Annotated in this window: 47 protein-coding genes (1 of these 47 running past the window's edge); 11 read left to right on the top strand and 36 right to left on the bottom strand. The window is 33.6% G+C overall.

The features are described from left to right. The 4 genes from J2W48_RS05610 to murI all read left to right on the top strand — a co-directional run. Positions 1–1,972, top strand: partial view of a BamA/OMP85 family outer membrane protein gene (locus J2W48_RS05610; protein WP_310279248.1) — the 3' portion only. Its footprint begins 758 nt before the window's first position; 1,972 of the gene's 2,730 nt are visible here — the last part of the coding sequence; the start codon falls outside the window, past its left edge; the stop codon is at positions 1,970–1,972. A gap of 42 nt (positions 1,973–2,014) precedes the next feature. Continuing rightward, positions 2,015–3,016 (top strand): OmpH/Skp family outer membrane protein, encoded by a 1,002-nt coding sequence (locus J2W48_RS05605; RefSeq protein WP_310279246.1) that lies wholly within the window; start codon positions 2,015–2,017, stop codon positions 3,014–3,016. Positions 3,017–3,030: 14 nt separating this feature from the next. After that, positions 3,031–3,534: an OmpH/Skp family outer membrane protein gene (locus J2W48_RS05600; protein WP_310279244.1), complete on the top strand. Its 504-nt coding sequence runs from the start codon at positions 3,031–3,033 to the stop codon at positions 3,532–3,534. 97 nt (positions 3,535–3,631) lie between these two features. Further along, positions 3,632–4,408: a glutamate racemase gene (murI, locus tag J2W48_RS05595; protein ID WP_310279242.1), complete on the top strand. Its 777-nt coding sequence runs from the start codon at positions 3,632–3,634 to the stop codon at positions 4,406–4,408. 1 nt (position 4,409) lies between these two features. Here murI and bamG read toward each other — a convergent pair whose 3' ends face one another. Then, positions 4,410–5,645 (bottom strand): BamG family beta-barrel-assembly machinery protein, encoded by a 1,236-nt coding sequence (gene bamG, locus J2W48_RS05590; protein ID WP_310279240.1) that lies wholly within the window; start codon positions 5,643–5,645, stop codon positions 4,410–4,412. Further along, positions 5,646–6,968, bottom strand: a complete 1,323-nt coding sequence (locus J2W48_RS05585) for a DUF4270 family protein (RefSeq protein WP_310279238.1) — start codon at positions 6,966–6,968, stop codon at positions 5,646–5,648. A 266-nt stretch (positions 6,969–7,234) separates the two neighbouring features. On the opposite strand from J2W48_RS05585, the gene J2W48_RS05580 reads away from it, so the two are divergent. The 4 genes from J2W48_RS05580 to J2W48_RS05565 all read left to right on the top strand — a co-directional run bounded on the left by J2W48_RS05580 (position 7,235) and on the right by J2W48_RS05565 (position 10,498). After that, positions 7,235–8,242, top strand: coding sequence for a Kelch repeat-containing protein (locus J2W48_RS05580; RefSeq protein ID WP_310279236.1), 1,008 nt, complete (start codon positions 7,235–7,237; stop codon positions 8,240–8,242). Next, positions 8,190–8,570, top strand: coding sequence for a DUF4907 domain-containing protein (locus J2W48_RS05575; protein ID WP_310279234.1), 381 nt, complete (start codon positions 8,190–8,192; stop codon positions 8,568–8,570). Before J2W48_RS05580 ends, J2W48_RS05575 begins: the two co-directional genes overlap by 53 nt. A gap of 1 nt (position 8,571) precedes the next feature. Continuing rightward, the gene (locus J2W48_RS05570; RefSeq protein ID WP_310279232.1) at positions 8,572–9,696 is read left to right on the top strand and encodes a sensor histidine kinase; all 1,125 of its coding nucleotides are present in this window, start codon (positions 8,572–8,574) and stop codon (positions 9,694–9,696) included. 85 nt (positions 9,697–9,781) lie between these two features. Then, positions 9,782–10,498, top strand: coding sequence for a LytR/AlgR family response regulator transcription factor (locus tag J2W48_RS05565; protein WP_310279230.1), 717 nt, complete (start codon positions 9,782–9,784; stop codon positions 10,496–10,498). Position 10,499: 1 nt separating this feature from the next. On the opposite strand, the gene J2W48_RS05560 is transcribed toward J2W48_RS05565, so the two are convergent. Then, complete coding sequence (locus J2W48_RS05560) at positions 10,500–11,018, bottom strand: gamma carbonic anhydrase family protein (protein WP_310279228.1); 519 nt, start codon at positions 11,016–11,018, stop codon at positions 10,500–10,502. A gap of 10 nt (positions 11,019–11,028) precedes the next feature. Beyond that, positions 11,029–12,018 (bottom strand): PorP/SprF family type IX secretion system membrane protein, encoded by a 990-nt coding sequence (locus tag J2W48_RS05555; RefSeq protein ID WP_310279227.1) that lies wholly within the window; start codon positions 12,016–12,018, stop codon positions 11,029–11,031. Between the two features lie 146 nt (positions 12,019–12,164). On the opposite strand from J2W48_RS05555, the gene J2W48_RS05550 reads away from it, so the two are divergent. Together J2W48_RS05550 and J2W48_RS05545 are read left to right on the top strand one after the other, a co-directional pair. Next, positions 12,165–13,064, top strand: coding sequence for a NifU family protein (locus J2W48_RS05550; protein ID WP_310279225.1), 900 nt, complete (start codon positions 12,165–12,167; stop codon positions 13,062–13,064). A 356-nt stretch (positions 13,065–13,420) separates the two neighbouring features. Beyond that, on the top strand, positions 13,421–14,233 hold the full coding sequence (locus J2W48_RS05545; RefSeq protein WP_310279223.1) for a mechanosensitive ion channel family protein: 813 nt from the start codon (positions 13,421–13,423) through the stop codon (positions 14,231–14,233). A 6-nt stretch (positions 14,234–14,239) separates the two neighbouring features. Here J2W48_RS05545 and tsaB read toward each other — a convergent pair whose 3' ends face one another. From tsaB to J2W48_RS05510, 7 genes are all read right to left on the bottom strand, one after another. After that, positions 14,240–14,911 (bottom strand): tRNA (adenosine(37)-N6)-threonylcarbamoyltransferase complex dimerization subunit type 1 TsaB, encoded by a 672-nt coding sequence (gene tsaB, locus J2W48_RS05540; protein WP_310279221.1) that lies wholly within the window; start codon positions 14,909–14,911, stop codon positions 14,240–14,242. Positions 14,912–14,948: 37 nt separating this feature from the next. Continuing rightward, the gene (locus tag J2W48_RS05535) at positions 14,949–16,241 is read right to left on the bottom strand and encodes an efflux RND transporter periplasmic adaptor subunit (protein ID WP_310279220.1); all 1,293 of its coding nucleotides are present in this window, start codon (positions 16,239–16,241) and stop codon (positions 14,949–14,951) included. Between the two features lie 6 nt (positions 16,242–16,247). Next, positions 16,248–17,639, bottom strand: a complete 1,392-nt coding sequence (locus tag J2W48_RS05530) for a TolC family protein (RefSeq protein ID WP_310279218.1) — start codon at positions 17,637–17,639, stop codon at positions 16,248–16,250. Between the two features lie 82 nt (positions 17,640–17,721). Beyond that, positions 17,722–18,837 (bottom strand): efflux RND transporter periplasmic adaptor subunit, encoded by a 1,116-nt coding sequence (locus J2W48_RS05525; protein WP_310279216.1) that lies wholly within the window; start codon positions 18,835–18,837, stop codon positions 17,722–17,724. A 36-nt stretch (positions 18,838–18,873) separates the two neighbouring features. Further along, positions 18,874–20,139, bottom strand: a complete 1,266-nt coding sequence (locus J2W48_RS05520; RefSeq protein ID WP_310279214.1) for an ABC transporter permease — start codon at positions 20,137–20,139, stop codon at positions 18,874–18,876. Between the two features lie 2 nt (positions 20,140–20,141). After that, on the bottom strand, positions 20,142–21,386 hold the full coding sequence (locus J2W48_RS05515) for an ABC transporter permease (protein WP_310279212.1): 1,245 nt from the start codon (positions 21,384–21,386) through the stop codon (positions 20,142–20,144). Further along, a complete protein-coding gene (locus J2W48_RS05510; protein WP_310279210.1) occupies positions 21,379–22,080 on the bottom strand; it encodes an ABC transporter ATP-binding protein in 702 nt (233 codons plus the stop codon). Before J2W48_RS05510 ends, J2W48_RS05515 begins: the two co-directional genes overlap by 8 nt. 174 nt (positions 22,081–22,254) lie before the next feature. Between J2W48_RS05510 and J2W48_RS05505 the strand changes: the two genes are divergently transcribed. Continuing rightward, positions 22,255–23,661, top strand: a complete 1,407-nt coding sequence (locus J2W48_RS05505; protein WP_310279207.1) for a DUF4403 family protein — start codon at positions 22,255–22,257, stop codon at positions 23,659–23,661. Between the two features lie 17 nt (positions 23,662–23,678). Here the strand turns inward: J2W48_RS05505 and J2W48_RS05500 are convergent, their stop codons facing one another. The 25 genes from J2W48_RS05500 to J2W48_RS05385 all read right to left on the bottom strand — a co-directional run. After that, entirely contained in the window at positions 23,679–23,975 is a 297-nt protein-coding gene (locus J2W48_RS05500; RefSeq protein WP_310279205.1) for a hypothetical protein, read from the bottom strand. After that, positions 23,968–24,507 carry a DUF420 domain-containing protein gene (locus J2W48_RS05495; protein WP_310279203.1) on the bottom strand — a complete coding sequence of 180 codons (540 nt, stop codon included), beginning with the start codon at positions 24,505–24,507 and terminating at the stop codon, positions 23,968–23,970. The genes J2W48_RS05500 and J2W48_RS05495 overlap by 8 nt, the downstream gene beginning before the upstream one ends. A 1-nt stretch (position 24,508) precedes the next feature. Beyond that, entirely contained in the window at positions 24,509–25,195 is a 687-nt protein-coding gene (locus J2W48_RS05490; protein ID WP_310279201.1) for an SCO family protein, read from the bottom strand. A 12-nt stretch (positions 25,196–25,207) separates the two neighbouring features. Next, positions 25,208–25,864, bottom strand: coding sequence for a hypothetical protein (locus tag J2W48_RS05485; RefSeq protein ID WP_310279199.1), 657 nt, complete (start codon positions 25,862–25,864; stop codon positions 25,208–25,210). 78 nt (positions 25,865–25,942) lie between these two features. After that, positions 25,943–26,293, bottom strand: coding sequence for a cytochrome C oxidase subunit IV family protein (locus tag J2W48_RS05480; protein WP_310279197.1), 351 nt, complete (start codon positions 26,291–26,293; stop codon positions 25,943–25,945). Between the two features lie 18 nt (positions 26,294–26,311). Beyond that, complete coding sequence (locus J2W48_RS05475; RefSeq protein ID WP_310279195.1) at positions 26,312–27,292, bottom strand: cytochrome c oxidase subunit 3; 981 nt, start codon at positions 27,290–27,292, stop codon at positions 26,312–26,314. Between the two features lie 42 nt (positions 27,293–27,334). Beyond that, positions 27,335–27,922, bottom strand: coding sequence for a cytochrome c oxidase subunit 3 (locus J2W48_RS05470; protein ID WP_310279193.1), 588 nt, complete (start codon positions 27,920–27,922; stop codon positions 27,335–27,337). A gap of 6 nt (positions 27,923–27,928) precedes the next feature. After that, entirely contained in the window at positions 27,929–28,831 is a 903-nt protein-coding gene (cyoE, locus tag J2W48_RS05465; protein ID WP_310279192.1) for a heme o synthase, read from the bottom strand. A 158-nt stretch (positions 28,832–28,989) separates the two neighbouring features. Then, positions 28,990–31,131: a gliding motility protein RemB gene (locus tag J2W48_RS05460; protein WP_310279191.1), complete on the bottom strand. Its 2,142-nt coding sequence runs from the start codon at positions 31,129–31,131 to the stop codon at positions 28,990–28,992. Then, positions 31,132–31,875 (bottom strand): deoxyribose-phosphate aldolase, encoded by a 744-nt coding sequence (gene deoC, locus J2W48_RS05455; protein WP_310279189.1) that lies wholly within the window; start codon positions 31,873–31,875, stop codon positions 31,132–31,134. A gap of 117 nt (positions 31,876–31,992) precedes the next feature. Then, the gene (locus tag J2W48_RS05450) at positions 31,993–32,376 is read right to left on the bottom strand and encodes a VanZ family protein (RefSeq protein WP_310279187.1); all 384 of its coding nucleotides are present in this window, start codon (positions 32,374–32,376) and stop codon (positions 31,993–31,995) included. After that, entirely contained in the window at positions 32,369–32,749 is a 381-nt protein-coding gene (gene gcvH / locus J2W48_RS05445) for a glycine cleavage system protein GcvH (protein WP_310279185.1), read from the bottom strand. Before gcvH ends, J2W48_RS05450 begins: the two co-directional genes overlap by 8 nt. Before the next feature lie 85 nt (positions 32,750–32,834). Next, entirely contained in the window at positions 32,835–40,064 is a 7,230-nt protein-coding gene (gene sov / locus J2W48_RS05440) for a T9SS outer membrane translocon Sov/SprA (RefSeq protein ID WP_310279183.1), read from the bottom strand. 24 nt (positions 40,065–40,088) lie between these two features. Then, entirely contained in the window at positions 40,089–40,670 is a 582-nt protein-coding gene (gene ruvA, locus J2W48_RS05435; protein WP_310279181.1) for a Holliday junction branch migration protein RuvA, read from the bottom strand. A gap of 65 nt (positions 40,671–40,735) precedes the next feature. After that, positions 40,736–43,027, bottom strand: coding sequence for an NADP-dependent malic enzyme (locus tag J2W48_RS05430; protein WP_310279178.1), 2,292 nt, complete (start codon positions 43,025–43,027; stop codon positions 40,736–40,738). A 160-nt stretch (positions 43,028–43,187) separates the two neighbouring features. Further along, positions 43,188–43,613, bottom strand: coding sequence for a CBS domain-containing protein (locus tag J2W48_RS05425; protein ID WP_310279176.1), 426 nt, complete (start codon positions 43,611–43,613; stop codon positions 43,188–43,190). 231 nt (positions 43,614–43,844) lie between these two features. After that, positions 43,845–45,785 carry an OmpA family protein gene (locus J2W48_RS05420; protein WP_310279175.1) on the bottom strand — a complete coding sequence of 647 codons (1,941 nt, stop codon included), beginning with the start codon at positions 45,783–45,785 and terminating at the stop codon, positions 43,845–43,847. Positions 45,786–45,797: 12 nt separating this feature from the next. Then, positions 45,798–46,703, bottom strand: coding sequence for a PorP/SprF family type IX secretion system membrane protein (locus tag J2W48_RS05415; protein WP_310279174.1), 906 nt, complete (start codon positions 46,701–46,703; stop codon positions 45,798–45,800). A gap of 56 nt (positions 46,704–46,759) precedes the next feature. After that, the gene (locus J2W48_RS05410; RefSeq protein WP_310279172.1) at positions 46,760–49,495 is read right to left on the bottom strand and encodes a T9SS type B sorting domain-containing protein; all 2,736 of its coding nucleotides are present in this window, start codon (positions 49,493–49,495) and stop codon (positions 46,760–46,762) included. Between the two features lie 743 nt (positions 49,496–50,238). Further along, positions 50,239–50,721, bottom strand: coding sequence for an RNA polymerase sigma factor (locus J2W48_RS05405; protein WP_310279170.1), 483 nt, complete (start codon positions 50,719–50,721; stop codon positions 50,239–50,241). 229 nt (positions 50,722–50,950) lie between these two features. Beyond that, positions 50,951–51,244, bottom strand: coding sequence for a transposase (locus tag J2W48_RS23065; RefSeq protein ID WP_409025168.1), 294 nt, complete (start codon positions 51,242–51,244; stop codon positions 50,951–50,953). 256 nt (positions 51,245–51,500) lie between these two features. Then, positions 51,501–52,001 carry a helix-turn-helix domain-containing protein gene (locus tag J2W48_RS05400; protein ID WP_310279169.1) on the bottom strand — a complete coding sequence of 167 codons (501 nt, stop codon included), beginning with the start codon at positions 51,999–52,001 and terminating at the stop codon, positions 51,501–51,503. A gap of 172 nt (positions 52,002–52,173) precedes the next feature. Further along, entirely contained in the window at positions 52,174–54,114 is a 1,941-nt protein-coding gene (locus J2W48_RS05395; RefSeq protein WP_310279167.1) for an OmpA family protein, read from the bottom strand. A gap of 11 nt (positions 54,115–54,125) precedes the next feature. Next, positions 54,126–55,034 (bottom strand): PorP/SprF family type IX secretion system membrane protein, encoded by a 909-nt coding sequence (locus tag J2W48_RS05390; RefSeq protein WP_310279165.1) that lies wholly within the window; start codon positions 55,032–55,034, stop codon positions 54,126–54,128. A 54-nt stretch (positions 55,035–55,088) separates the two neighbouring features. Then, positions 55,089–57,671 (bottom strand): gliding motility-associated C-terminal domain-containing protein (locus J2W48_RS05385; protein WP_310279163.1); only part of this gene is annotated, 2,583 nt, incomplete at its 5' end.

Genomic DNA, 57,671 nt, shown 5'->3' with positions numbered 1-57,671 from the left:
AGCTTCAAAATTTATTCCTGAAAAATATAAAGCAGACTTAGAAAAAGTTATTGCTTCTTATAAAGAAAAAGGATATCGCGATGCCCGAATTATTTATGATTCTGTTGTTTACAGCAAGGAAAAAAACATGCTTGACATTAAAATTAATTTGGAAGAAGGAAATAAATACTACTTTGGAAATATTAAGTTTTTAGGTAATACTGTTTACTCTGACCAATTACTACACCGTTATTTAGGAATCAAAAAAGGAGAAACTTATAATGGTGTCTTACTTGAAAAAAGAATTGCTGACAAAACCAAACCAGATGCAGAAGACATTACAAACCTGTATCAAAACAACGGTTATTTGTTTTCAAATATCAATGCTGTAGAGGTAAGAACTGTTAATGACACCATTGATTTCGAAATTAGAATTACTGAAGGCCCAATTGCTTATTTTAATAAGATAACAGTAGTTGGAAACGATAAAACAAACGATCATGTTATTTACCGTGAGTTAAGAACCAAACCAGGCGAAAAATACAGTAAAGAACAATTAGTTAGAACAATCCGTGAGATTGGACAACTAGGATTTTTTGATCCTGAGGCAATTGATCCTAAATTTAAAAATGTAGATGCAGCAGCCGGGACTGTTGATATTGAATATAATCTTGTCGAAAAAGGATCCAGCCAGGTCGAACTGCAAGGTGGTTATGGCGGTGGAGGTTTCATAGGAACTTTAGGACTGTCATTTAATAATTTCTCAGCCCGAAAATTATTCAACAAAGAAGCTTATAAGCCATTACCAATGGGAGATGGACAAAAAGTATCGCTTCGTTTGCAAGGAAGTACGTATTTCCAGACTTACAGTGTCTCATTTTCTGAACCATGGTTTGGAGGAAAAAAACCAGTTCAGTTTAGTTCATCTATCTCATACAGTAAGCAATTTTTAAACAATTTTATTACAAGGGATGTAGATAAAAGCAGAAATTTTAATATTTTCACTATACAAGTCGGGCTTGCCAAAAGACTGACTGTTCCGGATGATTTCTTTGTATTATCACAATCTGTAAGTTATCAGCATTATGATCTGAACAATTACAACACTGGTTTGTTTACTTTTGGAAATGGTGCATCAAGAAACTTAGCTTATACTATTGGACTTTCGAGAAGTAATAAAGGAGTTAACCCTATATTCCCAACCTATGGTTCTGAATTTAGTATTTCTGCAAAAGTTACTCCACCATATTCATTGTTTAATGGTGTAGATTATGCAAATCTTGGAAACCAGGAAGAATATAAATTAAAATATGGTGGTACGACTCAATATGAAGATGCAAATGGAGTAATCGTAAATCCAGATGATTATCTGGACTCTAATGGAAATAAAGTAGGAACTCCTGATGAAGCAGCTGCAGATCCTTCTAAGGTTGACCAAAAAAAATATAATTGGCTAGAATATTATAAAGTTAAATTTAAAGCAGATTGGTATACTAAATTGTATGGCAAATTAGTTTTAAGAACATTAACTGAATTTGGTTTCATGGGAGCATATAATCAGGATAGAGGTCTTGTACCTTTTGAACGTTTTTATTTAGGAGGAGACGGAATGGCAAATTTTTCTATGGACGGAAGGGAAACAATACAGTTAAGAGGTTATGAAAACAACTCCTTGACCCCTGTAAATACTAATGGAGAGCAAATTGGGGCAACCATTTACAATAAATTTTCTATGGAATTACGTTATCCAATTACATTAAAAGCATCTGCCTCTATTTATGCGTTAGCCTTTTTAGAAGCTGGTAATTCATTCCCAACTTTTAATAATTACAACCCATTTGATTTAAATCGTTCTGCCGGTGTTGGTTTACGTGTATTCATGCCTGCATTTGGATTGTTAGGTATTGACTGGGGTTACGGTTTTGATCCTCAGCCTGGAGAAACAAAAGCACATGGTAAAGAAATTCATTTTATTATTGGGCAACAATTTTAAGAAAAAAATAATTGGTTAAAAATTGAGAAATAAAGTAATGTTATGAGAAAACAATTTTTATTTATATTTTTAGCCTTGATTGTAGCTAATACAAATCAGGCTCAGACAAGATCGACCCGAATTGGCTACATCGATATGGAATACATATTAGAGAATGTTTCTGATTACAAGGAAGCGAAAGCACAATTGGAGCTAAAAGCTCAGAAATGGAAGCAGGAAGTAGAGACAAAAAAACTTGAAATCAATAAGCTAAAAGAAAACCTTAAAGCAGAAAAAGCTTTACTTACAAAGGAGCTTATTGAAGAAAGAGAAACAGAAATTAAATTTTTAGAGACCGAAATGCTGGATTATCAGCAAAAACAATTTGGTTCTAACGGAAATTTAATGTTTCAAAAAGCGGCATTAGCTAAACCAATACAGGATCAGGTATTTACAGCCGTACAAGATATTGCAGAAGCTAAAAATTATGATTTTATATTTGATAAATCTTCTGACCTGACCATGCTTTTTTCGGCAAAGCGATTTGATATCAGCGATCAGGTCATACGTGTTCTTAACAGGACAGATAAAAGAGAGCAACTGTCCAAAAAGCAACTAAAAGAACAAGAAGCCAAAGAAAAGATTGAAAATGAGATAGATGAAAATCCGGCAATGGCAGACAGGCAAAAAGCCTTAGACGAGAGAAAAGCAGCAAGAGAGAAATTACTGAATGACAGAAAACTGGAACAAGAAGCCAAGAAAAAGGAATATGAAGATAGACGAGATGCTATAGCGGCTGAAAGAGAAGCTAAAAAAAATGGCACGGTTTCTGAAACAGCTAAAACAGAAACAACAGCAACTAAACCTCCTGTAACTGGAACAATAACAGAAGAGAAAACAACAAATAATGAATCTGTCACAGCTAAGGCAGAAGAAAGACAAAAACTTTACGAACAACGTAAAAAAGAATTAGAAGAAAGAAAAAAGAAAATTTTAGAAGAAAGAGAAGCGGCTAAAAAAGCAAAAGAAGCCGAAACAGAAAAAACGAATACGACCAATAATTAATTAATATTTTAAAAATGATGAAACAAATCAAAACTTTACTAATTGCTGCGATACTAATTTTAGGAGCAAGTAACACAATGAATGCGCAAGCTAAGGTAGCCCATGTTGATGTTAGCGAGATTATGTCGAAGATGCCGGCTATGCTTGATGCTCAAAATCAATTACAAAAATTAAGTGGTACATATGATGCTGAATACAAAAAAATGATTGAAGAATACCAAACTAAAATCAAAAAGTACGAAGCTGAAGCTGCAACTACTACTGAAGCAATCAATGGCGAACGTTCTAAAGAAGTTCAGGACATGCAAAAGAGAATTGGTGATTACAGAGACAATGCTCAAAATGAACTACAGAAAAAAGAAACGGATATTGTAAAACCTTTAATGGAAAAAGTTAAAGCATCTATCCAAAAAGTCGGAAAAGCTAAAGGTTTCCAATACGTATTAGATGGTTCTACTCTTTTATTGTCTGATGGTCCAAACTTAACTGCTGATGTAAAAAAAGATTTAGGATTCTAAAAAAAAAGATTTTTTTATAAAAACTGCTCACTGCTTTTTAAAGTTTGAGCAGTTTTTTTTTATTATTTTGAAAAATTAAAATATGTAACTTTGTTTTATGACAAACAATAATCCTATTGGCGTTTTTGACTCTGGAATTGGAGGAACATCTATTTGGAGAGCTATACACGAACTACTTCCTAACGAAAAAATAATTTACCTGGCTGATAGCAAAAATGCTCCCTATGGTCAAAAAACCAAAGAAGAAATTGTTGCTTTAAGCAAAAAAAATGTTGATTTTTTACTAGAAAAAAATTGTAAATTAATAGTTGTTGCCTGCAATACTGCTACTACCAATGCTATTGTAGAACTTAGGGCAGAATATGACATTCCGTTCATTGGTATTGAGCCGGCTATCAAACCTGCCGCCAATAACTCACAAACACAAGTCATTGGAATTTTAGCCACAAAGGGAACATTAAACAGTGAGTTATTTAACAAAACCGCTGAAATGTTTCATGAAACCAAAATTATTGAACAAGTCGGTTATGGTCTGGTTCAGCTAATTGAAGATGGCGATCTTAATTCACCAAAAATGACCCAACTATTAGAGTCTTATTTAAGACCTATGATTGATGCCAATATAGATTATCTTGTGTTAGGCTGTAGTCATTATCCCTATCTGATTCCACAAATTAAAGAAATTCTCCCGGCACATATTCAAATCATAGACTCTGGAGAAGCAGTAGCGAGACAAACTCAAAATGTCTTGCGGGAAAAAATTGGATTTTCGGATGGCGAAAATAGTGAGCCAATATTTTATACCAATACAAATCCGACAGTTTTAAATTCGATTTTGGATCAGAAATATAATGTTATTCAGAAAGATTTTTAAGCTATTCTATTTTTCGTTTAACAAACCAAATTCCGTCTAAAGACAAATTCAGCGATAATTTATGATAATTTTCTTTTATTAACCCATCTCCTATTTTACCTTTTTGCCCGTAGGAATAAGAAATATTAATAACTGAAAATGTATTTTCTACCGGTAATGAAACACCAAAAGAAATGGCAGCATTATTTACTCTTTTACCGTCAACTTCCAGATAACCCGTATCAAAATTCAATCCTGTACCATATTGAATCCTATCCCAGTATTTTCTAATATTTTTTTTACTTCTAAAACTAAAACCAACCGCAAATCTATCCTGATTTATAAAGTCACCGTATAATTCTGATTGATTAGTAGTACTCCAAAAACTTTTTTCATAGTCAATTGTCAAATTTAAATTATTTTTAAATCGCTTACTGATTCCAAAGCCAATTTCCAATGGCATATAGTAATCATCTGTATCCGAAGTTACATCAGATTCTATTGTAGTTATTACTTCGTCTGCAACCGTCTGAACTGTTTGTACTTTTGAAGCATTAATCCGGGCAGGCAATTTAAAAGTTGAGGCAATTGTAAAAGTTGAATCCACTTTATATTGTGATCCAACAATCGCCCGGAAGCCATTATAATCTGTAATTTTACCGATGGCTGTGATGGAATTAGCAATGGTATAACTTCTATCATCAGTTGTGTTTCCGAAAAGTAAAGCTGCCGAAACTCCAAGGGCTAATCTTTTATTTATTTGATATCCATATGAAAAATCAAAATTATTTAGTCCGCCTGTTCCTATTGCATCTAAAGTATAATATTCTGAACTATTATCGACAGGCAGTTTTAAATTTGAAATTTTGAAAGAAGCACTGGAATAAGGTTGTAATGACACACTAAATCCTGAATTTTTTGTTACCGGAAAGGCAAAAGCAATATGCGAAAACTGAAAATTATTTCTTTTTTCTGATTTGGAACTACTTTGAAAAGTAGTTGCAATAGCTTTGCCACCAACATCAAACATAAAATGATTTTGAGGCAGGTAGCTCAATGAAGCTGGATTTAAATTATTAATAAATCCATCAGACGGCAGTGCGATTCCTGATGAGCCAATTGATGGGATTGAACCAAAATCTGAATCATATAAACTTCCCAAACCATACAGAGAATAAGGCGAAGTCGAAATACTTTGCGAAAATGAGTTGAAGTACATTACAATCAGGCAACTTAAAAAAGCGGATTTATTTTTCATTTAATAAGAGATGTAATAAATTTTCAATTGAATTTTATTATTCAAATGTTTTTGGTCCCCCAGAATAATTCTGTCAACAGCTTTAGAAATTCCTGGCAATGTTAATATCAATGCTGATTTAGAATCCGATTGCCGTAACATTTCTTTTTGCAAAAAGTTCCCTATTGAAACTGAATAACCTATATTTTCATTAAACTCATCACTTTTTTTATTCAAAATTCCATATACAGAACTTCCAGCAGAATTTAATAATGTACCACTAATCCTGTTCAGCTTATCCGCCACATAAATTCGAAGAGAATCTGCTAAAGGAAATTTTTCGGAATAAGAATTATTAATGGGCTTCAGAATCAATTCAGCATTGACAATAGCACCTTTATCTGATATATATTTGAGTTGTTTTATGTTAGGAAAATCAATCCTGCAGGCAACGCCGGTTCCTGACTGAATAAATCCCTGACTACTGGTTAATGAACTTGCTAACTTACTGCTTGAAACAGGCAAATTTTGAATCAAAGTCCCTGTTTTATCTAATGAAATAGAGTTGAACTGCTTTGTGGCATCCGAAATAGTAAAATCTTTTGTAAAGGAGGTTTCTGTATCTCCCTGATATTTTGAATAATATAATCTTACCTTACTTGTTAGATTAAAACCTATAATGCTTGAAGTATTGGATGTTGACGGAACAATGACAAGACCTTTTAAATATTCAGAAAAAGTTTCAAAATCAGTAATCTCTCTCTTTTTTAATTTTTGAAAAAGTGCTTCACCAAATGCTGCATTCATTTCGATATTAATAGAATCTTTTTCTTTAGGACGTGGTTTATATGAAATACTTCCTAAAATATCACTATTATAACTCAAGGCTGAATTATTATAGAAAGAATCATCATCCGTATTTGGTTTTACTTTTTGGGTTATTTGATGAATATTAAGTGTCTGTACTTTGGTTGTATCGCCATAATAATAGTTATCATATTTTAAAATCATCGAAATAGAGTCAAAAACATAATTAGGTGCATTTGTATCTGAACCTTCATTACGTAATGTATAATCATTTGAAGCGAGTTGAAAATAACTTTCCGATTTTACTTTTCCAAAAACAGCATCCTCATAGTTTCCCACTAAAATTCTGCTTTGACCGGAAGTAACTAATGAATCAAAGTTAATCGTAGACATCTCAACCGTAACTGTATCAATTAAAATCACCTTATTGCTTACAGCTAAATAATCAGATCCTACAACAAATTCGCCGGCATCCGTATCTGTTCCGCATGAAAATATCGTCATGGCAAACAACAACATCAATAAACACTTGTACATATCTACTATTTTTGAACAAATATAAATGTCCGATTCTGAACATCACCATAACATATACAGCCTCCTGTTTTTATACTACAAATAGAAGAAAACCATCTATAATTGGTCTTAACAGACGAATACTTCATTAGACAGATAGAAACGCAGTTTAATCTATGAAAAAGCGTCATACATATATCTTCTTTTTTTTTAAACTGCTTCCCACCTACATTTGACACCATCAAATACGTTTTTTAAGAGTAGAACCAATTCACATAACTTACATTATGAATAATTTAAAAAAAGGAATATTATTCGCGGCAATCATTTCAAATCTGTTTTTCATAAGTTGCAGTAACGATGATGATGATGAAGATTTAATAGGGAACTGGATAAAAAAGTCTGCATTTGACGGACCTGCAAGATCCAGTGCAACCAGCTTTGTTATTGGAGATTATGCATACGTTGCAACAGGATATACAGGAGATGGATATCTAAAAGATTTATGGTCCTACAGTTCGAATGGGGATTATTGGGAACAAAAAGCCGATTTTATTGGAATTGGAAGAAGTTCTGCATCCAGTTTTGAGCTTAACGAAAAAGGATATGTTGGGCTTGGATATGACGGAACTAATAGACTCAGGGATTTTTACCAATATGATCCTGTGAGTAATAGCTGGACACAAAAAGCAGATTTTTCAGGAACAGGACGTTATGCTGCCGTGGGTTTTCAGGCAGGTGGAAAAGCTTTTTTTGGGACAGGCTATGACGGTAATTATCTAAAAGACTTTTACCAATATGATGACACTTCGAATACATGGACAATTGTCAGCGGTTTTAGCGGTAATAAAAGGCGGAATGCTACTGTTTTTGTAATCAATGGAAAAGCTTACTTGGGAACTGGAGTTAATAATGGTACTTATCAGGAAGACTTTTGGGAGTTTGACCCTTCTACTGATATCTGGACAAGAAAACGAGATATTGACAAGGATCAAAATGATGATTACAGCTACAATGATGACTATGCAATAACCCGTTCGAATGCATCTAGTTTTAGCATGAACGGATTAGGATATGTTGTGGGTGGTGAAAGCATAAAAACTGTTTGGGAATACAATCCAACAACTGATCTTTGGAAAGAAAGAACGGCAATGGAAGGGTCTACAAGAACTGACGCAGTAGGTTTTGCAATAAACAATCGCGGTTTCTATATGTTAGGAAGAATAGGATCTACTTATTTTGATGATGCCTGGGAGTTTAAACCACTGGAAGAGCAAAATGACGATGATAATTAATAACTCAAACCCTAAATTCTTCCGGAATAATCTCTGGAGGAATTTACTTTTTTTTATTCTACTTATCCTGCAATTAACAGCTTGTTCAAAAAAAGAAAAATTTCAGGTTGAATCTATAAAAACAACTTCCGGTTGGGGATATACAATTGCAGACGGGCATAAAATTTTAATAAAACAAACCATAATTCCTGCTATTAACGAGACCAAAAGTTTCAATTCTGAGGAGGATGCGCTAAAGATAGCGGGCTTAGTAGTGAAAAAACTCAAACAAAACATATCACCATCTATAACAAAAAAAGATTTAATTTTATTAAAAATAAAAATCTAAAATGAATATAGGTGCTATTAAAAATACTAATTCTAACAAAATTTTATTCCATAGTATAATATGGACTTTTTTTATATTGACTTCATTGATTCAGTTTTACGAAAGTCCATTCAAGATCAATAATGATTTCTACGTACAATGGGCAACTGGAATTGTATTGTTTTATCTGAATTATTTTTATATGGTTCCTGTTTTGCTTTTAGAAAAAAAATATTGGCTGTATTTTTCATTTGTATTTGCTCTAATATTACTTTTTATGGTCATCAGGATTAATTATTTCATGCCTGAATTCAACCATGTACGACCCTCGAATATGCTGCCGCCAAAAATGTTGCCGCCTGATATTTCACAATTTATTAAAGAAGGCAGAAGTTTAAAATTGATAAGTGCACAACAACCTCTATTATTTAAGATAGCTCCATCTTTCTTTTATATTTTAATCATTACCATAAGTGCTATTATAAGAACACTTACAGAGTTTTACAACAATCAGCAAAACAAATTAATTGCCGAAACTCACAGAACCAATACTGAATTGATTTACCTGCGTAAACAAACCAACCCACATTTTTTATTCAACTCTTTAAACAGTATTTATTCCCTGGCACATAAAAAATCTGACTTAGTTCCAGATGCCATCGTTACCTTATCTGAATTAATGCGCTATATGTTATATGAAACTGATAATAAAACGGTGGCTTTAGAAAAAGAAATCAATTACATTCAGAATTACATTAAATTACAAAAACTCCGACTCAACAACATCGAAGATATAGTCATAAATGTTCACGGTGATACCAAAAATAAGTTTATTGAACCCTTGCTACTAATATCATTTGTAGAAAATGCTTTTAAATACGGAACCGATTATAAAGGCGCAGCCCATGTTAAAATCAAGATTTTTATATTGGATAATAATCTGGACTTTCGCATTGAAAATACGATTGAAAATTACGTAAAAGATCCTAATAATTCAGGAATTGGCTTAGTCAACATTAAAAATCGTCTGGATTTACTTTATCCAAACGCACATAAACTTACGACCACACAGGATAATCAATATTATCGTGTGCATTTGAATTTAGAATTAGATAAAATTCAAACAGCAATTAATCAAAACCTATAATTATTATGAAAATTTTAAACCTTAATTAGTTGATTTCAAACTATTTTTGAGCACACCAAAAAAATTAATATCTAATTCAGAACAAATGAAATGTGTAATTATAGATGATGAACCTTTAGCCGTTGAATTATTAGAGGACTTTGTCAACAAAATAGATTCTTTAGAGTTAATAAGCACTTTTAATAATGCAATTGATGCTGTTTCTTTCATTAATCAAACCAATATCGATTTGATTTTTCTGGACATTCAGATGCCACATTTTTCAGGAATTGAATTTTTAAATACCATAGAAAAAAAGCCCTTAATCATTTTTACAACCGCTTATTCTGATTATGCTGTTGAGGGTTTTAATCTTGGTGCTGTTGATTATCTGGTAAAACCAATTCCGTTTCACCGCTTTTTAAAATCGGTTGTACGGGCACAACAAATTTTTAATCCGGCTTCAGCTATTCAGGCGATTTCTGAAAACACAAGTGTGCCGGAACTAGAGCAGGATTTTATGTTTGTGAGAGCTGAATATGAAAACGTAAAAATGAATTTTTCAGATATTCTATTTATAGAAGGTTTAAAAGATTATGTCAAAATTTACACAACAGATAACAAATTTACACTTACCTTAATTAGTTTAATAAAGCTTGAAAATTTACTTTCAAGTAAGGGATTTTCAAGAGTTCACAGATCGTATATCATCAATATCAAACATGTAAAATCAATACAAAAAAACAAGGTTCTGATTAATGATAAACGGATTCCGATTAGTGAAAGCTACAAAAATGCCTTTTTCGAAAAAATTAATCTATAATTTATTCTTCATTTTTAAACCAGCCGGAATACATTACATAATTATTTGAAATACGTTCGATTTCGCCAGCAAAGTCAGACTGATTAATATCTTTTACTTTTCTTGCAGGAACTCCTGCATAAATACTTCCTGAAGTTACAATCGTATTTTGTGTTACAACAGCACCGGCAGCAACAATAGAATTACTTTCTACAATACAATTATCCATTACAATAGCCCCCATACCGATTAAAACATTGTCATGAACTGTACAGCCATGAACAATTGCATTATGTCCAACAGAAACATTATTCCCAATAATAGTAGGATATTTTTGATACGTACAATGGATAATAGCTCCATCCTGAATATTAACCTTGTTTCCAATTTTAATAAAGTTAACATCACCCCGAATAACAGCATTAAACCAAACACTGCAAGAATCTCCAAAAGAAACATCTCCCACAATAGTAGCATTTTCGGCAACATAGCAATCTTCAGGAATTACTGGCGATTTTCCGTTTACAGATTTAATCAGCATAATAAAAAAATTAATTAATAGCGGGACAATCACAGTCGTAACGTTCCTTTTTACAAAACAAATTGATTCCTAAAGTAATTTGGTGATAACCACCTGTATCAAATTTCACATCTCCTGTTACGTTTGAATAGGTATAAGCAAACATGAAATTTTTAAAATTCACTCCTACTAAAGGAGTAATATATTGTAGTTTTTGTGACGCCACTCCACTTCCTGTGCTATATTCTGCTTCATCAAAACTTCTTCGATAGGATAATCCCGCCCATAGGCTTCCAAAATCCATACTCTTGTAAGCTTTTAAGTTAATGTCGATAGATTTTTCTTTTGTCTCATCAAATAACTGAAATAAAACAGATGGCTCCCAGGTAATACTTTCATTTTTACCAAAAACATATCCGGCACTCAATAAAAATTTTCTCAAATTATCAGTTTCATAATCTGTATATAATTCTCTTCTGGTTTCCAAAACCCCCTGGACTGTTGCGTGAGCATAAAAATTCAAATAATTATAGGAAGCACCAAAATCAACATTGAAATAGGAATCATTTTGAATTGAACCAAAAACAATTGGATCGAAAGTCCCTCCAAATTTGGTTTCGTCTAACTGATTCTGAATTAGACCTCCACTAATACCAAAAGAAAGCTGATTTAAATCGAGCTCATCTCTTGAAAACATAATATGATGGGCATAAGTAAGTTTTACTCCCTTTTGCGAATGGTATCCATTTTTATCATTAAAAACAATAATACCTCCTCCTGATCTTTCACCTATTCGTCCATTAAAACTTAATGTTTGCAAAGCAGGAGCATCATCTTGGCCAAACCATTGTTTTCTGGCTGTCAATCTTATTTTGGCACAATTTGCAGCACCGGCCATTGAAGGGTGAATCAAATAATAATTATCTGACAAATAATCCGAATATACCGGAATACCTTCTTGTGAATAAGAATAAAACGAAACGATTATAAAAACAAATAAAATCCTGATTTTCAATTTCATGAAGTTAAATATATTAGACTCTTTTTTTAGATTATTAGGAATTTAACAAAATCAATTACAAAAAGAATCTTAATTATTTCATTAAAAAACCAAATATAGCTATTAGTAGAAAATAACTTTAGTAAATTTGCAAAAAATATACTGTCATGGCAAAAATCACTATAAAAGACACTCAAAACCCGACAATCATAAAATTTGAATTTGAAGATTTCATTACGCAGAATCAAAATTTTGAATTTAAAAACATTGACGAAGCCCAATCATCTCCTTTAGCACAACAATTATTTTATCTTCCGTTTGTAAAAACAGTTTACATTTCTGGAAATTTCATAGCAATTGAGAGATACAGCATTGTAGAATGGGACGATGTAAAAGAGGCTGTAGCGGAACAAATTGAAGCTTTTGTAGACAAAGGTGGTGTAATTATAAATGTTGATGATAGCAAAATAAAAAAACAGCCTATCACAGTTTATGGAGAGACGACTCCTAATCCGTCTGCTTTAAAATTTGTAGTGAGCAGAATGTTGACAAAAAATGCTGTTGAATATAAAAATATTGATCAGACAGCTTCTTCTCCATTAGCAAAGGAATTATTCAAATTTCCATATGTGAAAGAAGTTTTTATTGATGAAAACTACATTTCGGTTACTAAATATGATATTAATGACTGGCAGGAAATCACGCTTGAAGTTAGAACATTCATCAAACAATTTATTGAAAACGGAGGAATTGTCCTGGATGAAAACTTAATTGAAGTAGCCACTAAAAATGACATTACAAAAGATGAAGCTTTTGATAAACTGGATGTTACTTCACAACAAATTATTAATATATTGGAAGAATATGTAAAGCCTGCTGTTGCCGCTGATGGAGGAAATATTGCTTTTGATTCTTATAATGAAGACAATAAAGTTGTAAAAGTAATTTTACAGGGTGCTTGCAGTGGATGTCCCTCATCAACGTTTACTTTAAAAAGTGGTATTGAAAATATGTTAAAAAGTATGCTAAATGATGAGCAAATTACTGTTGAGGCACTTAATGCATAATGACTATAATAATTATATGAAAGCGTCTTAAAGGACGCTTTTTTTAGTTCTATATTTTTTTATAAAAGCATAACATTAATAACTAATGTAAAATAGTTAATATGTATTCTAACCTAATGAATAGTACAACATGGGAGTATTATCATTTTCTGTAAAAGAAATAAGTACAGAAACCAATGACACCAAACCAGCTTATAATACAGTAGTTGATGTTAGTGAAAAAGCAATAACTGATAGTGATGAATAAGAGAAGAAATCTGATCACGATTAAAAATATTTTTTTTTATTAGCAAATCTCTATATTTGCAAAATTAATACACCTTCTCCTTGAGAAGGTTTTTTTATTATTCAAAATCATGACAATTAATCCAGACCAACTAAGTAATTATGCCAATAGATTTATAGACGTATTACTTAATTATTCACCAAAATTAATCTCTGCCTTTTTAATTTTGTTTATTGGTTTATATGCCATCAGATTAATAAACAGAATCATTAGAAAAATAATGGTTAAAAGAAATCTGGACCCTACGTTAACTAAGTTTCTTGCAGATATATTATTATGGGCATTACGCATTTTATTGTTTGTTACCTTTATTTCAAAACTCGGAATCGAAACCTCATCATTTGTAGCAATTTTAGGAGCAATGGGACTAGCTGTTGGTTTATCCCTTCAAGGATCTCTTTCTAACTTTGCCGGCGGAATGTTAATTATTCTTTTCAAGCCATTTAAAGTTGGAGATACTATTGAAGGTCAAGGCATTATTGCTACCGTAGTTGAAATTCAAATTTTTGTGACAAAATTAATTACAGGAAACAATCAGGTTGTTTTTGTTCCAAATGGTGTTTTATCTAATGGCACTATTATTAATTATTCGATGCAGGGCGAACGAAAGGCCGATTTGACTTTTGCAGTTTCATATGATTCAGATATCAAAAAAACGAAGGATGTTCTGTTGGATGTTTTAATCAAAAACCCAAAAGTTCTTAAAAACCCGGCTCCTGAAGTTTTTGTAAAAAATTTAACTGCCAGTTCTGTAGAATTTGCTGTGCGTCCCTGGGCAAAAAACGAAAATTATGGCGCTGTTTTTTCTGAAACCCTTGAAAAGTGCAAAACAGCCTTAGATGAAGCGGGAATTGCAATCCAGCCCTACACACTCCAAAAATAATATTCATTATTTTTTTTTAGAGGTAGTAATCATAAAATCTTTTAAATAATAAGGTTCAAAATAGGCGACATCTACAGTGTCGCTTATTTGATATTTAGCATAACTAATTTTACTCATCTCTTTCGCCGAAGGAAATTTTATACTTTCTAAAAACACAAAATTTGCTTTTGTTAAAATCGGTTTGCATTTTTCGGCACAATCACCTACAAAATAAATAGTTTCTGCATATTCATTAAAAGAATCTTCAGTAATAATTTCAGCCTGTATTTCTCTTTTAGTTTCTAATTTAGGGTTGAAAATTGCACTGTAAACTTCCATACGTCTTGCATCAAGCATAGGAACAATTAAACCGTCTTCTACACTTGCCTGAGAAGCTAATATCTGTAAAGTGTCTATAGCAATTAGCGGAATGTTTAATGCATAACATAATCCTTTTGCTGCCGAAACACCTATTCGTAAACCTGTATAAGAGCCTGGTCCCTGACTTACGGCAACGGCAACTAAATCATGAACATTAATTTCAGCTTCTATAATTGCTTCTTCAATAAAAACGTGTAATTTTTCGGCATGCGAATACCCTTCTTCTGCAATTTCTTTACATAAAATTGTTTCGCCATTTCTGGCTATTGCAACTGAACAATTTTTTGTTGCTGTTTCGATATTGAGAATAAAAGACAATGTATTTATTTTTAAAAGTTATATTTTAGAGAACTGATTATTTCTTCGTTGTATCTGCTTTTTTAAGTTTCACTTTGTCTCCTGAATTCAGTTCCTTTGAGACTGTTGTATATGGCCCTGTAATTACTACGTCACCTGGCTGTAACCCTGACATAACTTCAATATTCGTATCGTCCTGAATTCCTGTTTTAATGATTCTGATTTTTGCCTTATCTCCTACTTTTACAAAAACACATTCAAATTTCTTGTCATTTTTTGGAGTATCTTTTTTATCTGCAGCCGGATCGTCTACTTTAAATTCTTTTACTGCTGTTGTATCTGATTTTACCACAACAGCACTAATTGGCACTGCCAGAACATTTGGTTTTATATTTGTAATAATATCAACAGTAGCAGTCATTCCTGGCCTGAATGGTGAATACGCGGTTGGTTTCCCTTCTAACAAATCCTGGTATGACTCTTTTAGAATTCTAACTTTTACCTTAAAATTAGTTACCTGGTCTGATGTTAAAGTACTGCTGGCTGAATTAGAAATACTGGTTACAATTCCTTTAAACTTTTTCTTCAGATAAGCATCAACTTCAACATTGGCTTCATCTCCAATTTTAATTTTTACGATATCATTTTCGTTTACATCAACTTCAACTTCCATATTATTTAGGTTCGCCACTCTTAAAAGCTCCGTTCCTGCCATTTGTTGTGTTCCTAAAACGCGCTCTCCCAATTCTACATTCAATACTGAGATCGTTCCATCCGCAGGAGCATAGATGGTTGTACGCCCCAGGTTGTCTTTTGCTTCATTTACAGTTGCCACTGCACTTTGAACTGTGTAATATGCATTTTGCTTGGTTGCTTTGGCTACTTCAAAAGAAGCAATCGCTTTGTCCCAATCAGATTTAGAAATCACTCCTTTATCATACAACGTCTTATTTCGGTCGTAATTTGCCTTCGCTTCTTTAAACGAAGCTTCAGACTGACTTAAACCTGCTTTTGTTCCCGATAAATTAGACACAGAACGATTGTAGCTTGAGGTGTATAAATCCGGATTTATCTTAACCAATAAATCTCCTTTTTTCACAACCTGTCCTTCTTTTACATTTAATAAAGTGATTTCTCCTGAAACTTCCGGTGAAATTTTAACTTCAATCTCAGGTTGTATCTTACCCGTTGCAGAAACCGTTTCAATAATTGTTGAAGCTGTAACTTTTGATATTTCAACTTCTTTTCCTTCATCCTTATTTCCTATTACTCCCGATTTCGAAAGACCTATCAAAGCAGTGATAATGACAATTGCCCCACCTACTAAGAAATAAATTGTTTTTTTTGACATAATAATCTAGTTTTTTATAATTGGAACAATTGGAATTCCGAAGTAGAATTCAAGTATTTTAATTTTAAAAATATAATCGTATTTGGCTCTTATAATATCGGATTGTGCATTTGTTAACAATGTCTGAGCCTGTGTAAAATCAAATGAATTCATCAAGCCTACATCATACTTTTCTTTAGCATAATTATACGCCTGCTGTCTTGCTTCTAAAGTAACAACAGAGGATTCATAAGCATTTAAAGCTCCATTTGCATCCGTAAAAGCCGTATAAACATTACGCTGCAAATCTAAACTTTTTTGCTCTAAATCAATTTTAGATCTTTCTAAACTTACTCTATTACGCTCAACATTATTTTTTGTGGAAAATCCATTAAAAATGGGAACCGATAATTGAAAACCGAAATTATGTCCTTTATTATCACTAAACTGAGTTAAAACAGGATCTGGTCCTCTATAAATTAAGTTACCATTAATATCTGTTGTAATCCTATCGCTATAACTAGCACTCGTTCCAAAAGAATAAAAACCTGTAAGTGTTGGCAGATAAGCCCCTCTTGCAATAAGTACATTTTTTTCTGAAATTTCTAAATTTGTTTGTGCTATTTTTAATTCAGTTCTTATTTCTTTAGCCTTATTGTAAATATCAACTGGATTTTGTGCCATAATATTATTTTCGTCCTGAAGATTTGTATCATCAATTACATCAAAATCTGTAAATTCCTTCAGCTGTAAAAGCTGAGCCAGACTTAATTTTGAAATTAACAGACTATTTTCTGCAATAATAATCGCTTGTTTATCAGTAGCAACTGTAGCTTTTAAATCAAATAAATCACCACGCGGAATAGTCCCTGCATTTACCATTTCTTCTGAACGTGCAAATCGTTTTTCATCAATCGCTAATTGTTCTTTTTTTACTTTTAAGTTTTCTTTATTAAATAGAATCTCTAAAAAAGCATTTGCAACATTAAGAGCAATATCCTCCTGCATTTTAACTAATTGATATTGTGATGCAATAATAGAAAGTTTTGTTCTTCTGTAGGTATTCTGATTTTGCAATCCTTTAAAAATATCTACTCCCGCATTAACACCCAATGATGTATATTGTGTAGTTTGTGTAGTTTGTGTAGATGCGATATTAGTAACCGGATTAACGTTCAAACCAATATTCCAGGAATGAGAAGCACTACCGTTTACAGATGGTAAATAATTACCAAATGCATCTTTTTTATCAATTGCTGCATTTTTAACATCTAACTCCGATAGCTTAATCGTGATATTATTATCCAATGCATATCTTACACACTCTTCCAAAGTCCATTGTTTAGATTGTGCTGAGCCTGACAACCCAAATGCCATAACGATCACAAAAACAAGACTATTATATTTATTTATTTTCATATATTTTGAATCAAAGCATAGCAGAAAACACTATACAAATTTAACATTTTTTAAAACCAAAAAAACTCATTTTAATTAGGAATTATTTTTTATGCTCTTCATTAATCAGACCCTGATTCCATATTTTAATCTTATCAGAAGCTTTAATTCCGCTTTTAACATAAACATAAATTCCGTCACTAACACCTAAGGTCAAATCTTTCCTTTGAAATTTCTGAGGAGCTGTTTCAATCTCTACATAAGGCTTTTGTGTTTTCTTATCAAATTGAACCAGAGATTCCTTGATTGCCAAAACTTTATCTGCTTTTTCTAAAATAATAGAAGCATTTGCACTTAACCCGGCTCTGATAAATGTAGCATCCCTGTTTTGCAAGGAAGCTTTAATCTCGAACTGAATTGCACCATTTTCAGTTACCCCTTTTGGGGCTATATATGTTAAGACAGCTTCAAATTTTTTGTTTTCGATAGCACCAACGGTAATTTCAATTGCCATTTTTTCTTTGATTTTCCCTACTTCCGATTCATCGATTTTACCCACAAAAATCATTCTTCCAACATCTGCAACACTAGCAATGGTAGTACCTTCATTAAAATTATTACTTTCAATAACCTGATTTCCTACTTTTACCGGAACATCTAATACCATTCCGTTTACTGTAGAACGTATCAAAGTATTTGCATAACTTCCTAATGACGATGTAGTCCCGGTTTTTACAATATCCAAACTTTGTTTCGCAGACAAATAATTTTGTTTCGCCTGTTTGTAAGCCAGTTGTGCAGCATCAAAATCATTAGCAGAAATTACATCTTTTTCAAATAATGTTTTTTGTCTTTGATATAATTTTTCCTGATTGTCTAAAGCAATTTTAGCGGTTTGCACTTGATTTTGTGTACTGCTTACATTAGAGACATTGGCTACAACTCTAATTTTGGCAATCATATCTCCAGCTTTGATTTTCTCGCCTGCTTTAATGTAAACCTGTTCGATAATACCCGAGATGTTTGGTTTGATAAGTACTTCTTCATCCGGCTGAATGTTACCTGTAGCGATTGTATTTTTTACAATCGTTTTAATTTCTGCTTTCTCTGTTTTAAATACAATTGGCGATTCTTGATTTTTTGCATACAAATAATATAATGCGCCAAAGAAAACTATAGCAATAAAAATTAAAATGGTTACGGTTACTCCTTTTTTCATTTTGTTTTAGTTTAATCGATTATTTTGATTGATAATTTATTCTGTTCGCAAAGCATCTACAGGCTTTACATTGATTGCTGTTTGTGCCGGAATAAATCCTGCGAGTAAACCTGACCCAACTAATATTAATAAGGCAACAAATACAACCCCTAAATCTACACTTGGATTTGCAAACATAGTATCGTTTCCGGACGGCATAGAATCTAATGCTATATTTAGAAGCGCGATGAGTGCGGTAGCAAAAGCAATCCCGGACATACCTGAAATAATAGTTAGGAATATCGATTCTGATAAAATTTGTCCGCGTATGGCTGCCGGCGTTGCACCCAATGCTCTCCGTATCCCTATTTCTTTTGTACGTTCTTTAACTACAATAAGCATAATGTTTGAAATTCCGATCACACCTGAAATAAGAACCAAAGTTCCTACAAAATAAGCAATGATTTTTAAAATACTAAACAAACTTTGCACTTTATTAAACTGTTCATATAAATCAAAATTACCAACGGCCCTGTCATCTGCAGGATTTACAGAATGTAGTGCCTTAATTAATTCTAAAATTTTTGGTTTTAATGCTGTAATAGACATTTCATCTCTAGCAGTCAGCGCCATCCATCCTACTTTGTCGCCATAATTAAAAGCTTGTTGAAAAGTAGTAAACGGAATAAAGATATTTTTTTGTTGCTGCTCTGCATTTCCTCCTTGTTGTTTAGAATTATAAACCCCAACAACCATAAAATTAATACCGTTAATTTTTACATACGAGCCTATTGCTTCTTCTTCTTTCCCATAAAGCTCACTGATAACAGCCTTACCAATCACGGCAACTTTTCTTCTCTCAAGAATATCCTGCTGATTTACAAAACGTCCTTTTATGATATCCATAGGTTGCTGCTTGATCAACTCCGGATAATCACCATAAATGGTAAAAGAAGAAGTCTTTGTACCGCGAACCACATTATTGGTTCCGTTAAAATCACCTAATTGATTTCTTGGCGAAACATATAATAAATCCGGAAACGCTTCTTTTAAAGCCATTACATCACTATTCCTAAAATCATACTTTCGCATTTTTGGCAATCCTTTATAAGCTTTTGATGTTGTCTGGCTCCACATAAACATTGTATTTGTGGCTATCCCATCAAAACCTTTTTTTACTCCGTTTTCCAGACCTTTACTTGCAGCAAGCAAAATTACCAGAATGAATATTCCCCAAAACACCCCAAACGCAGTTAAGATTGTCCTGAAAACATTAGCTGTTAAAGCCTGTAAAATTTCGTCCCAATTATCTTTATTAAACATAATTATTCGTCTCTAAGTGCTACAATAGGTTTTATTTTGGCCGCCCTGTAAGCTGGGAAAAATCCTGCCAATGCTCCTGCAAATACCAGCAAAACCAGTGTAGTCAAAGCCACACTAAAATCTACCTCAGGGTTTCTAAAATATTCGCTCTGAACCATCGGCCCCACAAACTCTAACAATAGCAGGCTTGCCAATAAACCTGAAAAACCAGCGATAGTGGTAATAAAAATTGATTCGTGAAGTATCATGGAAATTATAGAAAACGGCGATGCCCCTAAGGCTTTACGAATACCTATTTCTTTTGTTCTCTCTTTTACAATGATAAGCATGATATTACTTACACCTACCACTCCAGCAATTATGGTAAAAATGCCGACCCACCAAAAAAACAATCGTATGTACAAATTCAGATCATAAAACTGTTTTGCATCTTTTACAGAATTATAGGCATTTATTCCACCGTCATCATCCGGAGCTACTACATTTTTGCTTTTTAGTAAATTTTTTAAATCCTGAGTAAATTTTTCAGATTGTGCCAAAGCTTCATCATAGTCATTTGTCTTTTTTAAAGTAAAAAACAAATTACTAATTTTATCTCCCCCTCCAAAAGTCCTTTGCACAGTAGTTTTAGGTAAATAAGCCCTTGCTTCCTCTCTTTCTCCTCCCGGATCTGTAAAGACCCCTATTACTTTAAAATTAATATTGTTAATTAAAATTTCTTTTCCAAGTGCATCATTATCTTTAAACAAATCGGTCTTTATTTTCATTCCAATTGTAGCAACTTTTTCATTATTGTGTAAGTCTTTACTATTTACAAATCTGCCCCGAACTATAACTACATTTTCTATTGCTCCATAATCAGGGTCAACCCCTCTATACTGATAACTTCCAGATTCTTTCCCGTATGAAAATGAAGCTCCCCAAAAATTAAAGGTTGAAGCTCTTAAATCTAATTTATCATCAAATTTCTGAACAGATTGCGAATAATCGCTATTACGAAACTGAATTTGTCTTCCCGGATTCAATCCTTTGTATTCTTTTGTTGTAGTCCCTGACCAAACCTCAATGATTCCCGCAGCATCACGTTCAAATTGCTTCTCAATTCCGTTTTGAAGTCCTTTACCTGCCCCAAGCAAAATCACTAAAATAAAAATACCGGAAGCCACAGAAATACCAGTAAGAAGTGTTCTTAACCTGTTTTTAGAAATGGCTTCGAATATTTCCTGCCAACGCTCAATGTTAAACATAAGATGAAGCTCTAACTTGTTCTACCCTTTTATCATCTATAATTAATCCGTCTTTCAGGACTACATTCCTTTTGCACATTGCGGCAATATCCGGCTCATGGGTAACGATTAAAATTGTTTTTCCTTCATCATTAATTCCCTGAATAAGTTCCATAACCTCATAGGAAGTTTTAGTATCTAAAGCCCCCGTTGGCTCATCTGCCAAAAGCACTTTTGGGTTTGAAGCCAAAGCCCTTGCAATTGCTACACGCTGTTTTTGACCACCTGAAAGCTCATTGGGTAAATGGTGCGAATGTGAACCCAAACCAACTTTCTCCAAATATTTCATTGCAATTTCGTATCGTTCTTTTCTTTTAACTCCTTGATAGTATAACGGCATTGCTACATTATCAAGGGCAGTTTTATAATTTATTAAATTAAATGACTGAAAAACAAATCCTAAAAATTTATTTCTGTACCGGGATGCGATTGTTTCATTAAGATTCTTTATAGGTGTTTTGTCTAAAATATAACTTCCCGAATCTGCTTCATCCAAAATTCCTAAAATATTAAGCAACGTAGATTTTCCTGAACCGGAAGACCCCATTATAGCAACCAACTCCCCTTCTTTTATATCAAAATTAATTCCTTTTAACACATGTAATTGAGAACTTCCCATTTTATAGGATTTGTGTAAATCTTTGATTTCGATCATAATACTGTTAAATTTTAAAACAATAATAACATTTTTATTACGCCTTTCATGTAAAAAAAAGTTAATAATTTTGATTTCACTCTTTTGAATAAGACTACTTTATTAACTTTTTGTTACAGTTTTTTAAAAGAATATAATTGTTTTCTTAATTTTACACACTTAATATTCTTCCTGATGAAATTTTCTTCTTTCACGTTTCTTTTCATAACATTAACATTCTTGGTAAGTTGTTCAACTTCTCAAAAATTAGCCACTTTAAAACCTGAGCCTGACGATGCAAGTCCTTTAGTTTACGAAAGCAATCCGTCATTTATCAATTTACCTGTCACAGTAAAACTAAAAGACATTGAAAATCAGACTAATCTACTTTTAAATGGCTTGATCTATGAGGACAATATTATTGAAGATGATGATATTGAGATAAAAATATGGAAGCAGGCACCAATAAAAATACAAAATGATGCTTCAAATCCGGACAAGAAAATAAAAACTATTTTGCCTCTAAAAGCTTTTATAAAATATAGAATTGGCACAAAAAAGCTAGGCGTTGAACTTTACGACACTCGTGAATTTAATTTAAACGGAATTATAACCTTATCCAGTGAAGTTGCCTTGACTAATTGGAAACTAAATACTAAAACCGAATTTAAATCTCTGGATTGGAACGAAAGCCCAACAATGATTGTATTCGGAAAAAACATGCCCATTACTTATTTAGTAAATCCTGCCATATCTATTTTTAAATCAAACATTGAAAAGAAAATTGATGAAGCGATTGAAAAATCAATGGACTTTAAGCCTAATGTCTTATCTGCGTTAGAAAAAATTTGCACGCCATTCCAAATGAGTGACACATACGAAAGCTGGTTACGAATTGTTCCGCTAGAAGTGTATACCACTACTGCAAAAGTTAAAAAAGATCAGTTTTTATTAGACATGGGAATGAAATGCAATATGGAAACCATTATCGGCAAACAACCCGAAACTAAATTTAATCCCACAAAAATAGTTTTAAAACCTGTAACTAAAATTCCAAATCAGATTACTACAAATATTGCTGCTATTTCGAGTTATATTGATGCATCAAAAATCATGACGAAAAATTTCTCAGGACAGGAATTTGGTTCAGGGAGTAAAAAAGTTACCGTAAAAAATGTTGAAATCTGGCATAAAGACGGAAAAATGGTAATTGCATTAGATGTCTTAGGCTCAGTAAACGGAACAATTTATTTAAACGGATTTCCGCAATACAATCCTCAAACGAAAGAAATTTATTTTGACAAACTTGATTATGTACTAGACACTAAAAGCAAATTAATGCGAACAGCTAGTTGGCTGGCTCAAGGTTTAATCTTAAAGAAAATACAGGAAAGCTGCCGCTATTCGATACAACCTAACTTAGAGGAGGGCAAAAAAAGCATGGCAGCGTATTTAAAAAATTACTCTCCGTTGCCAGGGGTTTTTGTTAACGGAAAAATGGAAGATATTCAGTTTGATAAAATTCAACTGACCAATCAGGCTATTATTGCTTTTATAAAAATAAACGGAACTGTAAATGTTTCAGTTGACGGATTGAAATAGAATCAAAAGAAGCAATACTAATACTCTGCTTTCTTCTTTTTAGATTGGTACATTCTGTAGATCAAAACTCCTATAATTGCTACTAGTAAATAAGGAACTACCATTAAATATACAATTCCGTCATTTACGGCTTCCGCTTTTTTTATATTTGATTCGCCGGCTAAAGCAGCACGACACATAGCGCATTGTGCATTGCCAATAAGAGAAAAGAATAAAGAGAAAAAAATAAGGACATACTTTATCCGAACAAAATTTCTATTTTCTCCAATTGTTTTTTGCTTTTTGTTCTTTGTTCTTTGTTCTATTTTAAACATAATATGGAGAAATCATTAGGTACACCACTACCCCAGTTACGGCAACATACAACCAAAGTGGAAATGTTATTCTTGCAATTTTTTTATGCCTGTCAAATCTTTGTGCCAAAGCTCTCACGTAAGTAATTAATACCAACGGAATAATAGCAACCGATAACAAAATATGTGTTAGCAAAATAAAGAAATACACATAACGAATAGCCCCTTCCCTACCAAATTTAGTAGAATCAGCAGTCATATGATACGCAACATACATCACCAAAAATGCCACTGAAAGTGCAATCGCAAAAGTCATTAACCTTTCGTGCAGCTTAAGCTTTCCTTTTTTTACAGCCATGACAGCCCCAATTAAAACAAGGGCTGTAATGCCATTTGTTGCAGCATAAATAGGCGGTAAAAACGACAAAGGCTCTACGTTTATACCAAAATCTTTTAATTTTATTCCAAATAAAATAGCCACTACTGTAGGAATTACGATCGAAACTATAATGATATACTTATTATATTTTTTTTCTAATGAATTGTCTTCCATCTTATTCTTCTAATAATATTTTTATGTCTTGCTGAATATCCCTTACTCCTTTTTTATCCAAACCGTCATAGTATAAAATTGGGTTTCCAAAATCATCTTTCCGACAACGAATCATTCCGTTTTTATCAATTAAGGCAAATAAACCGGAATGTTCAAAACCTCCGTTTACTTTGGCATTTTCACCCGCATATAGGTTAAATCCTTTGTTTGATAAATTCATAATGGTTGCTTTATCACCCGTTAGAAAATTCCATTTCGATGATTTTACACCTAATGCTTTAGCATGATCTTTCAAAACCTGAGGTGTATCATGTGCCGGATCTATAGTAATTGAGACAATTCCAAAATTAGGGTTTCCAAAAAAGGTTTTCTCAATTTCAAGCATACTCAGATTCATCTTTGGACAAATTGACGGACAGGTAGTGAAAAAGAACTCCAATACATATACTTTTCCTTTATAATCTTCATTTGAAACTTTGATATTATCCTGATTGGTCAATTCAAATTCAGGAGCTAAACCAATCGTTTCTAATTTAGCTGAACCTGAGCCTTTCAAACCAACATTATCCAAACGATTTCCCTTAATTATGTCATCATTTTTTATTCTGTTCACGATTTTTGGGACAGCATAGATTCCAAAAATTAAAATAATAAACGAAATTCCGATATATGATTTATTTTTAAACATTACAGTTGAAATTTAAAGTTGTTTGGAAGCGTTATGATTTTTTTTAAGAGCTGCACGATATTCATATAAAATAATTTTAAAATCATCTAACATCTCATTACTCAGTTCAGATGGGTGAAAAGTATTATACCCTTCTTTGTACTCCTCTTTTTGGTCTTTGTTCTCTCCTTTCCTTCCACGCAGATTACGTTTTTTATCAACGATGTAAACATACGAGGTTCCTAAATTTTCATCAAGTTTTCCTTTTAATTGTAACTGATCATAAAATGTTTTAATTTCTTCGGGAGAAGCAAAGACAAAATTCCATCCTGAAACATCTGTGAATGGCGTCAAAGCATCAATTACTTTCTGGGCTTTTTGCTCTGTTCCTATTGGGGAAAGGATTACAAATTGAAGATCTTCAAATCCGTGATAACGTTTGTAAATTTTTTCATTCAGATTAAAATAATTGCCGCGATTCTTTAGGATATCAGAACCTGAAAAACCCAAAACTGTTATTTTCTTATCTAAAGTAACATTTTCTCCATTTAGGGATTTCCAATTACCAAAATCCTTAATTTCAGGAGTAATTACTGGTAATGTTGTAAAACTGTTCACCCCAGAAGCAAAAAATAAATACGCTACAATTGGCAGAACAAAAAGTATAAAGAGAACTATATTTTTTTTCATTATAGAATGGGAAGTTAATGAGGTACAAAAATAAAAAAAGCTCCGTTAAACGGAGCCTCTTTTCGAATTAATATGATGTTAAAAATTCCATTTGATAGTAGAATCTTTAAAAACCCCATAAATATAATGTCCTTCTGTCAGAAGAATAAATAATAAATATAAAACCAGAAAGATAACTGTTGATACAACAGACCATCTCAAACCGCTTGTTTCACCTTCCATGTGCATAAATGCCCATACTATATAATATGCTTTTACTATTGTAAGTATGTAAAAGATCCAGTTTAACAGATTTAAACCGATGAAAAAGTTGAACTCTAATGATTCCGGCTTAAGAATACCTAATATAACTTCTACTGTAGTTACAAGTGATAGCAATCCAAAAACAAACCAGATTCTTTTTGTATTTGATACGTGTTCGTGTGACATAATAAATAAATCTAAAAATTAAACTAAGTAGAAAACTGTAAATACAAATACCCAAACCAAATCTACGAAGTGCCAGTATAAACCAACTTTTTCTACCATTTCGTAACTTTTTCTTTTTTCGTAAGTTCCTAACAACACATTAAAAAATATAATGATATTGATGATAACTCCCGAAAACACGTGGAATCCGTGGAATCCTGTTATAAAGAAAAAGAAATCAGCAAATAATTTACTTCCGTATTCGTTTCTAACCAGGTTTGCACCCTCTACTACATATTTAGCCTGCCCCAAACGAGTTTCTGACTCTTCTCTTGACAATACTGTTTTTTTCTTCTTGGCAGTTAAAACTTCTGTTCTGATTAATAAATCAGGATGTGCCTTAAAACCTGCCTGAACTTCAGCAACTGTGTACGTTGGTAAAGACTGGGCATCTTCCATAAACCAGGACGTTTTGCTTCTGCTCAAAGCTTCTCTTTGCTCCGGTAATTTCACAGCAAAATCAGCAAGAGCAACACGATGGCCTTCTTTATCTACAAACTGTAACAAACTACCTCCTGAAGTTTCTACTGCCCCATATTCACCTTTAATGAAATTTTTCCATTCCCAAGCCTGAGAACCTACGAATATAAAACCTCCAATAATAGTTAAAAACATATAAACTGCTACCTTAGTTTTTTTCATGTGGTGTCCTGCATCAACAGCCAAAACCATTGTTACAGATGAAAAAATCAAAATAAAAGTCATTAGGGCTACATAGTACATTGGAGCCGAAACACCGTGCATAAATGGAAAGTGAGTAAACACTTCATCAGCCAAAGGCCAAGTTTCAATAAATTTAAACCTAGAAAAACCATAAGCTGCTAAAAATCCAGAGAACGTTAAGGCATCTGATACGATAAAAAACCACATCATCATTTTTCCATAACTTGCTTTTAATGGCTCATTGCCGCCTCCCCAAGTTTTTTCTTCGTTATTTGCAGTAGTAACTGTCGCTTCCATAAAAGATATTCGTTAAAAAGTTCCCAAATTTACGTTTTTTTCTTATTTAAAGAAATATAAAAATAAAAATAAATAAACCCACAATAAGTCTAGAAAGTGCCAATACATTGCACCTAGTTCTATACCAAGAGTTTGAGTCGAATTGTATTTTTGTTTAAAATGATTATAAATTACAATTAAAAGTGAAATTACTCCACCAGCTAAGTGCAATAGGTGTGTAACGGTTACAACATACAGAAAAGTGGTAGTAATCGAACTGCCCTCTCCTGTAAAATAATAGCCACTTTTTACAATTTGTCCAAATCCGACAAATTGCAAAACCACAAATAAAACTCCTAATGCCAAAGTTGCCAAAAGAAAACCTGTTGTTGCATTTCTGTTATCTTTTTGAATCGCTTTTTTTGCCAGATAAAAAGTAACACTGCAACCAATTATAACTACTGTACTTAAATAGAAGGCGGTTGGCAGTTCAAAATTCTTCAACCAGTCTGCCCTGGATTTACTTACTACAAAAGCGCTTGTAAGTCCCGCAAACATCATAGTCATACTTACCATTGCGAATAACAAAATCAGTTTTGCAGATTTTGCCTTTCTTAATTGTTCTTCTCCTTTTGTCATTGTCATTTCCATAAATAACTATCTTAAAAATTTATCAACTATAAAAACCAATTGTAATAATGAAATATACGAAACACTAACCAACATCAATGTTCTGGCTGCTTTAGGTGTTCTTAGCTGATACAAACGAACTGCGAAAAAAAGCATCCATAATCCTAATAAAAATACCAAAATAGCAGCAATTGGTGTAATATACAATTGCCCTGTATATCCTAAGACTGGTAATAACGATGCTCCGATAAGCCAAACAGTATATAAAATAACCTGCAATGCAGTACCATTATCTTTTTTTCCGGTTGGAAGCATAAAAATCCCTGCTTTTTCATAATCTTCATATAAAAACCAGCCAATTGCCCAAAAATGTGGAAACTGCCAAAAAAACTGAATCAAAAACAAGGTTCCGGCTTCAATACCAAAATCACCCGTAGCTGCCACCCATCCTAACATAAAAGGGATTGCACCAGGAAATGCACCCACAAAAACCGACAACGAAGTTACCGTTTTTAAAGGCGTATAAACACTTGTATATAAAAATATTGAAATCGCAGCAAACATTGCCGACTTTGGATTGATTGTATAAAGTAATACAATACCAATAATCGTTAACAAACTGGCGACTAATAAAGCTATTTTTGGAGACATTCTACCAGAGGGAACCGGACGGTTTTTAGTTCGGTTCATCAAGGCATCAATATCTTTTTCAATCACCTGATTAAAAGCATTTGAAGCGCCCACCATACAATAACCTCCTATGGATAAAACAATCAAAACACTCCATTTGAAGGGATGATCGTCATTAACACCCAATAAATAACCCGCAATTGAAGAAAACAAAACACTAATTGCCAAACCAGCCTTAGTAATTTCCTTAAAGTCGAGAAATATGGATTTTAATGAAAATGTATTTTGTGTAGCGTTCAATACGATTATTATTAGTCTGTTTTTTTAAGTGGTGCAAATGTACAAATTAGATTATAGAATTTAAACCTATAAAATTAGAATTTTTCAAATAATACCTTATAAAATAAGGACTTTGCAAATCCTCTTCTGTATTATTTCGAAAAATCTTATTAAATAGATTAATAATCAAAATACCAATTAAAAATATCCGCACGAAATCCTAAACTGAACCAAGTTGTATTTTGTTTAAAAGTAGTGGCTGTATTTTGTGTCGGATCAAAGTTTCTATAAATAAAACTTCCGAACAATTTTAGGTTAGTTGCCGGATTCACTAAGTACCCTGCCTGAATGTCTGCAATAAAAATATTAGTTTTATTTCCCTGCCCGGTTTTTACCCCTGTATCAGCAAAACGTTCCTCATCATAATCCCTGTAAATATCGCCTCCATAATTAGAATTAGCTCCGGAATTACTAAAATCCAAACCACGAGTTCCTGTAGTAAATTTGGCATCTGCAAAATAACGCCCTTTGTGATATCTTCCAATTGCAACAAGTTCTTTAAAATTGCCTCCCCATTGATGCCCTAAACTTTGATTATTATGACCGTAGTTTGTAATAATTGCACTATGAGAATACACATATGGACGTACATGGTTATATTCTAATTGCAGTAATAGATTATCAACTTTAAAAGCATTATAATATTTAGCCCCTAACTGATAACCAAATTTATTTTTCCAGCTATTATCGCCTCCTTTTACATCTCCAAACGAAAATTCATCAATTAAAAGTTGCCCATATAAATTGATCTGATTGTTCCATTTGTATTTAGCAGACATTCCTAAAAGGGCATTTCCGCTTCGTGAAGAAGAAGCAAACTCAACAGAACGATAAAAAATAATTGGATTTACAAAATTAACATCGAAACCTCTGTTATTAGTATCTGTCCAGACTACCGATTCAAAAAATCCAAGATTTAATTTATTGGAAACATTCCAACTTAAATAATGATTGGCCATATATTTTGAAGCATAAGTTCTGTCAATTGTGACTTCAGGACGAACATCCTTGAGCCACATATACGTATTGGTATATTTTATTTTCCAAAAAGTGGTGTTAATTTTAAAATACGGGTACGGACTTGCTCCATCACTTTCTAAAAGAGACCGGTAACCATCTCCTATAAAATTTCTTCCGTAACCCAATTGCAAATCAAAAAACTTACTTGGTGCATACGTAATATTTGCTTCTGCTAAAGGAAAATCATAGGAATCAGTTTTAAATCCTTTGGCAATTCCCATACCTGGAATAATGGCAGGATTACCTCCGGAAGGCGGTATAGATTCTGCATAATCATTAAAATAACCTGCAAATCTTCCCTGACTTTCAAAAATTGTAGTCGTAAAATTAATTTGTTTTCCCAAGCCTCCTCTAAAATTGATTGCCCGTGTATTTACATAAGTATAAGAGGCATCGATATCAGAAGCTTTTCCGAGTTGCAAATCAACAATTGGATTTAATGACAGCCAATAATCTTCACCCTGAATCTGAACCATATTTTCGTTCCAAAATTTCCTTCCCAACCAGCCTGAAGCCTTTTTTTGAAGCGATTCGTTTACGGCTTTCAAATTATAATATTTAGAAACCTCAGCATAAGTATAAGGTTTGGATGCTGTATGATTATTGCTTCCAACCTGATTCATTACACCGTCAAACTGTGCGTAATAACTATGAGAAAACGGAATATTCAAATGACTTTCGAACTCGGGATTATTGTATTTTTTATACACAATACTATCCAACTCTGTCATTGGTTTCTCTACAGGCTTTAAAATTTCAGCCGCAGCTAAAGCTTCTGAAGCAATTTGTTCAGAACTTTTTAAAGGCAATTCAATGGAAATAGTATATTTGGAATAGGTAGGTGTTCCATTATAAGTTGATGGTTTAATTTTTGGGAATTTTCCAAAAACACGCTTAGTTTCCTGATACAATTCATCGTTAATTACATTTATGTACAGCACTTTGAATTCTCCATTTACATCCACTTCAAAAAGAACCTTTGCTTCTCCTTTATAATTACTTTGTTTTAAAGTTTCCGGGATTTCAAAATTATGATATACAAAATCCTGAACTTCTCTATAAAAACAATTTTCTAAACTTTTAGATTCAAGGTTCTCACAAGTTGGAAAAACAGGGAACTGCTCAGAAGCAAATCCAGGCTTGATTGAGGTTTTGTTAGTTTCCTGTGAAAAAACAAACAAAGAAGATAATGCCAGACTGAAAGTTAAAAAACTTTTATTTAGAATAATTTGAGTTCTCATTTAATATTGATTTGTGGTATTTTCTCCGTTTGCAATATTTTTAGCAGCCGAAGTTCCGATACGTTTAACTCCTAAACGAATCATCTCTATTGCTTCATTATATGATTTAATTCCTCCTGCAGCTTTTACCGGTAAAGGGGATACATTTTCCAGCATCATAATAATAGCCGGAATTGTCGCACCGTTTGGTAAATTATTTTGTGTTTCATAAAATCCTGTTGATGATTTTACAAAAACAGAAGCGTAATCTTCTTCTTTGAAATTCGTTATAACAATATTTTTAATCAAAGTCGAAAGCTGAATAATTTCTTTATTATTTAAGGCCGCCACCTCTATAATCCATTTTACGGTTTTATTACTGGCTAAGCCAATTTGCGTTGCTATTAGAATTTCCTCTTTTACTAAGTCAGTTTCACCATTTTTAAAAGCAGTATAATTGCAGACAAAATCCAAATCATCTGCACCGTTTTCAATTGCCTGATTTGCTTCTTTAAGTTTGGTCTCAATATCCGATTTCCCTTCCGGAAAATCAATTACAGTACCAATAAGCAAATTGGAATTCGCCATTAAAATCATTTCTTTTGCCAAAGCAACTTTTTCCGGCCGGATCATAATCAGTTTAAAACCTTCCTGAATAGCTTCGAAAATGGCATTTTTTACTACAATATCATTTTCTTCTTCAGAAAGACCCGCCTGATCAGCCGTTTTTAAATAAGTGGAATCTAAATATTGTTTGATATTCATGATTATACGTTACATCTGATTGTGGCAAAAATACATTTTAAAATCTAAAAACAAGAACCTTAAAGCTGTTGATTTTATTGCAATAAAAAACCCACCAAGGTGGGAATTTTTATAGTACTATATCTTATCTATTTGCTTTTTGAAGGCGATTGCTATAAAAATAGCTGCTGTAGCACCAATTGTGTTTGATAAAATATCTCCTACATCCGAGGCTCTCGTTAAAGTAAAAACCCCTTGTAGAATTTCGATCGTGATTCCGAAAAAAACAGAAAAAATAAAAGAAACCAAATATGCCTTATAATCATCTGCCGTTTTACCTTTAAGTTCTTTTTTAAAAAACAACACCCAGGAAAACGTAAATCCAAAATGAAAACAAAAATGTACAATTTTGTCAATACTCGGAAAATTTACTGCCGGTATATTGCTTGAATCTGTAAGGCAGAAATAAGTTATAATTCCTGAACAGATAATCGCCCAAAGAAGCAAAAGTTGTTTAGGCACCGATAAGTTGTTTATAAGCCTCGTCAGATAATAATGAATCTACTTCTGATGCATTGGCAATTTTTATTTTAATCATCCATCCCGCTCCGTATGGATCAGAATTTACTGTTTCAGGCGTACTTTCCAGACTATCATTAAAAGCAATTATTTCTCCTGTTAACGGCAAAAACAAATCTGAAACTGTTTTTACAGCTTCAACTGTTCCAAAAACCTCATCTTTATCAAGTGTCTGATCTAAAGTTTCTACTTCAACATACACGATATCCCCTAACTCTTTTTGAGCAAAATGAGTAATTCCAACTGTTGCAACATCTCCTTCGATGCTAACCCATTCATGATCTTTTGTGTACTTTAAATTTGCCGGTATGCTCATAATACTATGTTTGAAAATTGATAATTGAATTTTTAAGCCACAAATGTAACAATCTTCTAATGAAATATGGTTTAGAATCCCAAAATTAATTTCCGAAATTATAACGGAGTGTAAACCCTGATCGAATATTAGTTAACGGAAATGACGTGGAAATAACCGCTTTTGAAAATGAATGATCGTAATAAAATATGGCTGTCAGATTTTTACTAAAAGAGTAATCAGCTGTAAGTTTTACAGACCAGATATTTTGCCCTGCAGCTAATTGGTTGTTGTCATAATCAAGATAACGAACCAATGTCTGGTTATTTCGGTATGAAAAATCTGTTTTAATATTAATGTCACTTTTTATGATTCCGGTAGGGTTATCAGCTAAACTTGACGAAAAAATAACATCTTTGAAACGATATCCTAGTCCTACCACATATTCAAGCCCTTTTACTTCCGTCAACAGATTATTATCAAAACTCATAGATAAAGCCCTGTCCTTTTTAACCTCTGTAAGTACCCTAAGCGATCCTTTCAACTCAAAATCCATTCGGATAAGTGGACTAAACTGTTCTACCAAATTCACATTTGACATAATTGTCTTATTGTAAAAATTGTTATTTACATCCTGTCCGTCCGGATTTTCATTATAATCAAAATTAGACCTGAACTGATTTATGGTGTAAGAAGCACGGTAATTATGCTGTAATGAAAACCGTTTAAACCTGTCTTTAAAATATTTGTAACGCATCAGTCCATTATATTTCACACTCCAATTTGGAATTGGGAAACTTTTAAAAATACCTGTTGAGGCATCAGAGGCATCACCACCGGAATACGCTGCTAAAAAAGAAGGGAGCAAAACTGCCTGATTGCTTTTTCCGTACCCTATTGGATAACCATCGTTTGAAATAATTCTTTTTCTTTCTGCATTATTTGGATTGGCTACATCCCCTAAATCTGCACTAGGATTTTCTGCCGGAAGTGAAGAGGCATCGTACCTTGGGATTACTGCGCCGTAACGCTCCTCAGCAAGGCGATTGGCAATAACCAGCCTGTTTTCTCTAAAATCATCAAAAGCGGCAGATACATTTTCATCACTTGCAGAAAATGCTGTTTTGATTAATACTGTGGAGATTGAGAACATTCCATACGTATACGGAGATAAAGACTGATATCCAGTAATCGGATCCGCATTATACTGTTCTGAATAATTTTCAGAATAAGATCTGTCCATATTCAAATCAATTTTAAAATCAGGAAATAAGTCAATATTGGCAGTCATCTTGAGTATCTTGTTATTTACCTGAGTGAAATTTTGATTAAAATTATCATAAGTCGTCAGCCAGCCATTTTTCGCAGCTTCATAACGCACATCATCCTGACTACCAAAAACAAATCCTAATGAAGGTCTTGATGTCCCTAAAAAACCAACACTTGGCGTATATCCAGGCAAAACTGTACCGCTGTTTTCAGTATAATTGATCTGAATATTTTTTACACTAGTCAAAACTCCAATCATAGCGTCAAAAAATGGTCTGTTTTTAGGTGCCGTATTATTGGTATTAACTATTTTTTCACCAGGTTTTGGTGGGCCGGCTGGTTTAGGTTTAGCAGCTGATTTAGAACCAGGCGTTAAACCTAAATATTTATAGAGCAAATTCATATTAAACGTTGTGCTTAATGTATTTGAATTGGCGTTTTGTATCGTGTTTCCTAAGTTATATTCTACACCTCCAATATCAATATTATCAAAAGCAGACGAGGAACGCTGCCAGTTATAATCGGCCGTATAAGAATAATTTGCCTTAACGAAACTAAAAATTGGCAATTTATTAATTGGAATATCATAGTTTAAAACTAATTGCTGCGTATGCTGATTAGGTGTTCCAATATCAAAATAATCATCCCAAATATTAAAATCTTCTTTTGGGGAATTATCATCATTCAGGAAATTTTTCACAATATTATTTGAAGCCGCTGTATAATTCAATTTTAAGGATTTTGTCAAATTAAACCCAAAGCCGTATTGATAATTATAAGCAAAGTTCCTTCTGTAAAGAGCGTCAAGGCCAATTCCAGGAACATCCTGAACCTGTCTGAACTGCTGACGATTGCTCTGTCTTAAGATATTTGTATTAAAGGAAATATTGGAGGGCAGGTAATTAAAATTAAAATCGCTCAGCAACTTCCAATAATTGCTTTTTTTCATGAATTTGGTTTGCTTGAACGGCACCACTTCTTTTGGCTGAAAGGTGTAAGCATAGTTTACAGTTGAACTGGATTGCTCATCTTCATAATCCTCAATTTCATAATCATGACGTTCTACCTGATTATATGATTGTGAAAAAGTGAAATTTTCAACATCATACACATGTGGTTTTTGTTCCTGAGCCCTGTCTTTTCGAACACCGATAAAATTTATACTTCTTCGTTTAGTATAATCTATCGCTCTGTTTTTGTAGTTGTCCTTTATTTCTTTGTCTGTGGTTTCATCCAGTAATTGCTTCAATTTGATATCCTCATTAAACGGATCATATTCAGGCGTGATTATTTCCTCTCCAATAGCATAATTAAAAGGTAAATTGATTCCCCATTTTTGAGGCAGTAATTTCCCTAAATTCAAATTTGTTACAATGTTATATTGCTGAATATCCTCTCTGTCCCTTTCATTTGCCCCTTGTTCAAGCGAACCAAAACCAATCGTGCTTTTTCGTCCAGTGGCTGAAAAAGTTGCAAAATCAGCCATATTGGTATCAACATTTAATATCGCAGCCATACCACCTTTGTTTTCCATATCGGCCAACCGAAGTTCGTTAAACCAAACTTCTCCTTTTACTTTTTTAGTATCTGAATTACTTTTAATACCCACCATTAGATTTCGAACCAAACCAAAATTAGGATTACCTTTTATACCTAAGATCATTTTATTATCTCCATCACCTCCAATAACATCAGGATCATTATCCGGATAATAAACCCCATTACTATCCCTTTTATCGGAATCGACTGGAATAGACATCGCTTTGATTTTCATCTTAGTCAATAAATCCAGGATTAAATTCATTTCGTTATCCTCAGGCCAGACCTGATCAGGATTTACAGCACAAGATCCGCCGGTTTGAGTTACCTTTAAAGGAATTTCAACCTGATAAAAATTCTGAGTAAAGTCATTTCCAAAACGAATAAAACCGATCATTTCATCATCTCCTAATTCCGTTTCATCTTTTAATGATTCAGCATGCAGAAACATTTTAAGCTTTTTATACTGACGCATATCAAGGCTTACATTTTTAAAAACAGCCCTTGAATCAAAATATTCTAAACCGCCGCCTGAAACTCTTAACGCTAATGACTGTTCGTTTTGATTGATTATAGTGTTATTATTATATAATTGCTCTCTTTGAACCCCTGGCGGAATAACATAATTGACTGGGCATTTTGTGTTATTCTCCTGAAGATTTACAGCCAATACATCAAAATCTGTCCCGTCATCTTTCGGATTCGTATCTGTTATATCAAGACTGCTTTCATATCTTCTCCACTCACCTCTTACCAGATCCAAAGCGCCAAAACGTACCGTTACCTCTTCACTAAATCCTGTCATAAACATTCGCATAAAACGGATTGATCTAAAATCAGAAATATTTCCGATTACATTTTGTGGTTGTGAAACCGGTATTTTAAACTGAATCCATCTTGCTGTTGTAGTTCCTCCATTTGGTAATTCTACATTATTTACTTCCCTTATATCGGTAATATAATTTTGCCCTACCTTCATACCGGATTCCATATTAACGCTATACTCATAATATGCATTAATGGTATTCATTGTATTATCACGATTGATATCCTCAACATCCGGTAAGGTGGAAGATCCTCTGTTGGGATCATTTATATCAACAGCAGAATTACCATCAACACCATTATATTTTTTATAGCGCTCCTTAACTCCTCCTGAAGTATTTAGATAAAAGGTATAATCATCTGCAGCCGGATCTGGTTCTGAAGCATAATTTGTATAAACCGCACCTTCTTTACTATTTGGCAAACCATCGAGCCCAACATCCTGATTAGCTCTGTTTTGCGCGTTTGTATCAAATGCATAAATTAATGACTGAGAGGCAGGGACATCTCCCCAAAGAGGCTGAGGCGTTACTAATATCTGATCAGGACCAAGGCCGTTTTCGTATTGTTTTCTGCCATCCTTTAAAATATCTTCTGAAATTTCACCTAAGTTAAAATAAATCTTTCCTGTATTTGATGTTTGTGCAGCTCCGTTTCCTACGTAAGGATCGAGCACCCAAAACTGGATATACTCCACATTACTCTGCTCAAAATTGGTTGAATTTAAACCACGCATAATTCCACCGAAATTAGTAGTTCCCGGTTCTGTGCTAAAATTAGGATTGTTATTATACGGCCCTCTTTCAGATGGATAATAACTCAAATCCAGAGTGTTTACAATCTGTAATTGCCCTTGCGCAATATCAGTATTCGGGTACAATTCCTTGCTGTAAATCCTTCTGGTTGTATTTAAAGACAAATCATCATTTGAAATTCCTGATGGCTTTTGAGTATAAAAAACAGGATCAATGGTATACCAAGCCATTTTTGCTCTTTTAAATCCATAGTCCAGACTATTTGATGCTGCCCCAAAAGTATTATCATTGACTGAATTAATAAAGGGTGTTGAAGCCAGGCTCCACGCATAAGCTGATCGCATATCGATAGTAGATTGAGAACCTTCAAAGTCGTCAACATAAATAGTAGCTTCTCCCTGAAAATTGCTTGCTTTTGGCGCATCAGGTTTCAGAAAAGCGACTTCTCCCCTTATTGAAAGATTAGAAGGAACATCGGTATCAATATTAGGCAGCTTATTAACCAGTCTGGTAAAAAATGGGATCTCGGTTGAATAATTTCCATTAAAACCAAAAATAGTATTGTTTACTGATTCCTGTCCATAACTCGATTTTTGAGTAAAAGGCCTTTCTGTCATTTTTAAATAAGTACCGCCAACTATAAAATTATCTGATATTTTATGTTCTACGTTTAACCCCATAAATCTTCTGGTTTGCTGTCCAAAAACCGAATTGTTTTCCAGTGAAACTTCTATAGGTGTATTCGAAGCCTGCAAAGACGGATCTAAAATCTGTACCCTTCCTAATTGATAATCGACACTATAATCAATCCCTTCAACCAACACCCTTCCGGCTGCAGTTACTACTACAGAGCCCTGAGGAACATTGAAAGCACCGATAGGAATACCATCGCTTCCTGTAGATTTGTATTTTCCTCTCAATAAGAATTTATTTTTATCGCTATCCTGTAAAGCACCTGACTGTGTGTTTCGATACATGTTTCTAAACACATATTTTCTTTGATTAGGATTATATGTCGTAGGATCATTATAATTTTCTCCCATTCCTGAATTTTCCAGTTTATCAAATAGCAGTTCTCCAAAAGGTTCTTTTGTTGTAAAAATAATTCTTCCGTTCTGGGCATCAAAAGTTATCCCCTGTAAATAATCAAAAAAACCATCACCCCCTACTTGCGGATCATTATTGTAATTTAATTTATCCAGATTAAACACTTTCAATAATGGCGTATCTGCTACTCTGTTTTCTACAGTAGGATTAGAAGGAAAATTGCTCCCGATTACCGGTGTAATATAATTTATTGGCGAAGGATCCGTGTAAAGAATATTAAACCTGAAATCGTCTTGTTTAATTTGATAGGCTCCCGGTATCTGATAAATATTTTTCATCATCAGATTCCACACCGGATTCTGAATATTTGTTAAACTGCTTTTCAGCATTTTCAAAATCAAACTCTGGGTAATAACCGCCTGATTATTACTGCCGCTACTTCCGGTAACTACAGTAGCGTCTATACCGTCACTACCAAATTCACCTACATGATAAACCTGATCCCCAACGGTATATTCATATGAAACCGCTAAGATTTCATCGTTGGCCAAACGCTGCTGCAGGGAAATATAACCTAATTGGGGATGATAAGTAAATTCATTCGCCGTTAATTTTCGGGCATTTTCAAGTACTGAATAATCAGTCCCTTCATTTACATTAGGATTATTGAAACCGGATTTTGCGCTAACAATTTCCCTGATATTAGAATTTAAAAAACCTCCATTATTAATTAAAGTCGGATTGTATTGATTATTAGTGTTGTCTGTGGGAGAATCCTGAGGCTTATTAAAAAAAGTTGCGGAAGGATTAACAACAACTACTTCAGAATCCGTAAGTCCTGTTAATCTTGCTTCTCCTAAATCCTGAAGCGCAATAATGTTTCTTAGATTATTGCTTGTAGTGCTAACCCGGTTTTGTTTATTAGTAACCCAAACCTCGATTCTAGTAATCTGAACCCGGCTATCAATAAAAGGATAATTTCGTAATGAAGCATCATATTTGTTTCGAAAATATTGCGATAAAAAGAAGTGCCTGTCATTGTCATAATCCAATGCAAATAATTCAAAATTCTGGATGGTTCCGCCACCTTCGGCAACTACACTTTTTGTTTGCGATTTTTGTTCAGAAAAAACTCCGGTCACTGTTGTTTTTCCAAATTGCAATTGTGTTTTTACCCCAAATAAACTCTGTGCACCACGAATCAAAGTACTGTTTAAAGGCATACTAACATTACCCACTTCGACTTTTTGAATAATATCATCTTCGGTAGGTGTGTAAGCAAGTTTAAACAGGTTTTGAAAAGCAAATGTAGATTGAGTATCGTAATTAGCATTTACCTCTAATCTGGTACCTACTTTACCCATTAAACTCATGCTGATTCTCTGATCAAAATCAAAAGTCAGGCTCGATCTGTTTCTTGGAGAAAATGATGGGTTATCTTGTTTAGAATAACGCAAACCTAAATCCATCTCAACAGAACCTGTAGGTTTTACATCAATTGTATTACTACCAAATATAGATTCAAAGAAACCTGAATTAATGTAGTATCGGGGAAGTAAATCCTTTTTAGCTTCCTCGCTTCCTTCTTTTTTACCATCTAAAGCATTCATTTTTTGCTTGAAATAATCTCTTCTGGATTCTTTCAGAAGTAAATCTTCGTATTCTTTAGGTGTTAAAATGATAGGATAATCAATAGAGAAACCATCAACAGATTTTGTATAGATATATCTGTCTGTAACAGGATCATATTTATAAGCTGAGAGTATGCTTGGCGGATTTTCGATTTCCATTTTACCAACGGAGAATCCTGTTTTCACTGTATCCTGAATTGTTTGGTTTACCTGTCCACGCAATACGCTGCCACAGAATAAAACAAGTAAAAAAAGTAAAATTTTACGCATACAATTCAAGTGTCTTATAATAATTTATAGAGTTTTTAAAGCTTTTTTGATAATAGTTTCTACGGTTGCTTCCGGGTCTTCTTTCACAATTTTTTCAACTGCTTTTTCAGAGGTTTTTCTAATAAAACCTAAAACTTCTAAAGCAGATAACGCTTCATCTCGATTTGTATTGTTTTGAACTACAGAAACTTCATCCAAATCGTATAATTTTAATACTTTTTCTTTTAAATCAAGTATTACCCTTTGTGCTGTTTTATTCCCAATTCCTTTGATAGACTGAATAACAGCGACATCTCCGGAAGCAATTGCATTAATAATTTGCCTTGGTTCAATAGAAGACAGCATCGTTCTGGCTATATTGGCTCCGATTCCTGAAACAGACAATAACATTCTGAATATTTCTCTTTCAGATTTTTCTGCAAAACCATATAAAGTATGCGCATCTTCCTTGATTAGAAGATGCGTATATAATTTTATAAAATCTGTATTTGGAATCAGCGAAAAAGTATGTAAAGAGATATTTACCTGATATCCAACCCCCCCACAATCAATCACAACATCTGTTGGATTTTTCTCAACTAGTTTGCCTTGCAAATGTGCTATCATAGTATAATTTATGGTGTCAAATATAACAAAATTAAGACAATATTAACAGTACTAATTACTATGTACTAATTCATTAATTTATTCTTCTTATTTTCTTTTTCCTGTGCATCGATAACGGCTATTGCTGCCATATTGACCATTTCTTCTACACTGGCTCCCAATTGAAAAATATGAACAGGTTTACCCATCCCTAACATAATTGGACCAATAGAATTGACTTTATATAATTCTTTTAACAATTTATAAGTAATATTTGCCGACTCCAGATTAGGAAAAATCAGTGTATTTACTTTTTTGCCTGCTAATTTGGAGAAAGGAAATTTCTCCTGAAGCATTTCCGGATTTAAAGCAAAATCGGCCTGGATTTCTCCATCAACAATCATTTCAGGATGATTTTTGTGTAAATATGCCACTGCTTCTCTTACTTTTGAAGCATTTTGATGGGTTGATGAACCAAAATTTGAATACGAAACCATTGCGATTACTGGCTCGATACCAAACATTTTAGCTGTCTTAGCTGTCATAATTGCAATATTTACTAAATCTTCTGAAGTTGGATTAATATTGATAGCAGTATCTGATAAAAACATTGGTCCGCGTGACGTAAGCATCATGTTGGCGGTTGCAACAAGTGAAGCTCCCTGCGCTTTGTCGATTAACTGCAACATTGGCTTTAATACACTTGGATAACTTCTTGAGTAGCCTGTTACCAAAGCATCAGCCTCACCTTTATTGACCATCATTGCCGCAAAATAATTTCTTTCGCGCATAAATTTTTGTGAATCAAGCAATGAAACTCCTCTGCGCTCTCTGGTTTCCCAATATGAAGTTGCAAATCTGTTACGTCTTGCTTCTTCTTCATTTGTTTTTGGATCGATGATTTCAAGTTCGGCATCAAAACCCAGTTCCGCTTTTAATTCTAAAATTATCTCTTTATTTCCTAATAAAATTGGTAGACCAATTCCATCTTCATGAACAATTTGTGCTGCTTTTAATACATTTAATTGATCTGCTTCAGCAAAAACAATTCGTTTAGGATCTAATTTAGCACGATTCGTAATCAAACGTACCATTTTATTATCGTTCCCCATACGTTCACGAAGAACATCTTCATAAGCTGCCCAATCTGTAATAGGATTTTTTGCTACTCCGGATTCCATTGCAGCCCGTGCAACTGCAGGCGCTACAATAGTAATCAATCGGGGATCAAATGGTTTAGGAATAATATATTCCTGACCAAAACCTAATTTTGTTGCACCGTAAGCTACATTAACCTGTTCTGGAACAGATTCTTTAGCCAATGAAGCCAAGGCTTTAACAGCTGCCATTTTCATTGCCTCATTAATTTTTGTAGCTCTAACATCCAGCGCTCCTCTAAATATATATGGAAAACCTAAAACATTATTTACCTGATTAGGAAAATCGGAACGTCCTGTAGCCATGATAACATCTTTACGCGTTTCAACAGCTAAATTATAATCGATTTCCGGATTCGGATTTGCCATTGCAAAAACGATAGGATTATCGGCCATTGTCAATAACATTTCTGCAGACAGAATATCTCCTGAAGATAATCCTATAAAGACATCTGCTCCTTTTACAGCTTCTACTAAATCAATTTTTGCACCATCTACAGCATACTTCAATTGCAATTCTGACAGTGAAGGGTTATCTTTTGTTAAAAGTCCTTTACTATTGAACATTAAAACGTTCTCAACTTTAACACCTAACAAAACATATAAATCAGTACAAGCTATCGCCGCAGAACCTGCACCAGAAACTACCATTTTTATATCTTCTGGCTTTTTCCCCGCTAATTCAAGCGCATTGATTAAAGCTGCAGAAGAAATGATTGCTGTTCCATGCTGATCATCGTGCATGACCGGAATATCTAATTCTTCTACCAGTCTTCTTTCGATTTCGAAAGATTCCGGCGCCTTAATGTCTTCCAGATTAATTCCGCCAAAAGTTGGGGCAATATTTTTTACCGTCTGAATAAATTCTTCTACGTCTTTTGTTCCTATTTCAATATCAAAAACATCAATGTCCGAGAAAATTTTAAACAACAGTCCTTTTCCCTCCATTACTGGTTTTGATGCTTCAGGACCAATATCTCCAAGCCCAAGAACTGCAGTTCCGTTAGAGATTACGGCAACTAAATTCCCTTTAGCTGTATATTTATAAACATCTTCAATATTTTTTTCGATTTCTAAACAAGGCTCGGCAACACCTGGTGAATAAGCCAAAGATAAGTCTCTTTGGGTTGCATATTTTTTAGTTGGAACTACTTGAATTTTCCCAGGAGTTGGTTCTGAGTGATATAATAATGCTTCTCTTCTTTTACTGTCTTTATTCATTCGTTTTCGCTTTTTTATTTTGCCCTACAAAGATATAAGACTTGTCTTAAAACAGGATGTTTTATTTTATTCTTTTCCTAAAGATATCTTTGGTAAGAGCATAAAAAAATAGCCCAATAAATTTTTGGGCTATTTTTCAGCATTTTGTTTTTTTGTTTTTTTATTGTGAAATATAAGAATTTAAATAGTTGATGGTCTCTTTTTGAATATCGATAATGGCTTTAACTACATCACTAATCGAAATGATTCCTACTACTAATTCATCTTCTAAGACAGGCAGATGCCTGATTCTTTTCGTACTCATAAGCTCCATGCAAGCTTCTAAATTATCTGAAAGCTTTACAGTAAAAACAGTACTTTCCATGATTTCATGAACAAAAGTCTCTTTTGATGATTTATCCTTTAAAACTATTTTTCGGGCATAATCCCTTTCAGACAATATTCCTTTCAAATTGTTATTATCAATAACCAGGATAGCTCCTATGTTTTTTTCTCCCATTACTTTCAAAGCTTCATAAACTGTTGTAGCCGAAGTTATGGAATAAACATTTCTTCCTTTTGTGTTTAGTATTTGATTTACAGTCATATGTGAAAAATTTTAGGACTATAAAGTTAAAAAAAAAGGAATACAAAAAACAACGGCCAATAAGTTTTAACTTCTAAGAATCTCATTTTTAATATAATAAGCTGTTTTTCATAATTTAAAAATATTCCAACAATGAAAGAATGATTTCTACTGTTTTTTTTATGAATAACACAACCTTTTCGTCAAACAAAAAGACTTTTTCAAATTTAAAAAGCCTTTTTATCTGGTTAGTTACATGCTTATAATTATAAATTCACTTCGCCTGTTAAGCTGATGTTCTTCCTCGCTACATTTAATATCATCAGAGCACTGATTTACAAGTTGGGTTTCTCCATATCCTTTTCCTGTTAATCGATTTGAAGCTATTCCATTTTCAATTAGCCATTTTATGGTAGATTTTGCTCTTTTGTCAGACAAAATCTGGTTGTATTGAGCAGTTTGCCTGCTATCTGTATGCGAACGGATATCTAATTTAAGATCAGGATATTGATTTAATATTTCAACTATTTTTTCTAACTGAAAAGCAGATTCCTTTTTTATAGTTGCTTTATCCAGATCAAAATAAATAATTGGGATTTCAAGCACTTTAGCCAAATCTGTTCCCACTTCAATTGGTTTAATTCTTTTTTCTAATTGAACCGGTAGTGTAGTTTTTCCTGATAATTTATTAACAGTAATCGGAATTTCCTTAGTTTCATAATCCACTTTAGAAGCTCTTACATAATATTTTTTTCCACAATTAACATCCGAAAAAATATAACTTCCTTTTGAATCTGACAGAACTTCTGCTATGGATTTAAATTGTTCGTCAAGCAAAACTATTTTTGAACCTGCCAGTATTTCACCAGTTCCCAAATCGGAAACGATTCCTGTTAACTCTTGCTTGCATATCAGTTTTTTTATTTCTTTAAATCTGTAAATATCATCAAGACCATGTCCATTTTCTCTATTCGAAGAGAAAAAGCCATTTCTGGTTTCGCTGTTAATTATAAAAGCAAAATCATCTTGCTTTGTATTTATTGGTTCTCCAACATTTTGAACTTCCTCAAAATTAAGATCAGAATTTATTTTTGAAACAAATACATCCAGACCGCCCAGGCCTGGCCGCCCGTCGCTTGCAAAAAACAACTCGTTATCGCCTGATATGTAAGGAAAGGTTTCTCTTCCTTCGGTATTTATTTCAGAGCCTAAATTTTCAGGTTTTCCAAAAGTACCATCTTCATTTATACTAACTTTAAACAAATCAGACTGTCCGAAAGCTCCCGGCATATCTGATGCAAAATATAAGGTTTTTTCATCAGGGCTTAAAGCCGGATGTGCTACACTAAACTCATCACTATTAAAAGGAAGTTCCGTTATATTTTGCCATTTTTCATCAACTAAAATCGCTTTGTAAAGCTTAAGCAGTGTTACTTTTTTTGTATCACTTTGTCTTTTACCATCCAAAAAATTATTTCTGGTAAAATACATTGTTTTACCATCCCGGGTAAAAACAGGTGTCGATTCGTTAAATTTTGAATTGATATTCTTTTGAAAGCGTTCAGGTGCTCCTACGCTTCCGTCCGGCATCAAAACTGCACTATATAAATTCGTAAAAGATTTATTGGTCCATTTGAAAGTTTTTTTGGAAACTCCCCCTGTATCCCGTGCTGAGGCAAAAACTAATTTATCATTTAAAATAGTACTCCCGTAATCTGACAAAACCGAATTTATGCCGGCATCTGCAATTTCGAAACGATTTGAATTTGCTTTAATTACCTCTAAGTAATTTTTATTGCTTTCAAATAATATTCCACGCTTATCCGTGCTTACTTTTTTATTGAATTCCTCCAATATTTTATCTGCCTTTTCATAGTTGCCATCTGCTTTAAGGCATTGTGCATATCTATAAAAATATTCCGGCTCCTGTTCTGCGTTCATAGCAAAAAGCTGATCATACCATTTTGCTGCTTTTGTCAATTCTCCATTAAAATAATAGGCATTTCCAAGACGCTGAAACATTTTTTCGTCTTTATATCCCTTTTCTGCTACCTTTTCATATACAGCAACAGCATCGATATAAGCATATTTATCGTATTTTTCATCTGCTTTTATAAGATTTGATTTTTGAGCAATTGCTGTCAAAACAAATAATGATAATAAAGCAGTAAATCCTGTTTTTTTAACTTTCATAACATTCGGATATTAAAAGAATCTTGGTGAAGTAATTCTACTGTAACTATTAAACAACTCAAAACGCAGGAAAATCTCGTGAGATCCTGAATTATATTTTTGGAGCCTTGTCGTTTCATGATCATAAGCGTATCCGATATACAATCCTTCGGAAACCTGAAATCCTGCCATCGCACTTACTGATGCGTCCCAACGATATCCAAGCCCTAAAACAAATTTTTCATCAAACATAAAATTACCCGAAACATCTACCTGCAATGGTGCTCCTTGTACTAATTTGGTTAGTAATGCCGGTTTAAACTGAATTGACGGGTTTATATCAAAAACATAACCTGCAATAAAATAATAATTAATCTTTTCTTTAAAAATAGCAACTTGATCATCATCATATCGGTCACTCTCTATAAAATTAGGAATAGACAAACCAACATAGGCTTTATCCGAATGTAAATAAATACCCGCACCAATATTTGGAGAAAATTTTCCGTCTAAATTTTGAAATTGTTTATCTCCCTGATCCTTTATATCCAATTTGTCCATATCAATATTAAATAAATTGGCGGTTCCTTTGATTCCAAAAGAAAGTTTAACCGTTTCTGAAGCAGGGACAGTATAGGACAAATCTGCTGAAAATGTATTTTCAACTGTGGGCCCGATTTTATCATTTACAATCGATACTCCTAACCCTAAATGATTACCATTTAAAGGTGTATTAACCGAAAATGCATTTGTTCTTGGAGCACCTTTTAAACCAATCCATTGTGAACGATGCAAGCCAAAAATACTCAACATTCCCCGCGATCCTGCATATGCCGGATTAACCGTAATCGTGTTATACATATATTGCGTATACTGCGAGTCTTGTTGCGCAAAACCTATAGCAGAAAAAAACATGAAAACTAAAACTAACTTTTTCATTTAATTATTTTTATTTAAATGACTTGCCATATAAAAAATAGCAAGCCATTTATTTATTAATTACTTAGATATAAATAACCAGATGATTCATGCTGTTTAGCATCACTATCTTTATACTTCAAAATATAGAAATAAGTTCCAACAGGTAAACCATCCGATGTTTTAATTGTTGTACGGCCTTCGGATATTCCTTTGAAAGCATTATTTATATTATCATAATGGTCTTTTTCGAATACTAAAACACCCCAACGATTATAAATTTCTACCGTGTTATCCGGATAACATTCGATACCTCGAATATAGAACTCATCATTATCACCATCACCATTAGGAGAAACTGCATTAAATACTTTAATAGCACAGCCCTCAATACTTATCACTGTTGGATTATCTTCAAGATTATTCAGATTATCTGATTTATCCTCTACAACCACTCCTTTTACAATACTACTACCTGTCACAATAGCCTGATTGGTAACACTTCCTTTATTTATATCCGATTGTAAAAGAGTATATGTTGCTGTAAATGTATGCTCATCAGATTCGTTTACGGCCAAACTAATTGGTTGTCCTGAAACTACGATTCCCGGTAAAGGATCTGTAATCGTTATTCCGGATAATGGAACATTACCTGTATTGGTTACTTTAAAATTATACGTAATTGTCTCTCCTGCATTTGCATAGTCACTATTATCTGCATCATTGAAAGTTGCCGTTTTGATAATTGCAATTGCGGGTACTTCTACAAAAACATTTAATGTTGCCGTACTACAGTTTAACAGGTCTGCTTTTTCACAAATCTGATATGTAAATGTGTACTCTCCTCCGGGAGTATTTGGTTTTACACTCACTGTACCATCTGAATTAAATTCGAAATAAGGGCTTGTTGGGTATGAAATAACCACATCTGATGAATTTACCGGTAATCCGTTCAACAAATCATTATCTAAAATATTAATAAACTCCAATGATCCATTAATTCCATCAACTGTTGCCAAACCATCATTAGTAGCAAGAATATCATTATCTACAACAACTGTAGCGATTCGTGATTCTACAGCACAAATTCTATTACTTTGCGAAACCAAATCTCTATACTTGTAACCATTCATTCCTGTAGTTGCTCCAGTAACAATTAAAGTTCCTGTTGTAACTCCTGAATATGGGGCTCCATTTGTTATATTAGTCCAAGTAGTAGCATTATCTGTACTTATTTGCCATTGGTGTTGCGTTGTACCTGATCCTGCCGTAGTCACAGTTGTCGTAAATGTTGCATTCCCACCTGCGTTTGTAGTTTGATCTGCTGGCGTGGAAGAATTTAATATACTTGCTGTACCAACGCTTATTGCATTTGTATAAGTTCCAGTATATGGAGCAGCAACTGGACCAATTACTTTTCCTGTAGCATCTACAGTTGATACCCCCACACCATAAACACCACCATCTCCTCCATCGGCTGTACTAGAATTATAATATTCATTGGCATCTGAGCAACCATCTCCATCTGAATCTAAATCTAAATAATTCGGAGTCCCATCGCCATCAAAATCCGTACATGAATTTACAGATACTGAAACTAAAAGCACATCATCGTCATTAATATTATCTGTAGGATTTCCTGTTAAATGAGAATCAAAGAAAAATGATACCGCACCAGATGAAGGTGTATCTACTGGTATAGACAATTGAAGATTTTGGATAGGCACTGAGGCTCCCGTTCTATTATCATGAGGGATGGGACTAACTAAATTTCCAGTAGCACCATTTAAATATGTTATTGTAGCAGTAGTCGAAGAAGTTGATGTTGCTTCTCTTACCGTTTCAATTCTGGCATAGTCAAAACCATTATATCCAATTGTAAACTGAATATTATCTGAATTTAAAACAGGCGAATCTGTCTTAGAAATAAACGAAACATTAATTATTTTTTTTCCATTTACATCTGAATAAAAATTAGTGATATTTTGTGAAAATGTTTGAGCACTATTATTATTTTCAAATTGAATTCCATTGATATCTGCGTATAATGTACCACCACTCAGCGTCCAATTTGAAACAGAACTAATATTTACACCATTACCTTCATCAGTAAAACTGGTATTCGTAATTCGTTGAGAAGAATTACACTCATCCGTATCAAGAACACCATCATTATCATCATCTAAATCAGAACTATCCAGAACCCCATCATTATCATTATCAGGAGGTGAAGTATCTGCTGGACAAGTAATATTAGTAGCTGTACAAGTTCCCAATTTTTCTAATGGAAAGTCGTCAATATAATAATTATTACCTATATTATCACTAATCCTTAATACAATTTTTACATCAGAACTTGAACATCCCGCAGGAATTTTAAAATCATAACTAAATTGAGTCCAGTAATTATCTTCTGTCCCAATCCAAGGAAATGTATGCGTATTTAACAAGGTACCAGAGGTAACATCCAGAGCTTCAAAAGTAATTGTAGAGCTGGCGACTACAAAATGCGTCCCAAAGGTAAGTCTATAACAACTATCTTTTTCTAAATGCACAGAACGATTATAAAACCTACCAAGTATACCCCCTCCATCATTGGCAGTACCTGCAGGACTCCCAAAAGTATAAGATCCTGAAGGCACATAGGGAGACGTTTGACGAACAGTAGTTTTTCCAAAATTCTCATTAAAAATTATCTGTGCATCTGCTTTTGTTAAAAAAAGAACAAAAAACAAATATAAAAAGAACCCTTTTTTCAGAATATTATTAAAAAAAAGAAATGAAATGTTTTTTTGCAGTAAAATTTTTTTCATAAATAGAAATATAAAATGGACAATTATTTAAAGTAACCTTATGCTATTAATTGTTAAAAACAAAATCTAAAATACCCCAGTCCACATCTTGTTTCAAAATGGCAAATTGAAATTGGGGAGGCGAGTAAAAATGTACCTCAACTATCAAACGATTAGCTATCTGATCCGTTGGTAAAGCATTCATCAGGGTATTTGTTTTTTCAGTATCTGTTGACGGGCCTGAGTGGTAATTGCTCCTCCCCAGCTGGTTTCCCTATCAGGGCTTTCAAGTGTATTGCCAAGATTCCAGCCAACCTTCATCTGGCTGGAAATCTGTTGGGCTGTCGGCAACTGGGCTCTGACTGGTGTGGACAATAAAAGCCCACACATAATAATTGCAAAATAAAGTCCGCTCATAAATGATCGGAACGATAAAACAAATGGTTTTCTCACAATAGATTGTGGTTATATAGTTAATAAATGTAAAGTTCAAAAAATGTTGATGACTCTTATCGCTTCAGGCTTCTTTAAATATGAATCCAAAAAACCTGAAGATAAAAGCCTTCCTTATTTACTCCAAATCAGCTTTGCGGCAGACTCAGTATTCTCTTCCCGACTAGTGCTATGGTGGTTGCTGGCACTATCATCGCATAATATAATGTCAGTTGTTTATGTTTTTTTATTCGGTTGATAAATTGAAGGTTACAAAAACACAGAGGACAGCTTGGTGATTATGTACTCACCTATTTATATATATATAAATATTATTTTCTTTTAAATAAATTTAAAAACACCTGAAGACAGCAAATGCAATAATCGAAAAAATTCCCTTTCCATTCCTTACGAAGAGTAAGTAATCCGCGATGCAAAAGATTCTTTGCCGATTGATAATTAACATCTAACATTTCTGCTACCTGTTCTACACTCAATCCTTGGTTATACCTTAAAAACAAAGCCCCCTTTTGACGTGGAGGCAAATCGTTTAATAATTTATTGAGATGCAAAACACGTTCAGCAGTTGCTTCATCAGCTATAAGTTCATGCTCCACAGAAAAATCAAAAAGAAATTCAATTGAATCTGTAGTTGTAGTTTTTCTAAAAATATGGTCCCGTTCGTACAAACGTGCAATTCTCTTTCGTACACTTGACAATAAATATGCCTTTACCACTATCTGGTTCCTGCAAAGATTCACGATATAACCAAACATCTGCAAATACGTCCTGGACACAATCCTGAACTCTTTCAATAAAACGACAAAATGAGTTTCCGTAATTAAATCACCATAATACTTTTCAAAAGTAAAGAAAATGACTTTTCATCACCTGTTTATCTATATTGTTGTTTTGAGTTGGAATGGCATTTACTGTTATTTCGTTTATTGAAAAATTAGTTTTGAACTACAGTTCTGAGTTAACTAAAAAGGCTAAATAGGCAAACAAATGTTATACAAATTATGAATATATATTAGTCTTATTTTATTTAAAAAAATAACTAAATCCACAAAGACTCATAATAAATTCTTTTGTGATTAAAGTCTCTACTATTTGGTCTAGGTTTATTTTAAGTTCTTCCATTGTTTTATAAATTTGATTTGTTGTTTTTCGTTTCATATTTAGCCAAACTAATTCAGCTGGATTTAACTCTGGAGAGTAAGGAGGAAAAAAAAGCAAGGCTATATTTTCTGGTATCACTAATGATTTTCCCTTATGGAACGCTCCGTTGTCTAAAACAATGACTTTAAATTCCTCAGGTTTCTTTTTTTTGAAAATTCATTTAAGAATATTTGAAAATTATCACCATTACAATAAGGTAACTCCATCACTAAACTATCACCATTATAGGGTGAAAAAGCCCCAAAAATATAAGTTGACTTAAATACATTTTGGTAAGCACAAATTGGCTTAACTCCTTTTGCCGTTAGAGATTTTCCGTTTCTGGTGAATAATCCAAACCGACTTTCATCCTGAACATAAAGATTAAAGAATGAAAAATCTGCGGAGGCATTTTTTAAAACAGATTCAAGAATTAAAGGGAAGTTTTTTTTAAACTATCTACAGCAAGTTCATTTTTATTCACATGACTTTTACGGGCAACTTTTATTTTGGCACCAAAATGTCTTTTTACATAACTATTTATTGTTTGATAGTTAACGCCTTCCGGCATGTAATTCTCGGTTATCCACTGAATTAAATCAATATATGAGGTAAAAGCATCTTTAGGAGAATGCAAACGGCTTTCTATTGCCTGGTGCAGTTCAGCACTAATTATAGATGGTTTAAAACCGATTCTACCATGCGAGAGTAAACCTTCAAGTCCATTTTTAGAATAGGAAGTTCTCCATTTTTGAGCAGTGTTATGATTAATTTTTAAAATTTTAGAGAGAGCGTCTTTACTTAATAATATTTCACTCCTTTTTAAAACCAATAACATTTGTATTCGGTTTTTTAAATGAACTGGTTGTTTTCTCATTAACAACTTAAGTTCTTGTTCACTTTCTTTTACCAGTATAAGTTTTGCTTTTGCCATAATCAAATATATAATTTATATTTATAAATAAGTCTAATTTAAAACAAAAAAACAGCCTGATTAAATCAGGCTATTTTACAATCATAATTGGTATAATATAAAAGAAAAAGACGGTTTCGGAAATTAATATATTTGACCAAATAAAAAGGCTTTTTTAAAGATGTATTTAAATTTACATATTTGTTATAATAAATTCACTTCGCCTGTTAAGCTGATGTTCTTCCTCGCTACATTTAATATCATCAGAGCACTGATTTACAAGTTGGGTTTCTCCATATCCTTTTCCTGTTAATCGATTTGAAGCTATTCCATTTTCAATTAGCCATTTTATGGTAGATTTTGCTCTTTTGTCAGACAAAATCTGGTTGTATTGAGCAGTTTGCCTGCTATCTGTATGCGAACGGATATCTAATTTAAGATCAGGATATTGATTTAATATTTCAACTATTTTTTCTAACTGAAAAGCAGATTCCTTTTTTATAGTTGCTTTATCCAGATCAAAATAAATAATTGGGATTTCAAGCACTTTAGCCAAATCTGTTCCTACCGTAATTGGTTTGATTCTCCTTTCTAATTGTATTATTAAAATTGTTTCCCCGGATACGTTTTCAACATTTACCTGACCTTCATTCGTTTCATAATCAGTTTTTGAAACTCTGACATAGTATTTTTTATCACAATTCACATCAGAAAAGCTGTAATTCCCTTTTAAATCTGAAGTCAGTTCAGCTATTACCTGAAATTGTTCATCAAGTAAAACTACTTTTGAGTCTGCAAGTAGTTCACCCGTTTTTGAATCAGAAACAGTTCCTGACAGCAATTGTTTACATGGCAGTTTTTTCGTTTCGGTAAACCTGTAAATATCATCAAGACCTTTTCCGTTTTCCCTGTTTGATGAGAAAAAACCATTTCTGTTTTTGGTATTAATTACAAAAGCAAAATCATCCTGTTTTGTATTAATTGGCTCTCCAACATTTTGTACCTCTCCAAAACTTAAATCTGAATTTATTTTTGAAACAAATATATCTAACCCCCCTAAACCAGGTCGGCCATCGCTCGCAAAATATAATTCGTTGTCACCAGATATAAAAGGAAATGTTTCTCTTCCTTCCGTATTAATGGCTGTTCCTAAATTTTCAGGCTGACCAAAAGTTCCATCCTCATTTATATTTACTTTAAACAAATCAGATTGTCCTAAAGTCCCGGGCATATCTGATGCAAAATACAATGTTTTTTCATCAGTACTTAAAGTGGGATGTGCTACACTATATTGGTTACTGTTAAATGGAAGTTCTGTGATACCCTGCCATTTTTTATTTACAAAAGTCGCTTTATACAACTTTAGCAGTGTTATTCTTTTATCATCTTTTCCTCTTTTACCATCTATAAAATTGTTTCTGGTAAAATACATTGTTTTACCGTCCTGGGTAAAAACGGGTGTTGATTCATTAAACTTAGAATTGATATTCTTTTGAAAACGTTCCGGTTTTCCAACAGTTCCATCTGGTAGTAAGGCTGCTGTGTATAAATTAGTGAACGATTTATTAGTCCATTTGAAAGTATTTTTAACAACGCCTCCTGTATCACGTGCCGATGCAAAAACTATTTTATCATTCAAGATTGTACTGCCATAATCTGACATCGTTGAATTTATTCCTGCATCTGTAACCTCAAAACGATTTGAATTTGCTTTTATGTCTTCTAGATAATTTTTGTTGCTTTCAAATAATATTCCACGTTTGTCAGTAGTTCTCTTTTGATTGAATTTCTCAAGCATTTCATCCGCTTTTTTATAATTCCCCGCAGATTTAAGACATTGTGCATAACGGTAAAAATATTCTGGTTCTTGTTCTGTATTTAACACAAAAAGCTGATCATACCATTTTACTGCTTTTGTCAACTCTGCATTAAAATAATAAGCATTGCCTAACCGTTGAAACATTTTTTCATCCTTATAACCTTTTTCTGCTACTTTTTCATATACCTGAATAGCATCGACAAACTCATATTTGTCGTATTTTTTGTCTGCATTTGTGATTTTGTTTTTTTGCCCTTTAGCAGTCAAAACCAGCATCAACAATAAAGCAGTATAACCTGATTTTTTAATTTTCATACTATTAAATATTAGAAGAATCTTGGTGAAGTAATTCTACTGTAACTATTAAACAATTCAAAACGCAGAAAAACCTCATGAGAACCTGAGTTGTATTTTTGTAACCTTGTTGTTTCATGATCATATCCATAACCAATATACAATCCTTCGGTAATCTGAAATCCTGCCATAGCACTTATCGAAGCGCTCCAGCGATATCCTAATCCTAAAACAAATTTGTCATTAAACATAAAATTTCCTGAGACATCCACCTGTAATGGCGCACCTTCAACCAATTTAGTTAATATTGCCGGTTTAAATTTGATGTATTCCAAACGATCTAAATTAAATACATAACCTGCTATAAAGTAATAGTTGATTTTTTCTTTAAAAATAGCGACTTCATCATTATCGTATCGATTAGTTTCGATAAAATTAGGGACAGACAAACCTATATATGCTTTATCAGAATGCCAATAAACACCTGCTCCTATGTTTGGAGAAAATTTCCCGTCTGCATTTTGAAATTGAGGGTCCTGATCTTTTATCTCTAATTTGTTAATATCGATATTAAACAAATTAGCAGTTGCTTTTATTCCGAATGAAAGTTTAAAAGTTTCAGAAGTTCGAATAGTATAGGACAAATCTGTAGAAATAGTAGTTTCATTAGTTGGCCCAATTCTATCATTTACAATAGAAACCCCTAATCCTAAACTTTCACCATTTAAAGGGGTATTCACAGATATTGCATTAGTTGTAGGTGCCCCATCAAGACCAACCCATTGCGTACGATGCAAACCAAAAATACTCATAACGCCACGGGACCCGGCATAAGCTGGATTGACATTTATAGTGTTATACATATATTGCGTATACTGTGCGTCTTGTTGAGCAAAACCTATAGCAGTAAAAAACACAAAAACTAAAACTATCTTTTTCATTTTATCATTTTTATTAGATGACTTACTGCAAAAACAGTAAATCATCTATTTAATTTAATTGCTTAGATATAAATATCCTGCTGATTCATGCTGTTTTGCATCACTATCTTTATATTTTAAAATGTAAAAATAAGTTCCTACAGGTAATTTTTCTGATTGTTTAATTGTTGTTCTACCTTCTGATATCCCTTTGAAAGTTCCGTTAACATTATCATAATCGTCTTTTGCAAATACCAGAACACCCCAACGATTATAAATTTCGACAGTATTGTCAGGATAGCATTCAATACCCCGAATATTAAACTCGTCATTTAGTCCATCATTATTAGGAGAGACTGCATTAAATGCTTTGATAACACAACCTGATATTCCTAAAACCGTTGGATTATCTTCAATATTATTTTGGTTATCTGATTTATCTTCCACAACAACACCCATTGCACTTTGTCCTGTTACAACAGCCTGATTACTTACACTTCCTTTATTAATATCGTTTTGTGAAATAATGTACAAAGCCGTAAAAGTATTATTATCAGTTTCACCAGCCTGTAAATTAATGGACTGTCCTGAAACAACAACCCCTGGTAAATTATCCGTAACCGTTACTCCATATAAGGGAACATTTCCTGTATTTGTAATCGTAAAATTATAGGTAATCGTTTCACCTGCATTTGCATATCCACTATTGTCCTCGTCATTAAATGTTGCCGTTTTAATAATTGCAATTGCCGGAACTTCAACAAAAACATTTAATGTTGCTGAATCACAATTGGATGGATCATTTTTTTCACAAATCTGATATGTAAATGTGTAATCTCCTCCGGGAGTATTTGGCTTTACACTCACTGTACCATCCTGATTAAATTCAAAATAAGGGTTCGTTGGGACAATATAGATATTTACGTCAGCTGGATTAATCGCTATTCCATCTAATAAATCATTATCTAAAATATTAATAAAATCTAATGATCCGTTAATTCCATCTATTGCCACCAAACCATCATTTACAGCCAAAATTACTGGGTTGCTGACCACCACTGTAGCGGTAGCATCATCACAATTGGACGGTACGGCCCCGCTCACACACAACTGGTACACAATACTATAAGTGCCCGATACGGTGTTTGCCGCTAAAGTCAATACTCCGTTGGCATCAATACTAAGCGGACCTGTCGTAATTGGCGTTACATCGGTGTTTGATCCGGCAACTGCTAGTCCGTTCAGGGTGTCATTGTCTGTTACATTCCCAACTGTAACAGGGCTTGCAGCGGTGGTTTGGGTTGCAAAGGTGTTATCGTCTTCAGCACATACTTTAGAATTAATAACAACACTTGAACTTACAGAACTACAACCATTCATAGTTGCTATTAAATTATAAGTACCTACTTCTGCAACTACAATTCCTGTTGTTGTGTCGAGTGTAGCCCCTATAGGAGTAATATTATAAATATTGGCAACATCATAATTTGATATTGTAAAACTTCCTGTAGTAATATTACAAGTTGGCTGTATTACAGAACTTATTATCGGATCAGCAGGTACCACAGGAGTCGCATTGACAGGTCCCGAAGTAGCCATAGCCGATGTACACAATGAAACAGCATCCCTGGCCACAACGGTATGGGTTCCGGCAGTTACATCAAAAGTTCCATCAGGCAGAACTGCAAAAACGCCACCGTCTACAGAATATTGGATTGTATTAGTATAGTTGTCAATAGTAAGCGTTCCCGAAACACCGCAAGTCGGCTGGGCAATTGATAGTGTTGGATCAGCAGGCACCACAGGCGTTGCATTGATTGAAGCTGAAGTAGCCATAGCCGATGTACACAATGAAACAGCATCCCTGGCCACAACGGTATGGGTTCCGGCAGTTACATCAAAAGTTCCAGCAGGCAGTACAGCAAAAGCACCACCGTCTACAGAATACTCAGTCGCTGCATTATAATTGGTAATGGTAAGCGTTCCAGAAACACCGCAAGTTGGCTGGGCAATTGATAGTGTTGGATCAGCAGGCACCACAGGCGTTGCATTGACAGATCCCGAAGTAGCCGTAGCCGAAGTACACAAGGAAACAGCATCCCTGGCCACAACGGTATGGGTTCCGGCAGCTGCATCAAAAGTTCCAGCAGGCAGTACAGCAAAAACGCCACCGTCTACAGAATATTGGATTGTATTAGTATAGTTGTCAATAGTAAGCGTTCCCGAAACACCGCAAGTTGGCTGGGCAATTGATAGTGTTGGATCAGCAGGTATCACAGGGGTCGCATTGACAGGTCCCGAAGTAGCCGTGGCCGAAGTACACAACGAAACAGCATCCCTGGCCACAACAGTATGGGTTCCGGCAGTTACAGCAAAAGTTCCAGCAGGCAGTACAGCAAAAGCACCACCGTCTACAGAATATTGGGTTGTATTAGTATAGTTGTCAATAGTAAGCGTTCCCGAAACACCGCAAGTTGGCTGGGCAATTGTCAGTGTTGGATCAGCAGGTACCACAGGGGTCGCATTGACAGATCCTGAAGTAGCCGTGGCCGAAGTACACAATGAAACAGCATCCCTGGCCACAACGGTATGGGTTCCGGCAGTTACATCAAAAGTAGCCGAAGCCAATGGAGCAAAAGCGCCACCGTCTACAGCATA

The organism is Flavobacterium piscis (assembly GCF_031457575.1).
GTDB classification, from domain to species: Bacteria; Bacteroidota; Bacteroidia; order Flavobacteriales; family Flavobacteriaceae; genus Flavobacterium; species Flavobacterium piscis_A.
Note: the sequence above shows the minus strand (reverse complement) of the source record. Positions and strands in the feature narration are given on the sequence as shown.

What these genes read in the sequence shown, in the direction of transcription:
- J2W48_RS05605 (WP_310279246.1), top strand. Translation starts at nt 2,015, where the DNA reads ATGAGAAAACAATTTTTATTTATATTTTTAGCCTTGATTGTAGCTAAT.
- J2W48_RS05600 (WP_310279244.1), top strand. Translation starts at nt 3,031, where the DNA reads ATGATGAAACAAATCAAAACTTTACTAATTGCTGCGATACTAATTTTA.
- murI (WP_310279242.1), top strand. Translation starts at nt 3,632, where the DNA reads ATGACAAACAATAATCCTATTGGCGTTTTTGACTCTGGAATTGGAGGA.
- bamG (WP_310279240.1), bottom strand. Translation starts at nt 5,645, where the DNA reads ATGAAAAATAAATCCGCTTTTTTAAGTTGCCTGATTGTAATGTACTTC.
- J2W48_RS05585 (WP_310279238.1), bottom strand. Translation starts at nt 6,968, where the DNA reads ATGTACAAGTGTTTATTGATGTTGTTGTTTGCCATGACGATATTTTCA.
- J2W48_RS05580 (WP_310279236.1), top strand. Translation starts at nt 7,235, where the DNA reads ATGAATAATTTAAAAAAAGGAATATTATTCGCGGCAATCATTTCAAAT.
- J2W48_RS05575 (WP_310279234.1), top strand. Translation starts at nt 8,190, where the DNA reads ATGATGCCTGGGAGTTTAAACCACTGGAAGAGCAAAATGACGATGATA.
- J2W48_RS05570 (WP_310279232.1), top strand. Translation starts at nt 8,572, where the DNA reads ATGAATATAGGTGCTATTAAAAATACTAATTCTAACAAAATTTTATTC.
- J2W48_RS05565 (WP_310279230.1), top strand. Translation starts at nt 9,782, where the DNA reads ATGAAATGTGTAATTATAGATGATGAACCTTTAGCCGTTGAATTATTA.
- J2W48_RS05560 (WP_310279228.1), bottom strand. Translation starts at nt 11,018, where the DNA reads ATGCTGATTAAATCTGTAAACGGAAAATCGCCAGTAATTCCTGAAGAT.
- J2W48_RS05555 (WP_310279227.1), bottom strand. Translation starts at nt 12,018, where the DNA reads ATGAAATTGAAAATCAGGATTTTATTTGTTTTTATAATCGTTTCGTTT.
- J2W48_RS05550 (WP_310279225.1), top strand. Translation starts at nt 12,165, where the DNA reads ATGGCAAAAATCACTATAAAAGACACTCAAAACCCGACAATCATAAAA.
- J2W48_RS05545 (WP_310279223.1), top strand. Translation starts at nt 13,421, where the DNA reads ATGACAATTAATCCAGACCAACTAAGTAATTATGCCAATAGATTTATA.
- J2W48_RS05535 (WP_310279220.1), bottom strand. Translation starts at nt 16,241, where the DNA reads ATGTCAAAAAAAACAATTTATTTCTTAGTAGGTGGGGCAATTGTCATT.
- J2W48_RS05530 (WP_310279218.1), bottom strand. Translation starts at nt 17,639, where the DNA reads ATGAAAATAAATAAATATAATAGTCTTGTTTTTGTGATCGTTATGGCA.
- J2W48_RS05525 (WP_310279216.1), bottom strand. Translation starts at nt 18,837, where the DNA reads ATGAAAAAAGGAGTAACCGTAACCATTTTAATTTTTATTGCTATAGTT.
- J2W48_RS05520 (WP_310279214.1), bottom strand. Translation starts at nt 20,139, where the DNA reads ATGTTTAATAAAGATAATTGGGACGAAATTTTACAGGCTTTAACAGCT.
- J2W48_RS05515 (WP_310279212.1), bottom strand. Translation starts at nt 21,386, where the DNA reads ATGTTTAACATTGAGCGTTGGCAGGAAATATTCGAAGCCATTTCTAAA.
- J2W48_RS05510 (WP_310279210.1), bottom strand. Translation starts at nt 22,080, where the DNA reads ATGATCGAAATCAAAGATTTACACAAATCCTATAAAATGGGAAGTTCT.
- J2W48_RS05505 (WP_310279207.1), top strand. Translation starts at nt 22,255, where the DNA reads ATGAAATTTTCTTCTTTCACGTTTCTTTTCATAACATTAACATTCTTG.
- J2W48_RS05500 (WP_310279205.1), bottom strand. Translation starts at nt 23,975, where the DNA reads ATGTTTAAAATAGAACAAAGAACAAAGAACAAAAAGCAAAAAACAATT.
- J2W48_RS05495 (WP_310279203.1), bottom strand. Translation starts at nt 24,507, where the DNA reads ATGGAAGACAATTCATTAGAAAAAAAATATAATAAGTATATCATTATA.
- J2W48_RS05490 (WP_310279201.1), bottom strand. Translation starts at nt 25,195, where the DNA reads ATGTTTAAAAATAAATCATATATCGGAATTTCGTTTATTATTTTAATT.
- J2W48_RS05485 (WP_310279199.1), bottom strand. Translation starts at nt 25,864, where the DNA reads ATGAAAAAAAATATAGTTCTCTTTATACTTTTTGTTCTGCCAATTGTA.
- J2W48_RS05480 (WP_310279197.1), bottom strand. Translation starts at nt 26,293, where the DNA reads ATGTCACACGAACACGTATCAAATACAAAAAGAATCTGGTTTGTTTTT.
- J2W48_RS05475 (WP_310279195.1), bottom strand. Translation starts at nt 27,292, where the DNA reads ATGGAAGCGACAGTTACTACTGCAAATAACGAAGAAAAAACTTGGGGA.
- J2W48_RS05470 (WP_310279193.1), bottom strand. Translation starts at nt 27,922, where the DNA reads ATGGAAATGACAATGACAAAAGGAGAAGAACAATTAAGAAAGGCAAAA.
- J2W48_RS05460 (WP_310279191.1), bottom strand. Translation starts at nt 31,131, where the DNA reads ATGAGAACTCAAATTATTCTAAATAAAAGTTTTTTAACTTTCAGTCTG.
- deoC (WP_310279189.1), bottom strand. Translation starts at nt 31,875, where the DNA reads ATGAATATCAAACAATATTTAGATTCCACTTATTTAAAAACGGCTGAT.
- gcvH (WP_310279185.1), bottom strand. Translation starts at nt 32,749, where the DNA reads ATGAGCATACCGGCAAATTTAAAGTACACAAAAGATCATGAATGGGTT.
- sov (WP_310279183.1), bottom strand. Translation starts at nt 40,064, where the DNA reads ATGCGTAAAATTTTACTTTTTTTACTTGTTTTATTCTGTGGCAGCGTA.
- ruvA (WP_310279181.1), bottom strand. Translation starts at nt 40,670, where the DNA reads ATGATAGCACATTTGCAAGGCAAACTAGTTGAGAAAAATCCAACAGAT.
- J2W48_RS05430 (WP_310279178.1), bottom strand. Translation starts at nt 43,027, where the DNA reads ATGAATAAAGACAGTAAAAGAAGAGAAGCATTATTATATCACTCAGAA.
- J2W48_RS05425 (WP_310279176.1), bottom strand. Translation starts at nt 43,613, where the DNA reads ATGACTGTAAATCAAATACTAAACACAAAAGGAAGAAATGTTTATTCC.
- J2W48_RS05420 (WP_310279175.1), bottom strand. Translation starts at nt 45,785, where the DNA reads ATGAAAGTTAAAAAAACAGGATTTACTGCTTTATTATCATTATTTGTT.
- J2W48_RS05415 (WP_310279174.1), bottom strand. Translation starts at nt 46,703, where the DNA reads ATGAAAAAGTTAGTTTTAGTTTTCATGTTTTTTTCTGCTATAGGTTTT.
- J2W48_RS05410 (WP_310279172.1), bottom strand. Translation starts at nt 49,495, where the DNA reads ATGAAAAAAATTTTACTGCAAAAAAACATTTCATTTCTTTTTTTTAAT.
- J2W48_RS05400 (WP_310279169.1), bottom strand. Translation starts at nt 52,001, where the DNA reads ATGGCAAAAGCAAAACTTATACTGGTAAAAGAAAGTGAACAAGAACTT.
- J2W48_RS05395 (WP_310279167.1), bottom strand. Translation starts at nt 54,114, where the DNA reads ATGAAAATTAAAAAATCAGGTTATACTGCTTTATTGTTGATGCTGGTT.
- J2W48_RS05390 (WP_310279165.1), bottom strand. Translation starts at nt 55,034, where the DNA reads ATGAAAAAGATAGTTTTAGTTTTTGTGTTTTTTACTGCTATAGGTTTT.